Here is a 57671-nt window from a genome sequence, read left to right as displayed (position 1 = left end):
GCGCCGGCGGGGCGGGCGGTGTCCGGTGCCGTGACGTCCGGTGACGGGGCGTTGCGGGCAGGGGAGCCCAGGACCGGGGTGCTCCCGACCGGGGCGGCGTTCTGGGCCGGGGTGTCCCGCCCGGGGGTGCTCCCGACCGGGGTGTTCTGGGCGGAGGGGATTCCACTCGGGGTGTTCAGGGCCGGGGCGTTCTGGGCGGGCGTGTTCCGGGCGGGGGTGTCCAGGGCCGGAGTGTCCGGCACCGGGGTGTCGGGCGCGGTGGGTTGCGCGGTGGGTTCCGGGGAGGGCTGGGCGGCCGGTTCCTGCCGCGGAAGCAGCTGCGAGGCCGCGTCCGGCAGCCAGTTGTCACCGGCGGGGTGGCGGACGGTCAGGCTGCTCAGGAAGGAGGTCGGCGTGGGCCGGGAGTCCGGATCCTTGGACAGGCAGGCGCCGATGAGCCCGCGGAGTTCGCCGGGAACGGCGGTCAGGTCCGGCTCCTCGTGGACGACCATGTAGTGCCGGGCCGCGGACGGGCCGTCGCCGAAGGGGGAGCCGCCCGCCGCCTGGGTGAGGACCACCCCCAGCGCGAACATGTCGACCGCGGGGGTGACGGTGCCGCCGGTGAGCTGCTCGGGCGCCAGGAATCCCGGCGTGCCGATCTGCAGTCCGGTCTGCGTCAGGGCCGTGCCGTCCAGGGCCCGCGCGATGCCGAAGTCGATCACGCGCGGTCCGTCCTCCGCGACGATGATGTTCGCCGGCTTGAGGTCGCGGTGGATGACTCCCACCCGGTGGATCGCCTCGAGCGCCTCGGCCAGGCCGGCCGCCAGGACGGTGAGCGTGTCCAGCGGCAGCGATCCCACGCGCGCGAGCACCGCCTGCAGGGTGGGGCCGGGTACGAAGGCGGTCACCAGCCAGGCCGGATCCCCGTCCGGGTCGGCGTCGACGACCGGAGCGGTGTGGAAGCCGCCGACCCGGCGCGAGGCCGCCACCTCGTCGGCGAACCGCCGCTTGAAGCCCGGCTCGCTGCACAGCTCCGGACGTACGACCTTGACGGCGACCGCACGGCCGGACCGGGACCGGCCCAGGTAGACCACGCCCATGCCCCCCTGGCCGAGCCGTCCCAGCAGCCGGTAGCGGCCCTCGCCGACCGAGGTGGGATCGCCCGCTTCGAGCGGCTTCATGGGTTCCCCGTTTCGCACGTTGAGCAATGAACAGCCTCTCCCTACCCGTCGAGCCGCTCGGCAGTCAAGCGAGGTCCACGCTCTGAGGTGGGCGATTGGTCCCGTTCGTTCCTGAGCCGATCCTGCGGGCTTCCTTAAGGGACCTTGAAGAACGCCTCGCGGCAGCTCTTTTGGCTGGTCACAGCCCTAGGCTCGGTCGCACCCGTCCACCCCCTTCCCCCTGAGGTGCCACAGGCATGAGCCGCATCCCCACTCCCGGAACACCGTCCCGCGCCGGGGCGCGGCGGAAGAAGAAGGTGCGCACGCGCATCGTGCTGTCGCTCACCGCCGCGGCCGCGGCGGTCGCGGTCGGCGTCGCGGTGGCCGACTCCGACGGCGGGAGTGCGGACTCGGGGGCCGGCGCCGCCGGCGGGACGAAATCCGGTGCGGCCGGATCCGGTGGCGAGGGGGCGACGGCAGCCCCCTCCGCCGCCCTTCCCACCCTCCCCACCGGCTCCCCGTCCGCGACCGGTGCCACGCCGTCCGGGACCCCCGGCGCCGATGCCACGGTTTCGGCCGCCCCCGCGAAATCCGAGGCGCAGGGGAGCCGTTCCGCCGCTGCGCCGCCGCCCCCCGCCGGCAAGCCCGCGCGGCCGCCCGCCACGACCGGGGGCGGCAGTTCCGGTGGTTCGGGCGGCTCGGGCGGCTCGGGCGGCTCCTCCGGGGCGTCCGATTCCGAGTCGGCCGTCCTCGCCCTGGTCAACAAGGAGCGGGCAGCGGCCGGGTGCGGTCCGCTGACCACGAACTCCAAGCTGAGCGCGGCGGCACGGGCGTACAGCGACACCATGGCCCGCAGCGGCGTCATGTCCCACACCGGACCCGACGGGTCGACGATGACCTCCCGCGTGGAGGACGCCGGATACGGATGGTCGCGCCTGGGCGAGAACATAGCCCGCGGACAGGCGGATGCCGACGCCGTCATGAACGCGTGGATGAACAGCCCCGGCCACAAGGCCAACATCCTCAACTGCGCCTTCAAGGAGATCGGCATCGGCGTCCACAAGGGCGACGGCGGCCCTTGGTGGACGCAGGACTTCGGAGCGCCGAAGTAGCGGTCCCCGCGCCGGCCCAGCCTCCCCGCCGCCGCGCGGTGGACGTCCCCCTGACCCGTATGCCGGTCAGGGGGACGTCGGCGTTCCCGCGGCCGGGCCGGGCGGAGAGGGCGGGCCGCAGCGGGCCGGATGCCCGGGCCGCCGCCGTTCCGGGGGAGGTGGTGACGGGCCCTCCGGTGCGTCGGCCACTATGGGGCCGTGCCAAGAATTCCGCGCTACCTGCTCATATGGCTGTCGTGCACGGCCGCCAGCGTGACCGCCGTGCTGGGCACGGTCCAGTTCGTGGTCGGCTCGACCAGGCATACGCCCCCGGTCGCGCAGTCCGCCCCGATGGTCTTCGATTCGCCGCCCGCGTGGCAGGCCGGGCAGGGCCGGTCGCCGAGCCCGCAGTCCCCGAGCGCCTCCGCCACCGACTCGCCCGGCGAGACGGTACGCCCCTCCTCCTCGGCCCCGGTGCCGCCCACCGCGAAGGCCTCGACCGGAGCGCCCCGGACGACGGCGCCGAAGCCCGCCGTGGACTGCGAGGGCGGCCCGGGTCTGCACACCGTGCCCTCCGAGGGCGGCAAGGCCACGGTGCGGTACGGGAGCCGCGGCGTGTGCCTGATCTCCGCGATCCCCGGTCTCGGCTTCAAGGCCACCACGTCGCAGACCTCCAACGACACCCTGACGGTCACCTTCACCGGCGCGAACCACCGCTCCGTCATCACGGCGACGATCGAACCCATGGCGAAGGCCAGTGTCCGTGAGACGTCGTTCTGAGACCTCCTGGTCCCTTTCAGGGGTTTCACCCCTCCGTATGCCCTCATCTCCCGAGCCCCGGCGAAGCGGAAGGTGAGCTCTTCCTTAGGGGAACCTCAAGATCACGCCGACACGGTTCCGGAGGCACTGAGCGGTCCTATGCTCGCGTCAGCCGAGTGGCCCTCGGCGCCCGGGCGTGACGCCCCGGCGATGTGACGGGCCGCCGGTTTCACCGATCCGGGAAGCGTTCCGGCCTTCCCGCGAACCGAACCGTGCCTTGGGGTGTCTTCGCCATGAGTTCTCGCATACTCCGACCCGCTCTCGTCACCGCGGCCGTCGTCGCCGTGGGGCTGACCACCGCGTGCGGGCCGTCCTCCGAGTCCGCGGGCTCCGCCGCGCCGGCCGCGGTGGGACAGTCGTCGGACGCCCTCGCCGCCGACGCCGCGCAGTCCGCCTCGGCCTCCGCCTCCGCTTCCGCCGAGGCCTCCCCGAGTTCCTCGGCCTCGCCGTCGCCCTCGGCCAGTGCCGCCACCGGCTCCTCGCCGAGCCCCTCGCGCGCCCAGACGCAGGCCGCGCCCAAGCCCTCCCGGACGTCCGCCGCGCCCGCCCCGGCGAAGGTCCCGGGGCCCGGCTACGACAGTTCCGCCGATGCGCAGCAGCTGATCAACGCGGCGCTGAGCTCGGCGAAGGCCGACGGGAGGATGGTGCTGCTCGACTTCGGCGCCAACTGGTGCGGCAACTGCAAGGCGGCCGACAAGGTGTTCGGCCAGTCGCAGACGGCGGCGCTCCTCGGTTCCTCCTACCACCTGGTCAAGATCGACATCGGTGGCAACAGCTCCGCCAACTCCGCGCTCCTGCGCAAGTACAGCCCCTCGGGCGGCACGTACAAGATGCCCGTCCTCGTCGTCGTCAGCCCCTCCGGCACGGTGCGCGTCGACACCCACGCCACCGGCAACCCCAGCCTGACCTCGGAGGGGATCAACTCCTTCCTGCGTCAGTGGGCGTCATGAGACGACCGGTTCTGCGGCCCGCCGTCCTGGCGGGTGCCGGCCTGGTGGTGGCGGCCGCCGGCTGCCTCTTCGCAGCCACCGGCAGCGGCGCCCACGCCGGCGGGGCCGACGCCGGCGAGGGCGGCGCGGGTGTGGGCGGCGCGGGTGTGGTCAACGCCGCCGCCGCGGCCACGGTCGTCGACTCCGACGCCCGGCCGGCCGCCCCCGCGCTGGCGGGTGACGACCTGGACGGGAAGCCCGTCAGCCTCTCCGAGTTCCGCGGCCAGGTCGTCGTGCTGAACGTCTGGGGGTCGTGGTGCGGCCCCTGCCGGGCCGAGGCCGACGACCTGGAGCGGCTCGGCGAGCGGACCCGGGACCAGGGAGTCCGGTTCCTCGGGATCAACACCCGCGACCGGGACCGGGCGGCCGCGCAGTCCTTCGTACGCGCACACGGCCTGGAGTTCCCCAGCCTCCACGATCCCGCGGGCGAGCTCCTGCTCCGTTTCCCTCCCGAGCTCCTCAACCCGCAGACCATCCCCTCGACCCTCGTGATCGACCGCCGCGGACGCGTCGCCGTCAGCATCGGGGGCGCGGTCACCGAGGAGGAGCTGGCGCCGCTGGTCGCGCGCGTGGCCGGGGAGGCGCCGTGACGGCCCTCACGGGCGTGTCCCTCGCCGCCTCGGCCGCCCCGTCCCTCCTCCACGGGACGCTGGCCGTGGCCGCTCCCGTGGCGTTCTTCGCGGGGCTCGTCTCCTTCCTCTCGCCCTGCGTACTGCCCCTGGTGCCGGGCTACCTCAGCTACGTCACGAGCCTGTCGGTCTCCGACCTGGCGGAGGCCCGCGGCGGGCAGCGCAGCCGCATGGCCGCCGGCGCGGTGCTCTTCGTCCTGGGCTTCACGGCCGTACTCGTCTCCGGAGGCGCCCTGTTCGGGTACTTCGGTCGCAGCCTGCTGGCCCACCAGGAGGTGGTCACCCAGGTGCTCGGCGTCTTCACCGTGCTGATGGGGCTGTCCTTCATGGGACTCCTGCCGGGCTTCACGCAGCGGGAGTTCCGCAGCCACCGGCGGCCCGTGCTCGGACTGGCGGGCGCCCCCGTCCTGGGGGCCGTGTTCGCCGTCGGGTGGACGCCGTGCATCGGCCCGACGCTGGCCGCCGTACAGGCACTGGCCTGGAGCGAGGCGAGCGCGGGGCGCGGCGCCCTGCTGATGGCGGCCTACTGCCTGGGCCTGGGCATGCCCTTCGTGCTGGCCGCGCTGGCCTTCCGCCGGGCGCTGGGCGCCTTCGGCCTGGTCAAACGCCACTACCAGTGGGTCCTGCGGCTCGGCGGCGGGATGCTCGTACTCGTCGGCGTGCTGCTGGCCACCGGCATCTGGAACGACCTCGTGTACCGGCTGCAGTTGTGGAGCGCCGACTTCACCGCAGCCTTCTAGTGCCCCTTCCCCTTCCCCTTCCCTTTCTCCTTCCCCTTCCCGGAACGAACGCGCAGAGGCAGAGACCCACCGATGAGCATGTCCGATTACGTGAGGCGTTCCCGCAAGGCCCGCACGGCGGCCGCCCTGCTCCCCCTGGCCGCCCTCGCTGCGTGCGGCGGGCAGACCGCCGGGAGCCGCGCCGCAGCGCCCACGACGAGCTTCACCGAGAACGGGGTCACCGTCACCCTGTCGGTGTCCGCATGGCACGGCCCGAACGGCACCCTCACCGCGGTCTTCACCCCCGAGGAGAAGGGGTTCCACCTCTACAGCACCGACCTGCCGGCCACCGGGATCGAGGGCGTGGGCAGGCCGACCGCCGTGGACGTCACCGGGGTCCTGCGGGCCGACGGGAAGCTGAAGGCCTCCGCGGACGTACGGACGATCAGCGTGCCCGGCGTCGAGGCCCCCGTCCCCGTCTACCCCGACGGCCCCGTCACCACCACCCTGCCCGTCCGCTCGGACGGCAACGGGGAGGCGACCGTACTGCTCGGCTACGCGAGCTGCAGTTCCCAGGAGGGCTGCACCATCCCGGTCTCCGACCGGCCCGTGCACCTGCGCATCACCGACGACGGCCCGGCCTTCGGTGACCGATAGAACGATCGTTCACCTAAGGTGTGCGCATGCCGAGCGTCCTGGTCGTCGAAGACGACCCCAGCATCCGCCAGTCACTGATAGAGGTCCTGGCGGAACACGGGTATGCCGTCCGCAGCGTGGGCGACGGCTTCGGCGCCCTGCGTGAGGTCACCCAGGCGCCGGTCGACGCCGTCGTCCTCGACCTGGGGCTGCCCGACCTGGACGGAGGGGACGCACTGCGCATGATCCGGGGCATATCCTCCGTTCCCGTCCTCGTGGCAACCGCCCGTGACGACGAGACGGAAATCATCCGGCTCCTCAACGCGGGCGCCGACGACTACCTGGTCAAACCCTTCTCGGGGGGACAGCTCATCGCACGTCTCTCCGCCGTCCTCCGGCGCACCGGCCACGTCCCCTCCGGGCATGCGGCTCCGCCGCACGCCGGTCAGGGTGCGTGGCCGGCGCCGGCGGCCGAACCGCTGCGCGCCACCGTCGTGGGGGAGTTGGCGGTCGATCCCGGCGCCCGCACCGCCCACCTGGCCGGCCGTGAGCTCCACCTCACCCGCCGCGAGTTCGACCTCCTGGCCTTCCTCGCCCACCACACCGGGCAGGTGGTCTCCAAGCGGCGGCTGCTGACCGAGGTCTGGCGCGAACCGTACGTGGACGACCAGACCGTCGACGTGCACCTCTCGTCCCTGCGCCGCAAGCTCGGCGAACGCGCGGCGGCCCCGCGCTACCTGCTGACCGTCCGCGGCGTCGGCATCAAGCTGGTGGAGCCGCGGTGAGGCGCTCACTGGCCGGAGTGGCCCTGGCCGTCACGTCCATGGTCGCCCTCTCCTTCCTCATCCCGCTGGCAGCCCTGGTCATGTCGCTCGTCAAGGAGCAGAGCGTCACCGCGGCCGAGCAGCGGGCCGCGGCCCTGGCACCCGTACTGACGCTGACGACGGATCCGTCCGCCCTGCGGGAATCCGCCGCGAGCCTGGACGCGACCGAGCACCTGGTCGTGCACCTGCCGGACGCGCCCGCCCTCGGCAGTTCCCGGGCACCCGCCGCGCTGCTCGAACGGGCGGAGCAGGGGCGCGAGTCCATCTCGCAGGCGGTCCCCGGCGGCTGGATCTGCCTGCAGCCGGTGGTGCTGCCCGGAGACCGGGTCGCCGTCATCGAGAACTTCGTCCCGGAGCAGGAGCTGACCCGCGGGGTCAAGGCCTCCTGGGCGGTCATGCTCCTCCTCGCCGTGGGTCTGGTCGGCGGTTCCGTGCTGGTCGCCGACCGGCTCGGCGCGAAGGTCGTCAGGTCCTCCAAGAGACTCGCCCACGCCTCCCACGCGCTGGGACAGGGCAATCTGGAAGCCCGCGTGGAGCCCATGGGCCCCAAGGAACTCCGCGACGCCGGCGTCGCCTTCAACGCGATGGCCCACCGGATGACCGAACTGCTCGCCGTCGAACGCGAACTGGTCGCCGACCTCTCCCACCGGCTCCGCACCCCGCTGACCGCCCTGCACCTGGCCTCGGAACGCATGGGGGGCTCACCGGAGTCGGCCAGGGTCGAGGCGGCCGTGTGCGAGCTGGAGACGGAACTCCAGGCCATCATCACCGCGGCGCGCACCCCGCTCGCCGTGGGCCCGATGGGCCAGGGCATGCTCGGCACGGAGGCGGGAACGGGCCACCACACCACCGGTGCGGCACCGGCCGGACCCCGCTGCGAGGCGGCCGACGTGGTCCGCCGCCGGACCGCGTTCTGGGCGGTCCTGGCGGAGCAGCAGGACCGGCCCTGCTCCCTCGACATCACCCAGGAGCCCTCGCCCGTCGGCCTGTCCGACGACGACCTCGCCGCCGTGGTGGACGCGCTCATCGGCAACATCTTCCGGCACACCCCGTCCGGCACCCCGTTCGGCGTGCGCGTCGTCCGGACCGCCCTGGCCGTGGAACTGGTCGTGGAGGACGGCGGTCCGGGCATCCCCGAACCGGACCGGGCCCTCTCCCGCGGGAGCAGTACGGGATCCTCCGGGCTCGGCCTCGACATCGCCCGCAGGGCGGCGGCCGTCACCGGCGGCTCGATGCAGGTCACCCGAGGCCCCCGCGGGGGCGCGCAGATCACCGTCTCCTTCGAACTCGCCACCCCCGCCCCGTCCGGCCGCCGGCCGCGCACGTCCCGACGGCGTACGGGCTGGCCGCGCGGCCGGTGACCGCCCCGGTCAGGCCCCCAGGGGGCCGGGCCCGGCCGCCAGCGCCACGTGGAGGCCGTCGGGCCGGACGTGTACGGAGGTGGCCCTGAGCCCGAGCGGGTACTCCTTCGGCGCTCCGGGCCCGGCGCCGAACGCGCCGTCGCCCGCCCCGAGCCGGTCGGCGGGGACGGACCGGCCGAACAGGGTGAGCCCGTCGACGGTGAGGCCGACGCGGCCGTCCGCGAGTACGGGACGCAGCGTCAGCTGCCCGGCGCCGCCCGGGCCGACCGAGGCGAGGACGGTGCCCCGCGCCGGGTCGGTGGTCACCGCGCCCACCCGTACGGAGGGCGCGGCGGTCCGGATCGCGGCCGCGATGGACTCGGTGGAAGCCGTCACCTCGGCGTGGGCGGCGCCGACGGTGGTCTTCCCGCCGAACCGGACGTCGTCGAGCCGGGCCTCGACCTTGAGGTGGTCGAGCCGCCCGGTGCGGGCGTCGTCGCTGCTGATGTCGAGCCGGGGGATGCGCTCCTGCACCAGCTGCCACAGGACCCAGTCGCCGGCTGCGCTGACGGCCACGTCGTCGCCGAGTGCGGGGGCGGCCGCGGCGATCCGGTTCCGGAGCACGCCGCGGGCGGCGAACTCGGCCGCTCCCGCGCCGAGAACGGCCACCAGCGCCACGGCGGCCGTGACGGTCAGGGCGAGGTGGCGGCGCAGCGCGGCCCGGATCTTCACCGGTCGCCGCTTCACCGGTGGCCGCTTCACCGGTGGTCTCCCCGGGCGGACGTGAGGACGGTGGCGGGCGCGGAGGGGACCGGCGGGGGAGGAGGGGCCGCGGGCCCTTCCGGGTCGAGGTGCGGAAGGAAACGGTCCAGCCAGGCGGGGAGCCACCAGTTGGCGCGCCCGAGCAGGTACATGGACGCGGGCACCAGGAGCAGCCGGACCACGGTCGCGTCGATGATGACGCTGACGCCCAGGCCGAGCGCGAGCATCTTGACGGCGACGTTCGTGGAGAGCAGGAACGCCAGGAAGACACTGGTCATGATGAGTGCCGCGCAGGTGATGACGCGGGCCGTGGCGGCGAGGCCGGTGGCGACGGCGAGGTGGTTGTCCCTGCGGTGCAGCCACGTCTCGCGGATCCGGGAGAGCAGGAACACCTCGTAGTCCATGGAGAGTCCGAAGACGATCGCGAACATCATCACCGGCACGTACGACTCGACGGGCACCTTCTCGGTGACGCCGAACAGCGCACCGCCCCAGCCCCACTGGAAGACCGCGACGACCACGCCGTACGCGGCGGCGATCGAGAACAGGTTGAGCACGGCGGCCTTGAGGGCGATGAGCGGGCTGCGGAAGACGGTGAGCAGCAGCAGGAACGCGGCGGCGACGACCACACCGATGATGAGGGGCAGTTTGGCCGAGAGGGTGTCGGTGAAGGTCTGCGCGGCGGCTGCGGTGCCGGTGACGTAGCCGGTGGCGCCGGTGCCCGACAGCGCCTGCGGCAGGGTGTCGTCCTGCAGGGTGTGGATCAGGTCGCCGGTGGCCGCGTCCTGCGGACCGGTGGCGGGAGTGACCGTGGTGACGAGCAGGACGTGGTCGGGACTGGCGACGGGAGCCGTCACGGAGGCGACCCCGGGCACGGCCGTCAGGCTGCTCCGCAGCGAGGCGGCGAGGTCCCCGCGCTGCTTGTCGTCGGCGACCTGCCGGCTGTCGAGCTGGGTGACGACGGTGAGCGGTCCGTTGGCGCCGGGGCCGAATCCCTCGGTGATCAGGTCGTAGGCACGGCGGTCGGTACGGCTGGTGGACTGCGCTCCGGCGTCGACGTGCCCGAGCTGCATGGACGCCACCGGCACGGAGAGGACGCCGAGCACCAGCAGGCCGCCGGCCAGGAAGAGCCAGGGACGGCGGCTGACCAGAACGGCCCAGCGGTGCCACACGTCCGACTCACCGGTGGGTTCGGTGACCGGGGTGCGCACGTGGAGGCGGTCGATACGGTGCCCGAGCAGGCCCAGCAGCGCGGGGGTCAGCGTCACCGACGCGGCGGCGGCCACGACGACGCTGAGCCCGGCCGCGACGCCGAGGGTCCCGATGAAGCCGACGCCGGACACGCACAGCCCGGCCAGGGCCATGGCGACCGTGGCGGCGGCGACCAGCACGGCACGCCCGCTGGTGGCGACCGTACGCCCGACCGCCTCGGCGGGATCCGCCCCGGCCTGCAGCAGGGCCCGGTGGCGGGTGGCGAGGAAGAGCGCGTAGTCGATGCCGACACCGAGGCCCATCATCGAGGCCAGGGTCGGGGCCGCCTGGCCGAAGTCGAAGTGCCCGGCCAGCAGTCCGAGACCGGCCAGGCTGACGGCGAGGCCGAGTACCGCCGTCACCAGCGGCAGGCCGGTGGCGGCGACGCTGCCGAAGCCGATCAGCAGCACCAGCACGGCGACGGCCAGGCCGATGGCCTCCGAGGTGCGGTCGGCGGACTTCGGCGTGGCCAGCTGCCCGAGCGGGGACCCGTACTCGACGGTGACGCCGTCGGCGCGCAGGGGCTCGACCGCGGTGTCCACCTCGGCGAGGTAGGAGGAGCCGAAGGAAGCGGGGTTGCCGTCGAAGCGGACGGTCAGCTGCGCGATGTCGCCGCTCGCGGAAACCGCGCCGGGGGTGGTGAGCGGGTCGGACACGGACAGGACGTCCGGCAGGCGGCTCAGGTTGCCGACGGCCGATTCGATCGCGGCCCGGTGCCCGGTGACGGAACCCTGGTCCGACCGCAGCACGAGGGGGGAGGCCGTGCCCCCGGAACCGCTGGTGTGGGCCTGGAGCAGGTCGGCGCCGGTCTGGGTGCGGGTCCCTGGCAGCGAGAAGCCGTCCGCGAAGGCGCCGCCCCACGCGCGGCTCGCCAGTCCGAGGCCGACGAGGAGCAGGACCCACAGGGCGACGACCCGCCAGGCGTGCCGGGCGCACCAGCGCCCGCTGCGGTGGAGGAGGCCGGGTACCGCGGCCGATGGAGAGTTCATGGGTGCCACGGTGCGCGGTGCGGGTAAGGGGGACGTTGGCGCATTGTTCGGGGAATGTACGGACTCACGGCCCGGGCGGCATCCCCTCGCGCTCCCCGGGCGCGGGCGGGAGGGCGAGGGTGAAGCAGGCCCCGCCCTCCGGGCCGTGCCCCTCGACGCCGAGGGTGCCGCCGAGGCGGCCGGCCAGGCGGTGGGCGATGGCCAGCCCCAGACCGCTGCCGACGGGGCGGGTGTCCCGGTAGCGCTCGTGCAGGGCGCCGTGGTCGAAGGCCACGCGTACGTCGTCCTCGGTGAGGCCGGGCCCGCCGTCGCGGACCTGCACCTCGGCCCCGCCGCCGGCCGCCGCACGGACGGCGAGGACCAGCGGCGCGCCCTCGGGCGTGACCCGCAGGGCGTTCTGCACGAGGCCGTCGATCAGCTGGCGCACCCGGAAGGCGTCCGTGCCGACGACGACGGCCTGCCCGGGCCGCTCCAGACGGAGTTCGACCCCGTGGCGTGCGCAGGGGCCGGTCCAGAACGCGGCGGCCTCGGCGGCGACCGTACACAGGTCGGCGGGGGCCACGTCGAGGCGGAACTCGTCCGCCTCCAGCCGGGCCAGGTCCAGCAGGTCCCCCAGGAACCGGTCCAGGCGGCGGGTCTCGTCGGCCAGGATGCCGCCGACCTCGGCCACGCGGTCCGGTTCGATCAGGCCGTCGGCGAGCGCCTCGGCGTATCCCTGCAACGCGGTCAGGGGCGTGCGCAGGTCGTGGGAGACGGACAGCAGGAACTCCCGCTGCCGGTTCTCGCTCCGCGCCAGCGCCCCGTCCAGGACGTTGAGGGCGCGCCCGATGTCCGCCGCCTCCCGGGGGCCGTCCACCGGAGCCGGTACGCCCCGTTCGCCGTCGGCGAGCCGGTGCGCGATCTGCGCGGCCGTCACCAGCGGACGGGCGATGCGGCGGGCCAGGAGGGCCCCGGCCAGGGCCGCGCCGAGCATGCCGGCGACCAGCGGCGCGACCACGTTGCGGCGGATCTGGTTCGTGGTGTCGGTGACGACCGCGTACGGCTCGGTCAGTACCACCGCGCCCCCGCGCACGCCGGGCCGGCCCACCAGCAGCACCTCCCGGCCGCCCAGGATGCCCGTCGTGGAGACCGGCTCCCCGGCCAGGAGCGCCGACTTCGACGCCCTGTCCACGGCCGGGGTGGCGGTTCCGCTCACCGTGCCGTCCGGGGCGATGACCGCGAGCTGCACCTCGTTCGGCCCGCCCAGTACCTGGGCGCCGTGGAAGAGGGCCTCGGACAGGGCCGGAAGGCGGCTGAGCACGGTCGCCTGACGCGTCAGCCGGTCGCGTTCGCGCTGCTCCGCACCGTGCGCCGCCGTCTGCCAGGCGATCAGCCCGGTCAACGCCACCGCGAGCGCCGCCACCGCCGTGGTCAGCACCACGATGTTGCGGGCGAGGGAGCCGCGGCGGCGCCCGTCGGGGCGGGGGCCGGTCACGCGCCGGGAGCCGTGGCGCTGTACCCGACGCCCCGGACCGTACGGATCGGGCTCGCGTCGCCGAGCTTGGAGCGCAGCTGCGAGACGAAGACGTCGACCATCCGGGTGTCGCGGTAGCCCGGGTACCCCCACACCTGGCTGAGCAGCTGCTCACGGGTGAAGACCTGCCCCACGTGCGTCAGCAGGTGCTCGAGCAGGTTGAACTCCGTGGCGGTGAGCTCGACCGGCTCGCCGTCGCGCCGCACGGTGCGGGTCCCCGGGTCCAGGCTGAGCCGCCCGACCGGCTCGGGCGGCCGGCCGGGCGGCCCCGCCGCCCGGCGCAGCACGGTCTTGACCCGGGCGACCAGCTCGCGCGGCGAGAACGGCTTGGTCAGATAGTCGTCCGCGCCCAGTTCGAGGCCGAGGATCCGGTCGGCCTCCTCGCCGCGTGCGGTGACCAGCAGTACCGGGGTCCAGTCGCCGGCATCGCGCAGGGCGCGGCAGAAGGCGATGCCGTCCATGCCGGGCAGGCCGATGTCCAGCACGATCGCCACGGGGCGCATCCGGCGCGCGGCGGCGAGCCCGGCGGTCCCGTCGGCCTCGACGTGGACGCCGAAACCCTCGCGCGCCAGGTAGAGCCGCTGCACATCGGAGATGTGGCGCTCGTCCTCGACGATCAGCACGAGGCCCTTGGACTGCGTCATCACTGCCTCTCACGCACGGCGAACCCGGTCGATGCTAGCCGCACCGACCCGGCTCACCGGTGGCCGCGCCGCCGCCCGTACATTCCCCGAACAAACGGCCTGCCGCCCCCGTTCACACCGCCGGGAAGGCCGGGGGGATCCCGAGGGCCGGTGCGATCGCCCGCCAGATCGCCGCCTGGGCCGTCTCGAGGCCGACCCGGGGGTCCTCCAGCATCAGGCGGATGCCCAGGCCGTCGCACAGGGCCAGCACCAGGGTGGCGAGTGCGGCGACGTCGCAGTCGGTGAACTCCCCGGAGGCGATGCCCCGTTCCACGACCCCGCCGACCCACGCGTGCAGCTGGTCGTACAGGTCGACGGCGAGGTGGCGGGCCGTCGCGTCGCGCTGGGAGCGCACCCACAGCTCCTGCCAGAGCTTCCAGTCCTGGTGGAGCTCCGGGTCCGTGGGCAGCATGCTCCGTACGATCCGGGCCAGGACCACGGCGGCGGGGAGCGAGTCGTCCTCGCTGCCGGTGTCCGTGCCGGTCTTGGCGAACGAGTGCGTCATCGCCTCGGCGAAGAGCTTCTCGCGGGTGTCGAAGTGGTAGTGCAGCAGGGCCTTGGAGACGGCGGCGTGCTCGGCGACCTTGCGCATGCTGACGTGCTCGAAACCGATCTCGGCGATCACTTCGCACGCCGCCGTGAGGATCCGCTCACGTGTCTCGAGTGCGCGCTCGGCCTTGGTCACGTCGGCTGCTCCCCGTGTCGGCGCCCGTCGGCGGGTGAGTGGGTGAACGGTCCCGGTACGGCGGTCCGGCCCGCCGCACCCGTGTCACCCGTACCCCCATCCTTGCCCATGGCGCGCCCCGTGCCGGGGTGGACGTGGAAACCGCGGCCCGACGTGCGGGCCAGCAGGCCCGCCTCCACCCTCCGGGACAGCGGCGGCGGGGCGTACAGCGGTTCCGGATGCTCCGCGTACATCGACCGGGCGATGGACCGCACGGTGTCCAGGGCGACCCCGGAGGCGAAGGCCTCCGCCCGGTGGACGGTCTCCTCGCCGGTGAGCAGGGAGGGCACGAGCTCCACGAGGGGGAGCACCGGGACCGGGTGGAAGAAGTGCATGCCGATCACCTGCTCCGGCCGCGAGGTCGCGGCCGCGAGCCGGACGACCGGGATGGAGGAGGTGTTCGTCGCCAGTACGGCGTCGGGGCCGTCCACCACCGCGTCGAGCCGGGCGAGGACGTCCACTTTGGCCCGCTCGTCCTCGGCCACCGCCTCGATCACCAGGTCCCGGTCCGCCATGTGCTTCAGGTCGGTGGTCACGGTGATCCGGGCGGCGGCGTCCGCCGTCCCGGCGGCGGTGAGTTCGCCGGCCGCGACGTCCCGGCCGGTGCGGGCGCAGACCTCGGCGATGCCGGATCCCATCAGTCCGCAGCCCACGACCCCGACCCGGTCCGTCCCGGAGGAGTCACCGGCCGCCCGGCCGGCGGCGGCGGTCGCCCGTCCGCCGCCGGTGGACAGTACGTCGTCGGTCACCGGGCGCCCGCGCCCTCGTCGGCCGGCATCTGCAGGACGCCCGTGCCTCGCTTGACGAGTTCACCCGCGATGATCAGGCGCTGGATCTCGGAGGTGCCCTCCCAGATGCGGTCGACGCGCAGTTCGCGGTAGAGGCGCTCGACGGGGTACGAGCGGTCGTAGCCGCGGCCGCCGAAGACCTGCAGGCACCGGTCGACGACCCGGCCGGACGCCTCGCTCGCCGCGAGCTTCGCGACGGCCGCCTTGGCGTGCAGGGTCTTGCGGTCGGCCCGGCCCTCGTCGACCTCCCACGCGACCTGGTGGGTGTAGGCGCGGTTGACGGCGATGTCGACGGCGCAGTCGGCGAGCATGCCCTGGATCAGCTGGAAGTCGGCGATGGGGGAGCCGAACTGGCGCCGCTCCACCGCCCAGTCCCGGGCCAGCTCCAGGACCCGCTCGGCGGCGCCGATCGTGCGCGCGGCGATCATCAGACGCTCCTCGGTGAACCAGGAGCGGGTGATGTCGTAGCCGTTGCCGATCCCCCCGAGCACGGCGTCGTCCGGCACGTGCACGTCGGTGAAGGTGAACTCGGGGTGCTCGTAGACGAAGGTGTGCATCCAGCGCGGCACCCGGGTCATCTCCACGCCGGGGGTGTCCTTGTCGACGAGGAAGAGGGTCGGTGACCCCTCCTCCCCGGCCGCCGCGAGCACGATCATGAAGTCGGCGTGGTCGCCGACCGTGACGAACCACTTCTCGCCGCCCAGCACCCAGCCGTCCGCGGTCCGCGTGGCCGTGGTCCGGATGCTCTGCGGGTCCGAGCCGGCCTCGGGCTCGCTCACCGCGTAGCAGTCGCGGCGCCGGCCCCGGATCACCGGTACCAGGAAGCGTTCGCGCTGCTCGGGGGTGCAGTGCGACAGGGCGTTGGCGGGCCGCCACACCATGTCCCAGAGCGCGCCGGTGAGCCGGCCGAGCTCCGCCTGCACGACGACCTGCTCCAGGATGGTCAGGCCGGCGCCGCCCCACTCCGCGGGCATGTTGACGGCCTGGAGGCCGCTGTCGAGGACGGCGTCGCGGATCTCGGCGTGGGCCTGCGGGGGCAGGCCGTTGTTCTCCTCGCAGTCGGCCTCGTACTTCATGATGAACTCGGTGAGTTCGCGGGCCTTGCCCTGGAGCTCCTGCTGGCGTGCGGTGAGTCGGAAGTCCATGGGGTTCTCGGGGTCCTTTCGGTGGCTCTGGCAGGTGTGGCGGGTGTGGAAGGCGTGGTCGTACGGGCGGTGTCAGCGCGGGAGGGCCAGGACCCGGGTGCCCCGCTTGACGAGTTCGTTGGCGATGATCAGGCGCTGGATCTCGGAGGTGCCCTCCCAGATGCGGTCGACGCGCAGTTCGCGGTACATGCGCTCGACGGGGTAGGTGCGGTCGTAGCCGCGGCCGCCGAAGATCTGCAGGCACCGGTCGACGACCCGCCCCGCGGCCTCGCTCGCCGCGAGCTTCGCCGTCGAGGCCTTGGCGTGCAGGGTCTTGGGGTCGGTCCCGGGCTGATCGGCCTCCCAGGCGACCTGGTGGGTGTAGGCGCGGTTGACGGCGATGTCGACGGCGCAGTCGGCGAGCATGCCCTGGATCAGCTGGAAGTCGGCGATGCGGGAGCCGAACTGGCGCCGCTCGACTGCCCAGTCACGGGCCAGCTCCAGAGCCCGCTCGGCGGCGCCGACGGTCCGGGCGGCGATCATCAGCCGCTCGTCGGTGAACCACTCCTTGGTCAGTTCGTAGCCGTTGCCGACCCCGCCCAGCACGTCCTCGTCGGGGACGAAGACGTCGGTGAAGGTGAACTCGGGGTGCCCGTTGACCGCGGAGTGCATGAACCGGGGGACCCGCGTCATCTCGACCCCGGGCGCCTGCTTGTCGACGAAGAAGAGGGTCGCCGCCCGCTCCGGCCCCGCGTCGGCCTGCACCAGCAGGAAGTCCGCGATGTCACCGCAGGTCACGAACCACTTCTCGCCGTTCAGCAGCCAGCCGCCGTCCACCCGGTCGGCGGTGCTCGTGCCCGAGCCCGGGTCCGAGCCCGCACCCGGCTCGGTCACCGCGAACGCGTCGAACCGCTCGCCGCGGATGACGGGCAGCAGGTACTTCTCCCGCTGCGCCTCGGTGCCGTACGCCAGGACGTTCGCGGGCCGCCAGGGGATGTCCCACAGGCAGTTGGTGACCTTGCCGAACTCCTCCTCGACGATGACCTGGTCGAGCAGGCACAGCCCGGCGCCGCCCCATTCGGCGGGCATGTTGATCGCGTAGACGCCGGCGTCGATCGCGGCGCGGGTCAGCTCCCGGACGGTGTCCGCGGGCAGCGGGCCGCCCGCTTCCTCCGACCGGTCCTCGTACGCCATCAGCAAGTGGGTGTAGGCGGCGGCGCGGGTCTTGAGCTCGGTCTGCTCGGGCGTGTAGCGGAAGTCCATGGTCCTCTTGCTCTCCTTCGGGAAGGGGGGATCTCGGCGGGCCTCAGCCCAGGACGGCGCGGGCGTCCAGGGCCAGTGCCCCGTCGGGGCGCACCAGCAGTGGGTTGACCTCCAGTTCGGCGATCTCCGGATGGGCGGCGGCGACCTCGGTGATCCGCTCGATCACGGCGGCCGCGGCGGGCACGTCCACCGCCGGCCTGCCGCGCACGCCGTCCAGCAGCGCGCCGGTCCGCAGGCCGCGGAGCAGCTGTTCGGCCCGTGCGGCCGGTACGGGCGCCAGGGCGAACGCCACGTCGCGCAGGGTCTCGGTGAGCACGCCGCCCAGCCCGACCATCGCCACCGGCCCGAACCGCGGGTCGCGGTTCACCCCGACGATCAGCTCGACGCCGTCGGAGAGGTCGGCCATCGCCTCCAGCGAGTAGGCGGCGGCACCGAGCCGCGCGTGCATCTGCCGGTACGCGGCCAGCAGCGCGTCCCGGTCGGGCAGGCGCAGGGCCACCCCGCCGGCGTCGGACTTGTGCAGCAGGTGCAGTGCCTTGAGCACGTACGGGCCTTCGAACTCGTCCGCAGCGGACAGCAGATCGCCCTCGTCGATGACCTCGCGGGCCGCCGGGAACGGCACTCCCGCTGCGGCCAGCAGCGCCCGCACCCCGTGGTACCCGGGGTCCCCCAGCTGTACGGCCGGGGCGGGCAGCGGGGCGATGCCGGGCGCGCCGGCGGCCGCCCGCCCGGTGATCGCCGCCAGCGCGCGGGCGGCGTCCTCGGTGGCGGAGAACACCGGGACCCCGGCCTCGGCCAGCACCCGGCAGCTCGGCGACGCGGGATACATCGACTGCACGACCAGGGGCTTCGCCGCGGTCGCGAGGTGGGCGACGATCTCCTTGGCGGCCCTGGTCTCGCCGTCGGCGAGCACCGAGCCGCCGGCCGGGCCGCCGCCCAGACCGCCTTCGGAAGCGGCGTACCCGCCGAAGTAGCCGGTCATCAGGACGGCGTCGACCTCGTCGGCGGCGAGGAGTTCCCCGACCGTGTCCGCGTACGAGAGGGGCCGCTGTTCGCCCATCCCGGCCAGGTCCACCGGGTTGCCGACGGAGGACTGCTCCCAGAGCACGGCCCGCAGCCTGTCCTGCGTCGGCCCGCCGAGTTCCGGTACCTCGAGCCCGGCGTCCTCGGCCGCGTCCGCGGCGACCGCTCCGTGGCCGCCGCCGTCGGTGAAGACCGCCGTGCGCCGTCCCCTCGTACGGGCCCCCGCGCTCAGCGCGGCCAGTACGACCGTCATCTCCCGCGGCGTGGCCACGAGTTCGACCCCGGCGTCGAGGCAGGCGGCCGCGACCACGTCCGCCGAGGTGGTGAGCGCCCCGGTGTGGGACTGGGCGCTGCGCGCGGAGGCGGTGCCGCGCCCGGCGGTGAGCAGGACCACCGGCTTGCCCGCCGCGGCGGCGGCCCGGGCGAAGGCCCTGCCGTCGCCGAAGTCCTCGGCGTACACGGCGATCGCGGCGGTGGCCTCGTGCCGGGAGCAGTCCTCGACGAGGTCGACGAGGGTGACGTCGGCCTGGTTGCCCAGGGAGACGAACCGGGAGAAGCCGAGGCCGTGCGGGGCGCCGCGGAGCTGGAGTTCGAGGGCGAGGTTGCCGCTCTGGCTCAGGAGGGCGACACCGCCGGGTGCGAAGCGGTCCGAAGCGAGGTGGAGCTCGGTCGTGTTGTCGGCGATGCCCAGGCAGTTGGGCCCGACGAGGACGGCCCCGGCCTCCCGGACGCGTGCGACGACCGCGCGCTGCCGGGCCAGTCCCGCGGGCCCGGCCTCGGCGAAGCCCGCGGTGATGGCGACGATCGCCTTCGCCCCGCAGGCCAGGGCGTCCTCGACGGCTGCCTCGAAGCCGCTGCCGGGGACGGAGATCACCACCAGCTCGACCGGCTCGCCGATCGCGGCGAGGGAGGGGGCCGCCGGCCTGCCGAGAACGGTGCCGCCACGCCGGTTCACCAGGTGCACCGGGCGGCGCCCGTCGGCGCGCAGCGCCTGGGAGGCGACGGCATGGCCGTACTTCGCGGGGTCGTCGCTGGCGCCGACGACGGCGACGGAACGGGGGTCGAAGAGCGCGGTCAGATCGCGTCCCACGTCACTTCTCCACTCGGAGGGCGGAATTGGGGCAGCTCGCGGCGCAGGCGCGGGCCGCTTCCTCGCTGCCGGGCGGGACGGCGAGGGCGATGACCTTCGCGTAGCCCCATTCGTCGAGTTCGATCAGCTCGGGTGCGGGTTCCTGGCACAGCCCGTAGCCCTGGCAGCGGGTGGAGTCCAGCAGGAGTTTCATGACGTCCCTTTCAGTACGGGCGACGGCCGAAGGGAGAGGGGAACGCGGGACGGGGGCGCGTCCGCGACCTCCGGTACGCGCACGGCCAGACGGCGCCCGCGGCCGTCTCCGGCCGGGGTGGCGGCGCAGTCGGGGCAGGACCTGCGCAGATGGGAGCGGACGCGTTCGGGGAAGGCGCGCAGGAGGCTTCCGGCGGTGGCCGCGGCGGCGTCGAGCAGGCCGCAGGCGCCGCGGCCGGGCAGGCCCTGCGCCCACCGCTCCAGCCGTGCCGGGGCGTCCGGGCCGGCCGTGCCCGCGGCGAGCGCGTGGACGGTGTCGCGGATCGCGGCGGTGCCGGAGACGCACACCCCGCACTGCCGTGTGCTCTCGGCGGCGAGGTGGCCGACCGCGTCGGCGGCGGTGGCCACCGGGCAGGCCCCGGCGGCGAGGAAGCGGATCGCTCCGCAGCCCAGCGCCGTGCCCGCCGCGGCGAGGGCGCCGGGTTCGAGGGGGAGGTCCAGGGAGCGGGCGTCGACGAGTCCGCCGAACAGCCCGCCCATGAGGGCACCGGCCGCGTCGGGGATGCCGTGCCCGGCCGCCAGGGTGCGCAGGGGAATCCCGTACGGGACTTCGGTGAGCACGGGGACGGCGTTTCCGCCGGACACCGTCACCAGGGTGGAGCGGGCGATGGTCCCGCGCAGCTCCGGGTGCGCGGCGGTGAGCGCGATGCGGGCGAGGGTCTCGACGTTGGAGACCAGGGTGGGTGCGCCCCCGACACCCCGCTCGAACGGCCGGGGAGGCTTGGCCGTGGGGAGGGCGGGCCCGCCGTCGATCCGGCGGACGACCGCGCTCTCCTCGCCGGCCACGTAGGTGTGGGCGGTCTCCACGACCTCCACCGGCAGGTCCGGCTCGCGTTCGGCGAGGGCCCGGCGGACGCGTGCGCCCGCCTCCGGGTCGGAGTGGTAGACGTAGCCGCGTACGGCGCCGGTGACCGCGGCGGCGAGGGCGAGACCGTCGAGGACCAGGTGGGGCCTGGCCCGCAGCAGCCATCGGTCCTTGACCGAGCCGGGTTCCCCCTCCTCGCCGTTCGCCACCACCACCGGGATCCCGCCCTGATCGCGGACGGCGCGGAGCTTGACGGCGGCGGGGAAGCCGGCCCCGCCGCGCCCGCGCAGACCGGAGGCGGAGAGGTGGCCCAGCAGCGCGTCCGGGCCGGTGGTGCCGGCGTAGCCGCCGGTCGTCCCGTAGGCCTCGGCGCTCTCCGCCACGTCCGGTGCCGCTCCGAGTGCGGAGCCGGGGGACCGTGTCGTCGGGAGTCGGATGGCGGTCATCGGCTGGTTCCTGTCCGGGGGTCGGTGCGCAGGTGCCGTACCGCGCGCTCGAGCGCGGTGCGGTCCTCGGCGGTGCGGTCGTATCCCGATCCCGGGAGGCCGATGAGCATGCGGTGGTGGTCGAGGACCACCTCGGCGGCGTGCAGGGCGGCCGCACGGTCGTCCTGCTCCGCGCGGGCGGCCGCGGTGGTCACCAGCGCGGTGACCTCGGCCAGGTAGCGCAGCCAGCCGTGCCGGCTGCCGTGCAGGACGAGGCGTTCCACGCGGCGCCGCTCGGCAGCGGTCAGCGCGGCCCGTTCCGTACGCGCCGAAGCGCGCAGGGCGGCGACCGCTGCGGGGAGCTCCCGCTCGGGTTCGGGGGTGAGCCCGAGCCAGTCCAGACGCCGACGACCGCTCATGCGTGCCTCCGGGAGGAGTGGGGTGGGTGGGGCACACGGTGCAGGCGATGGCACGCGGTGCAAGAGATGCATGTGGCGCAGGCAGTGCAGGCAGTGCGAGCGCTGCAAGCAGTGCCAACGGTGCATGCCGTGCAGGTGATGAAGGCGGTGCGGTTGATGCGGGCCCGGGTGAAGACCGGGGCGGGGCCGGCCGGCTTCGCCTGCGGGACGAATGCCCGCACATGCCGGAGAGGCGACAGACAGCACGCTCACTGACCGATCGGTCAGTCATAAATGACGCTAGCTGACCGATCGGTCAGCGCACAAGTCTTGACCCGGCGGAAACGAGCCAGCAATCTGACTGTCCAATCGGTCAGCGAGATTCCGGCGTCCGTCCGGACCGCCATGCCGTAGGCCGCTTCTTCCGGACCTTGCCCGACCCGCGCCGCCCGGGACCGCACCTCGCCGGGCCGGCGGAGCAGGATCGACCGGCGAGATCGGGAAGAGACGACCTCACCGGTTCGGCCTCGACACCGACCGTGGACACCGATTCGACGCACGGCAGGCACGGAGGAGTCATCCGATGCAGTCCAGAGCCCCCGAAGCCCAGCTCGACCCGCCCGGTCGGGACATTCCCGGCCCCGCGCTGTCGGCCCGCTACTACACGGATCCCGACACCGCCGCCGCGGAGACGGAGCACGTCTTCGCCAGGTCCTGGCAACTCGTCTGCCACGAATCCGACCTGCCCGCCACCGGAGCCAGGCTCGCCGCCACGGTCGCCGGCCGGGAGGTCCTGGTGGTCCGCACCGAGGACGGCTCCCTGGCCGCCCACCTCAACGTGTGCCGCCATCGCGGAACGCGCCTGGTCACCGCCCCCGAACCGGAGGGGAAGGCGATCCGCTGCCCCTACCACGGCTGGACCTACCGCCTCGACGGCAGCCTCGTCGGCGCCCCCGAAGCCCGGCAGATCCCCTGCCTCGACAAGCCCGGGCTCGGCCTCTTCCCGGCCCGCGTCGAGTCCTTCCTCGGCTTCGTCTTCGTCAACCTCGCCCCGGACGCCGTACCGCTCGCCAAGAGCTGCGCCGGACTCGCCGAGGCGGTCGGCCACTACGCCGACGCGGACCTGGTGCCGGTCGGCCGCGACCGGATCCACGACCTGGCCCGCGCCGAGGTCCAGGAAGCCAACTGGAAGGTGGCGGTCGACAACTACCTGGAGGGCTACCACGTCCCGGTGGCCCACCCCGGACTCATGCGCCTGCTCGACTACCAGGGCTACAGCTGCGAACTGGACGAGTCCTACGCCCTGTTCGCATCACCCCTGCGGGACAAGCCGTCCTCGAACTGGGCCGAACGCCTCTACCAGCGCATTGCCGCCCCCATGCCGGGCCTCGCCGAGGCGGACCGCCGGGTCTGGCGGTACGCCGTCATCTACCCGAACACCCTCATCGACTTCTACCCCGACCACGTGCTGGCCTGGACCGCGATCCCGACGGCGGTGGACCGCGTGGCGGTACCCGGGGCCTTCTACACGCGCCGCGGCACCGGCCTGCGCACCCGTCTGGCCCGGCGCCTGAACATCCACATCGGCTGGATCACCAACGACGAGGACGCCGAGCTGGTCGCCCGCGTACAGAAGGGGCTCACCACCCCCGGGTTCGAACCCGGGCCCCTCTCCCGCCGCGAGTCGGCCGTCGGCTGGTTCGCCGGCCGCATCCGGGCCGACCTCGCCGCCTCCGACGCCGCCTCCTGCACCGACGACGACGCCCGGCCCTGACCGGCACGGCCGCAACCCCCCACGCCCCCAAGCGCCGCCCGTTCGATCTCCCCGCAGTTCCCCCCTCCCCCCGCAGTTTCCCCCCGCAGTTCCCCCCCGCCGTTCCCCACGGCCCCCTACGGAGAGGACCCCGATGTCCCCCGAGGCACACTCCCTGACCAGACGCTCCTTCCTCCGGGCCGGCACCGCCGCGACCCTCGGCCTCACGGCGGCCGGATGCGGATTCGCATCCGGCGACGACCCGGCCGGCAAGGCCGCCGAGGAGACGCCGATCGACGTCAAGGTCGACGGCGACCTGGTCTATTTCAACTGGGCCGACTTCGTCGACCCGGCCGTCTTCGAAGGCTTCCAGAAGGAGTACGGCGTCAAGGTCATCCAGTCGAACTACGACTCGATGGAAGGCATGGCCGCCAAGATCAACGCCGGCAACCGCTACGACATCGTCTTCCCGACGGCGAAGTGGTCGCAGCGCCTCGCCGCCGGAGGCAAGCTGCGCACGATCGACCACGCCCGGCTGAAGAACGCGGAAGCCGTGTTCGGCGGCTACGACTACTTCGCCGACCCCTGGTACGACCCCGGCTCCCGGCACACCGTCCCCTTCACCATGTACAAGACCGGCATCGGCTGGCGCCGGGACCGGCTCGGGGACCTGACCGGATCCTGGGCCGACCTGTGGAACGAGCGGGCCAAGAGCAAGGTCTTCGTGCTCGACGACCGCGACGAGGTGCTCGGCATGGGCGCCCTCAAGGCCGGCGTCGGCCTCAGCACCGAAGACCCGGACGAGCTCGCACGGGTCACCGAGACCCTGCACTCGCTCCGCCCCCGCCTGCGCGGCTTCTCCAGCGACAGCTACAACAACCTCCTCAACGGCAACGCCGACATCACCCAGGCGTGGAGCGGGGACATGGCCGCCATGCTCGCCCAGGCCGAGGACCCGACGGTCTTCGGCTTCGAAATCGCCAAGGAGGGCGCCCCCGTCAACTCCGACTGCTACGCCATCCCCGCGGGCGCGGAGCACCCCGGGACCGCGATGCTCTTCATCGACTACATGCTCCGCCCGGAGAACGTGAAGAAGAACATCGAGTACATCGGCTACCCGATGCCGGTGCGGGGGACCGAGGACACCTACTCCGCGCTCGTGGAGCCCTTCCCCCAGTGCCTGGTGACGGCCGACGACCTCAAGGACGACCACTACTTCCGCAACGTCACGGCGAAGGGCGAACAGCGCCGCGACGCCGCCTGGACCGACGTGAAGGCCGGCTGACATGCCCCGACGCAACCGATCCGGAGCCGCCCGCCCGCCGCGCGGCGGCCCGGCGGCCTCGGAGGCGAGACTGTGGAGCGGGCTCATGCTCCCCGGCACCCTCTGGATGACCGGATTCCTCCTGGCCTCCCTCCTCCTGGTGGCCACCCTCGCCTTCGGCACCACCGACCCGCTCGGGAACCCGCGCTTCGGGCTCAACTTCGAGAACCTCGCCGCACTGGCCGACCCGGCCTACCGGACCGTCCTGCTGCGCTCCCTCGGCTACGCGCTGCTCACCTGCGTCATCTGCCTGGCCGTGGCCTACCCGGTCACGTACGCCATCGCCCTGCGCGGCGGACGCTTCAAGAACCTGCTGATCGCCGCGATCGTCGTACCGTTCTTCGCCAACTACCTGGTGCGCATGTACGGCTGGTCCGTCGTCCTCTCCGACGACGGACCGCTGCTGAAGGCCCTGCGCTCGATCGGCCTCGCCGACGACGGCACCAAGATCCTCCAGACCGGCCCCGGCGTCATCGCCGGACTCGTCTACGGCTTCGTCGTCTTCATGGTCATCCCGTTGTACGCCGCCATGGAGCGCATGGACACCTCGCTCATCGAGGCCGGACGCGACCTCTACGGCGGCCCCCTGCGGACCTTCTTCTTCGTCACCGTCCCCGCCACCCGGCAGGGCGCCGCGGCCGGCAGCGTCCTCGTCTTCCTGCCCGCCATGGGCGACTTCGTCAGCGCACAGCTCATGGGAGGCCCCGACCAGATCATGATCGGCAACCTGATCCAGGACAAGTTCTTCCAGGGCCAGAACTGGCCCCTCGGCTCGGCCCTGACCATGCTGCTCATGGCGGTCCTGCTGCTCGGCATGCTGGGCTACCTGAGGCGCGCCCGCAAGGACGAGGCGGAGGCGGCCCGATGAAGCCCCGCCGCAGCCGCGGAGCCGAGCGCCGGCCCCGCTTCGCCATCGCCGTCACCGCGCTCTTCTTCGCGCTGCTCTACCTCCCCGTCGGCGTCGTCACCCTGTTCTCCTTCAACGCGCAGAAGTCCCTCACCGTCTTCGACGGGTTCAGCCTCCGCTGGTACCGGGAGTTCCTCCGCGACGACGTGCTCATCGGCTCGCTCGGCATGAGCCTGCAGGTGTCCCTCGTCGCCATGGCCGGGTCGCTCGTCCTCGGCGTGACCCTGGCCCTCGGCCTGGTCCGCGCCCGCTCCCGGCTCGGATCCCTCGCGGGCCTGGTGATGCTCGTTCCGCTGATCACTCCGGAGATCGTCACCGGCGTCGCGGCGATGATGCTCTTCAAGGGCCTCGGCATCACCCTGTCCACCACCACCGTGATGCTCGCCGAGATCACCTTCTCCATCTCCTACGTGACGGTCATCCTGCGCTCGCGCATCGCCGCCCTCAACGCGGAGGTCGAAGAGGCCGCGATGGACCTCGGCGCCACCCGCCGGCAGGCCCTCTTCCTGGTCACCCTGCCCGCACTGCTGCCCAGCATCCTGGCCTCCGCGGTGCTGATCTTCGCCCTGGTCTTCGACGACTTCGTCCTCGCCTACTTCACCACCGGCGTCGACCCGCAGCCGCTGTCCGTCCGCATCTACTCGGCGATCAGGTTCGGCGTCCAGCCCACCATCAACGCCGTGGGCACGCTGATGCTGGCCGGATCCGTCGCCCTGATCGTCCTCGCACTCGCCATTCCGCGCCTGATGGGGCGCCGCGGCGGCCTCGACCTGCTCTCCGGGAAGTGATCCCCATGTACCCGACACCCGTGCACCCGACCCCCGCCGTGCGGCTCGATCGCGTGAGCAAGCTGTACTCCGGAGCGGCCGGCACCTACGCCGTGCGCGAGGTCGAACTCGACATAGACCAGGGCGAGTTCTTCTCCCTCCTCGGCCCCTCCGGCTGCGGCAAGACCACCCTGCTGCGGATGACCGGCGGCTTCGCCGACCCCACGGAAGGCAGCGTGCTGCTCGACGGCGAGGACGTCACCGGCCTCCCGCCCAACAAGCGCAACGTCAACACCGTCTTCCAGAGCTACGCCCTCTTCGACCACCTCTCCCTCGCCGACAACGTGGCCTTCGGCCTCAAGCGCAAGGGCGTCGGCCGCGCCGAGATCCGCCGGCGGGTCGCCGACATGCTCGACCTCGTACAGCTCGGGGGACTGGCGGGCCGCAAGCCGCCCACGCTCTCCGGCGGGCAGCGCCAGCGCGTCGCCCTGGCCCGGGCCCTGGTCAACCGGCCCCAGGTGCTCCTGCTGGACGAGCCGCTGGCCGCCCTCGACCTCAGACTCCGCCGCCAGATGCAGATCGAGCTCAAGCAGATCCAGCGCGAGGTCGGCATCACCTTCGTCTTCGTCACCCACGACCAGGACGAGGCCCTGACCATGTCGGACCGCCTGGCCGTCATGAACGAGGGCCGCATCGAGCAGTGCGGTACGCCCGAGGACGTGTACGAGCGCCCGACGAGCCGCTTCGTGGCCTCCTTCATGGGCACCTCCAACCTCGTCCCCGGTACCTACCGCGCCGGCCGGGTCGTCCTCGACGGGGGCCCCGCCCTGCCCGTCGGCACCCGCCCCGGGGTCCCCGACGGCAGCCGCGTCAGCCTGTCGATCCGCCCCGAGAAGATCTGGCTCTCCGACTTCGAACCGGGCATGGCCACCGTCGGCGGAGTCGTCCGCGAGACCGTCTACTCCGGCCCCACCACCACCTACCTCATCGAACTGGCCCCCGGCGTCACGGTCTCCGTACTGGAGCAGAACACCGTCCGCTCCCGCATGGAGGACCGCTGGAGCGGCGGCGAACAGGTCGAGATCGCCTGGAAGCCCGAACACTGCCTGGTCCTCGACCACGCCGACGCCTGACCGGAGGCACCCCCCCCATGAACCACGACGTCATCGTGCTCGGCGCCGGACTCGCCGGTCTCACCGCCGCACGCGACCTCGCCGCCAAAGGCGCGGACGTGCTCGTCCTGGAGGCCCGCGACCGGGTCGGCGGACGCGTCGAACAGACCGGACTCCCCGACGGCAGGCTCGTCCAGCTCGGAGGCGAGGTCGTCGGCCGGGCCCACACCGCCTACACGGCCCTCGCCGCGGAACTGGGCCTCACCCTGGTCCCCAGCTACGTCGCCGAGCCCGGCGCCCTCGCCCGGGCCACCCCCGAGGGGATCTCCGCCGGCGACCCGCCCCACTGGTTCCGGAGCGGGGACGACGCCAGCCACCGCAAGGTCACCTCGGCCTTCACCGACCTCGCCCGGACCGTCGACCCGGACGACCCGTGGTCCCACCCCGACGCCGCAGCCCTCGACCGGCTCTCCGTCGGCGACTGGCTCCGCTCCCAGGGAGCAGGCCCGGCCGTCGTACGCCTCTGGGAGATCGGCCAGCTCGCCCTCGCCGACGGCTCGTACGAGCGCACCTCGCTGCTCGCCGCCCTGCGCAAGAACGCGGCCGTGCCCGGCCCCGGCCACTACGACTACGAGGCCTGGGAGGGCCTGCGGGTCGCCGAGGGTTCCGCCACCGTCGCCCTGCGCATGGCCGAGGGCCTCGGCGCCCGCATCCGTACCGGCGCTCCCGTCGAGGCGGTCGCGGTGCGCCGCCCGAGGGGCTGCGCCGTACGGATCGCGGGCGGCGAGACCCTCACCGCCGCCGCCGTCGTCAGCGCCCTCCCCGCGGGCCCGCTGCGCTCGGTCGCCGTCAGCGGCGTCTCCGAGGCCCGCCTCGCCTCGCTGCACCGCCAGCGCCACGCCCTCGCGGCCAAGTTCACCGCCGCCTACGAGACCCCGTTCTGGCGGGAGCGGGGCCTGAGCGGACTCTCCGAATGCGAAGGCGTCCTCGGCAGCACCTGGCCGCAGGGCGACGGCATCCTCTCCGCCCTCGTTCCGCCCGAACGCTACGGCGTCCTGCTCGGCATCCCCGGCCCGCTGCGCACCCCCGAGCTGCTGGCCGACATGGCCCGCCTCTACGGCGAGGAGGCCCACCGGCCGCTCACCACCCACCTGCGGCTGTGGGGCACCGACCCGTGGACCCAGGGCTACGTCACCCAGTGGACCCCCGGCGACGTGATGGCCGTCGGCCCCCTGCACGGCACCCACGAACCGCCCTTCTACGTCTGCGGCTCCGACCAGTGGGTGGCCGGCTACATGGAGGGCGCCGTACGCACCGGACGCGACGCCGCGCAGGAGGTGCTGAGCCGTGGCTGACGCCCTGCGCAACCACATCGGCGGCACCGACCGCCCCGCCGCCTCCGGCGCCACCATGGAACTGACCGACCCCGCCACCGGCGAGGTCCACGGCCGCGCTCCCCGCTCCGGCCGCGCCGACACGGACGCCGCCTGCGCCGCGGCGGCAGCCGCGCTCCCAGGCTGGTCCGCGACCACCCCGGCCGCGCGCCAGCGGGCCCTGCTCGGCATCGCGGACGCGATCGAGGCGTACGCGGACGAGCTCACGGCCGCCGAGACCGCGGACACCGGCAAGCCGGCCGAGCGGTTCCGGACCGACGAGCTGCCCGCCATCGCCGACACCGTACGGTTCTTCGCGGGCGCCGCACGCACCCTGCCGGGCGCCGCCGCGGCCGAGTACACCGAGGGCCGCACTTCCCTGCTGCGCCGGGAACCGGTCGGCGTCTGCGCCCAGATCACCCCCTGGAACTACCCGCTGATGATGGCGGCCTGGAAGATCGCGCCGGCCCTCGCCGCGGGGAACACGACCGTGCTCAAACCGGCCGACACCACCCCCTCCTCGGCCGTCCTGCTGGCCCGGATCGCGGCCGCCCACCTCCCGCCCGGCGTCCTCAACGTCGTGTGCGGTGACCGCGACACCGGCCGGGCGCTCACCGCGCACCCCGAGGTCGCCCTGATCGCGGTCACCGGCAGCGTACGGGCCGGGCGGGAGATAGCGGCGGCCGCGGCGGCCGGCCTCAAGCGGGTCCACCTGGAGCTCGGCGGCAACGCCCCGGTCGTCGTCCACGAGGACGCGGACGTCGGGGCCGCCGCCGCGGCACTGGCCGAGGTCGCCTACCACAACGCCGGCCAGGACTGCACCGCGCCCACCCGGCTCCTGGTGCACCACCGGGTGCACGACGCGTTCCTGGCGGCCTTCGCCGCAGCCGCCTCCTCGCCGCCGAACCGCGAGGCGGCCTTCGGCCCCCTGAACAGCGCCGCCCAGCTCGCCTCGGTCCAGGGCCTGCTGGAGCGCCTGCCGGCCCACGCCGAGATCGTCACCGGCGGCACCCGGCTCCCGCGCCCCGGCTTCTTCCACGCGGCGACCGTCGTCGCGGGCGTCCGCCAGGACGACGAGATCGTGCAGGAGGAGATCTTCGGCCCCGTCGTCACCGTCCAGCCCTTCGCCGACGAGGCCGAGGCCCTGCACCTCGCCGGCGACGTCCGGTTCGGCCTGGCCGCGAGCGTCTGGACCACCGACCACGACCGCGCCATGCGGGCCACCCGGGCCCTGCGCACCGGCATCGTCTGGGTGAACACCCACGGCACCACCGTCTCCGAGATGCCCCACGGCGGAGTCAAGCACTCCGGCTACGGCAGCGATCTCTCCCTGACCGGCCTCCTGGAGTACACCCGGGCCAAGCACGTCATGCTGTGAGCCCCGCCCCGCCGGGTTTCGGCGGACCGGAGCCGGGCAGCCGCCTCGCGGGGGTCCGGAACGGGAGGAGGCCCACGATGGACGACCAGGGCGGAGCAGGAGGGGTACCGCTGCACGACGACGGTGAGCAGGCCCGGCACCGCAAGCCGCACGCGGACCGCCGGGACGACCGGCGCACGGCGGCCGCCGACACGGACGAGGCCAGCCGCCTCGACCGCCCGCAGCAGCCCGAGAAGGCGAGCGGGAAGACGAGCGACGAGGGGACCCGCTGGGTGGGCCCGAAGCACGGCTGAAACGGGTCCGGTGCACACCGTGCAACGGCCCCGGGCGCCGACGCCCGGGGCCGTTGCACGGTGGCGGCCGGGTCTGTCCCGTGGTGGCGGTTGGCTCGTCACCGCACGTAGGCGAGGACGCACGTGATCACCTTGACCGCGCAGCCGGGGCCGTGCCTGCGGCGACGCGAGGGGGTGCGGGGTTAGGCTCGAAGCCGGCCACGAAAGAGGTGATGCGCATGTGTCGCTGGCTGGCCTTCTACGGCTCGCCGGTGCTCCTCGACACGCTGCTGTACCGCCCGGAGCATTCGCTGATCAACCAGAGCCTGCGCGCCCGGATGGGCGTGGAATCCACGAACGGCGACGGCTTCGGAATCGGCTGGTACACCGCGGACGGCGACCGGACACCGGCGATCTTCCGGGACGTGGGACCCGCCTGGAACAACCGCAACCTGCAGGAACTCGCCGCGCACGTGCGCTCGCCCCTCTTCTTCGCGCACGTCCGGGCCTCGACGGGCTCGGCCATCCAGCAGACCAACTGCCATCCGTTCCGCCACGGCAGGTGGCTGTGGATGCACAACGGCGCCATCTCCGAGTTCGAGCGGCTGCAGCGCGACCTGTACATGGCGGTCGACCCCGCCCTGTTCCCGTCCATCGAGGGTTCCACCGACTCGGAGGTGATGTTCTACCTCGCGGTGACCTTCGGTCTGGACCAGGACGTTCCGGGCGCGGTCGCCCGAATGGCGGGCCTCGTGGAGCGGCTAGGCGCCCAGCACGGAGTGGCCGACCCCCTGCAGATGACGGTGGCGGTCAGCGACGGCACCCGGGTCTGGGCCTTCCGCTACTCCAGCCAGGGCAAGACGCGGTCCCTGTTCTACAGCAGCAAGGCCGAGACCGTCCGTCGGCTGTACCCGGAGCTGGACTACCTGAACAACGTGTCGGACAGCTCCCGCATCGTCGTCTCCGAGCCGCTGGGGGACCTGCCCGGGGTCTGGAACGAGCTCCCCGAAGCCAGCTACGCGGTCATCCCGTCGGACTCCGGCGACGACTACTTCCCCTTCGTCCCCGGGCTTCCCTGAACCACCGGGTTCCGCCGCGCGATCATGAAGGAGGAAGGCCATGATCGTCGACTGCGCACACTACCGGGACGGGCGCCGGCAGCACGAGGGCGCGATGCCGCTGGAGCAGGCGGCCGCGCGCTGCGGGGCGGGCGGATTCGTCTGGCTGGGCATCTTCGAACCGGGGCCCGAGGAGCTGGCCCGGGTCCGGGAGGTCTTCGGCCTCCATGAGCTCGCGGTCGAGGACGCCACGGCCTACCACCTGCGGCCCAAGGCCGAGCAGTACGAGGACGGCACCGAGCTGATCATCCTGCGCACGGCGCGCTACGACGACGAGCGGGAGGAGATCGACACCGGCGAGATCAGCATCTTCCTGGCCGAACACTTCGTGATCACCGTGCGCCAGGGCATCGCGAGCGAGCTGCACGGCGCCCGGAGCCGGCTCGAGAACCGCCCCGAGCTGCTGAAGACCGGCAGTGCCTCGACGCTGTGGGCCATCCTCGACCAGGTCGTCGACAGCTATGCTCCGGTCGTCGGGGAGCTCGAACGCGACATCGAGCAGATCGAGGCCACGGTGTTCTCCGGGGCGGTCGCACCGACCGAGCGGATCTACTCGCTGCGCCGCGAGGCCACCGACTTCTACCGGGCCGTGCACCCGCTGCTGGCCGTGCTCGCGCGGCGTCTGCAGCCGGGCAAGTCACCGCCCGCGCTCCTGCCCTACTTCCGCGACGTCCACGATCACCTGCTGCTGGTCAACGAGGAGGTCGCCGCCCAGCGCGACCTCCTGACCACCGTGCTGGAGGCGAACATCGCGGTGATCTCCGTCGAGCAGAACAAGATCAACCTCCGGCAGAGCGCCACGATGGAGCGGCTCACCGTCCTCGCGTCGGTGTTCCTGCCGCTGTCCTTCGTGGTCGGGTTCTTCGGCCAGAACTTCGGGTGGCTGGTCAGCCACATCAGCAGCCTCACGGCGTTCCTCGTCTTCACCATCGCCGGGCTGCTGCTGCCGTGCCTGCTGCTGTACGTGTGGCTGCGCCGGCGCCGCAGCGATCCGGGCCAGCTGATGCCCGAGCCCACGGGCCCGCCCCGCGGGAGCCCGGGCCCGGTGGGCTGAAGCCGGGGGCTGAGCCGGACCGCGGCGGGGACCCGGGCCCGGCCGCGGGGACCTACGGACCTTCGTCGTAGGTCCCCGCCTCGATCTCGAGGGCGAGTTCCTGGAGCACCTCGATCGCCGAGACGTCCGTCCGCCCGCTGTCGTGCGCGATGGCGAGGCTGGTGAAGGCCAGGCTGAACCCGGAGACCATGGTGTGCAGTGCCGGGCCCAGGGCCTGGGCCACCAGGGATGCCACCTGCTGCGGAGAGGCGTCGGCCGGCACGCTGATCGACGGCAGCATTTCGTTCAGGAGGGTCGTGGCGACTCCGGCCGTCGCCGCGAGGTCGTTGCCCTCGCCGCTCCCGTCGACGCTGACGTCCTCCCCGGTCTCCGCGGCCCGGCGGATCTCCTGGGCCTCGGTGAGGATGCCGATCACTCGCTTGAGTACCTCTGCGCGTTCCATCCTGCGGAGCGTAGCCCCGGATCCGGGGCCACGCGTGCCGCGTCGCAGATGAAGTCGTGCCGGGCCGCGGCCGGTTACCGGGCGACGCGGCCGTTCGCGAGGGGCCATTCGCGGTTGAGGGCGCCGAGCGGGATGCGGCGCTCGAGGACCGGGGTACCGAAGAGGGACAACTGGAGGTGGAGCTGTCCGCTGAGGTCGAAGCCGCCGTACACGGCCCAGGATCCGGATGCCGAGGTCTTGCCGTCCGTGGACGCGGACGCCTTGGCGTCGGCCTCGCCGCGAAGGTAGGGGGCGAAGTCGGCGCTGACGCCGACGGCTCCGTACAGGCCGACGGAGGCCTCGGCGCCGAGAGCGCCCTTGACCCGCCCGGCGGCCGTGACCTCGGCCCTGACCGGCGAGCTCTTCACGGCCGAGGTGCTGACCGGGGTCCAGCCCTTGCCCGCCGCGTAGCTGCCGCCGACGCGGAAGTCGCCCTTGACGTCCTGCTGCACGTCGAGCGTCACCCGGCCGTCGGCCTCCACCTGGACGTAGCAGGTCAGGCTCAGGTTGACGACGACGGGCACGGGGCCCACCTGGATCACGGGAGCGCTGCGGAGCGTGGCGAAGGGGATCCGCCTGGGCGCTCCGGTGCTCGCCGCGGCGCGGCCCTTCAGCTCCCACTTGGAGGACCAGTCGCCGCTCATCCCGAGGAACGCGGAGTGCGGGCCGAAGCCGCCGCCCGGCGTGCCGTCGTACGCGAACTCCACCTTGGGGGCGAGCTGTACGAAGCCCGACACCGAGGCACCGGCCGAGGCGGGTGCGCCCTCGGCGGTGTCGACCGCGGCGTTCACGTCGAGGCGCAGGTTGCCGAGGGGCAGCTCCGCCCCCTTGGGCCCGAACCGCACGCCCTGGCCCTTGGCCCAGGAGAAGGTGACGCCCTTCATCAGCGGCTCGACGGTGACCGATGACGGGTCGACCGGGACGTTGCCGTCGGCCTTGTCCTCCTTGAGGACGGAGGCCAGCGTGGTCGGGGCGGTCTTCACCTCGGTGCCGCGGTCGGTCTTCCCGACGACCTCGGTGACCTTCGCGAGGAGGCCGTCGGGGGCGCCGGGTGCCGGTGCGCTGGCGATGACGTCGTCCACGGCCACGGGGCCCGGGGAGCCGGTGCCGTCCTGAGGGGTGGCGGATATGACGGCCCGGCCGCTGGACTTGTCGTACGAGGCGACCTTCAGGGAGGACTTCTCGGGCCGGCCGTGGCCCGCACGGGCGCGGGCCACGGCCGTCGGGGTGGGGGATCCCTGGGGCGCGGCGGCCACGTCGAGCTGTTGTCCGTCGGCGGCGGCCGACGCGGATGCGGCGGGGTTCTTCGGTTCGCCGGCGGCGCCGGTGCGGGCCGGGGAGGAGCAGGCGGTGGCGGTGAGGGCCAGTGTGGTGAGGCAGGGGAGGAGGAGGCGTCGGGCGAGCGTGCGCACGGAGGGGTGACCTTCGGATTGGGGGGAGGGATTGCCCGTTACTCGTAAGTAACGTCCAATTGATCATGCCATGCGCGCGGAGCGGCAGTCACCTTCGGATTCGGCCAACTCGCTTCCGGTGCAGACAAGTTGAAGATTCACCCAGGTGGCGCGCGTGCCGGGCCCGGACCACCCGCGCGGACGCGTCCGCGGGTGGTGACGTGCGCGCCGGGCGCGGTGCGCTCAGGATGAGGGGACCGGCGGGAAGGAGCGGAGCATGAGCAGCCCGGCCGAGCGGTCCCGACGCGGGCGCGCCGTCCGCAAGAGCGTCAGCCGTGCCTCGCACGGACAGTGGACCGCGTCGCCCGAGCGCCCCGATCCCGTCGCCGTACTGATGAGGCAGGCGGCCGGCCGGGTCCCGGAACTGCTGCCGATCCGCCACGGCCGGATGGCGGCCTCGCCGTTCGCGTTCCTGCGCGGCGCGGCCGCGGTCATGGCCGCCGATCTGGCCGCCGGGCCCCACACGGGCCTGACCGTCCAGCTGTGCGGGGACGCGCACCTGCTGAACTTCGGGGTGTTCGCCTCACCCGAACGCGCCCTGCTCTTCGACCTCAACGACTTCGACGAGACCCTGCCCGGCCCCTTCGAGTGGGACGTGAAGCGGCTCGCGGCGAGCGTCGCGGTGGCGGCCCGCCAGAACGGCCACGGGGACGACTGGGCCCGTGGATCGGCCCTCGCGGCGGTCCGGGCCTACCGGGACACGATCAGGGAGCTCGCCGGGCAGGGCGAGCTGGACGTCTGGTACCACCGGATCGACACCGCCGATCTGCTGCCCCTCATCCGCAAGCCCAAGCTCCGCGGCCGGTTCGAGGCCGGCCTGGCGCGCGCCCGCACCCGCACCAGCCTGCGGGCCCTGGCGAAGCTGACCGAGGTGCGCGAGGAGGGCCGGCGCATCGTCCACGATCCGCCGCTGCTGGAACCGCTGGCCCGGGCGGACGTGCAGGCCGTCGACGCGGTCTTCCGCGAGTACCGCAGCACGCTTCCCGAGGAGCGCCGCCTCCTCCTGGACCGCTACCGGCTCGTCGACGCGGCCCGGAAGGTCGTGGGCGTCGGCAGCGTGGGGACCCGCTGCCACATCGTGCTGCTCACCGGCCGGGACGACGACGACCCGCTCTTCCTGCAGATCAAGGAGGCCGGCCCGTCCGTCCTGCAGGACCACCTCCCGGCCGGCGGCCACGACCACCACGGTCACCGGGTCGTGGCCGGCCAGCGGCTCCTGCAGGCCACGAGCGACATCTTCCTCGGCTGGACGACCGGCCCCGGAGGACGCCACTTCTATGGCCGGCAGCTGCGCGACATGAAGGGATCGGCCGATGTCGCGAGCATGTCCCGGGCCGTCCTCGGCCAGTACGCCGGGCTGTGCGGGCGGGCGCTGGCGCGCGCCCACGCCCGCTCCGGGGACCGCATCGCCATCGCGGGATACATGGGCAACGCCGACACGTTCGACCGTGCCGTCGCCGACTTCGCCCTCCGCTACGCCGACCGGACCGACGCGGATCACGCCCTGCTGACGGCCGCTGTCGCCGACGGCTCCGTCACCGCCATCACCGGCGTCTGAGCCGCGCCCGGCGCGGGGTCCCGCACGGCGGAGCCCGCGGTGAAAGCGGTTCCGTCCAGGGTCCAGTGCGGGTCGGGGGTGATGCCGAGGGCCGTGTAGACGTGGGCGGCGACGTCCGCGTGGTGCAGGGCCGACGGTGCCGTGCCGGGGGAAAGGCCGGGGCCGCACGCGGCGATCCAGGCCGTGCGCTCCAGCGGGCTGCGTCCCCCGTGACCCCCTTCGTCGCGGTGGCCGTGGTCCGTCACCACGATGACCGTCCACTGCTCGCCCCTGTGGCCGGGGCGACGGCGTACGGCGGCGAGGAGCCGGCCGAGCCGCCGGTCCGCGCTCTCGATCGAGCGGCGGTACCCGGGACCGCAGCCCAGGAAGTGTGCGGTCTCGTCGACCGCGCCCAGGTAGACGAAGCCGGCGTGCAGCTCCTCGTCCAGACCGAGGAGGTGTTCCGCATCGGCGGTCACCCGCTCGTCCACCTCCTCCCAGGCCTCGGGGGTGTCCTCGCGGGGCGCGACGTAGCCGAGCCGGGTGGGGGCGGTGAAGAGCGGGCCGCCCTGCCGGGCGAGGAACAGCGGCTCCCAGCCCCCGACGGCGAAGGTGCGCCGCCCGCAGTCGGCGGCGAGGCGGGTGGTGAAGTCCGGGAAGAGGTCGAGGCGGTTTCCGTCGAAGCGGTTGCCCCAGACCCCGTGCTTGGCGACGCCGACCCCGGTGACGATCGTGGCCCAGCACGGGCCCGACATCGTGGGGGTCGAGGCGTCCACCTCGACGGGTGCCAGGAAGCCCGCGCGGGCGATCGAGCCGAGGTGGGGGGTGTCGAGTTCGGGCAGCAGGTCGAGGCGTACCCCGTCGATGCCGACCACCAGTACGCGGGCGGTGTTCCGGGTGGTGTCCATGGGCCGGTCCAGAGGTGTCGTGGGCGGGCGGGGGAGGGGAGTGGGTGACGCTCAGGGGGCGACGCGGCGGAGCCGGATCAGGCTGCTGGCGTGGTCGCCGGCAGGCAGCCGCGGATCGATGCCGTGGCGGACCAGCACGGCGCCGCTGTGCACGTGCCCCAGGTCCTCGTCGAGGTAGTGCGCCCCGGGGTCGAGGGCGGGCAGCCGTACCGGGGCGGGCGGATGCCCGAAGCGGTTCGTGGGGCGCCATACGAGGACCACGTGCCCGGAGTCGTCGGGCGCCGCGTAGTGGACGGCGGTCACCGGGCCCGGGGCCGGGGCGACGCGGTACTGGTGTCCGCGCTGGACGAGCGGGCGGATGCTCTTGTACCGGTCCACGAGCTCGGCGGCCTCGGCGAGTTCCTCCTCGCTCCACGAGGTGAGGTCCCCGCCGAGCCCCAGCGCCCCGGCCATGGCGACGTGGAAGCGGAACCGCAGCGGAGTGGCCCGGCCGGTGACGCCGTTGGGGCTGTCGGTGACCCACGCGGCCATGGCCTGGGCCGGGAAGAGCTGACCGAACCCGTGCTGGATGCCGATCCGGTCCACCGGGTCGGTGTTGTCCGAGGTCCAGGCCTGGTCGGTACGGGCGAGCATGGCGAGGTCGACGCGTCCGCCGCCGCCCGCGCACGCCTCGATCCGCAGGCCGGGGTGGGCTGCGCGGAGCCGGTCCATGATCCGGTGGACGGCCCGGGTGTGGTCGATCCACAGGCGGTCGGGGTCGGGATGGCCGTCCCAGCCGGCCTCGGTGAAGGCCCGGTTGGCGTCCCACTTGAGCCAGTCGACGTCGTGGTCGCGCACGAGCGCGTCGAGCGTCCGCTGGGCCCACGCCTCGACCTCGGGCCGCCCGAAGTTCAGCACCAGCTGGTTGCGGAGTTCGGTCGCGTCGAGCCGGGGGGAGTGGACGACCCACTCCGGGTGGGCGCGGTACAACTCGCTGTCGCGGTTGACCATTTCGGGTTCCACCCACAGTCCGAAGGCCATGCCGAGCCGGTGCACCTCGTCGGCGAGGGGACGCAGTCCGCGCGGGAAGGCCTCGGGCCGGGGAGTCCAGTCTCCCAGCCCGGAACGGTCGTCGCGGCGGGTGCCGAACCAGCCGTCGTCCAGGACGAAGAGCTCCGCGCCGGCGCGGGCGGCCAGCCGGGCCAGCCGCATCTGGCCGGCTTCGTCGACGTCGAACCCGGTGGCCTCCCACGAGTTGTAGAGGACGGGCCGGTCCCGGTCGGGTTCCGGCAGCACGTGCGTGCGTACGTGGTGGTGCCAGGCGCGGCTGGCCGCGCCGAATCCGTGCGGGGTGTAGAGGCCCGCGTACACCGGCGTACGGAGGCTCTGGCCCGGCTGCAGGGTCCAGCCGATCCCCTCGTGCCCGAAGCCGCCGGTCCAGGTGGTGCGGCCGACCGGATCGCGGTGGACCGTGACCCGCCAGCTCCCGCTCCAGGCGAGCGCGGTGCTCCACACCTCGCCCTGCTCCTCGGTCGCGGTGCCGTCGTCGACCGCCAGCCAGGGGGCGGCGTGGTGGCCGGTGAGTCCCCGACGGCTCGTCAGCACGGTTTCGGCGACGGGCAGCCGGTCGCGCTGGAGCTGGAACTCGCTGTTCCAGCCGCCGGTCAGATGGCTGAGCCGGTAGTCGGGCAGCGGGGGAGCGGTCCAGGCGGCCGAATCCAGGCGGTCGACGGTGACGGGCCCGACGCCGACGGGGTCGTCCGCGCTCCCGGTGTGGGTCAGTTCCGTCCAGCGCTCGATGACGTCGGTGCCGGGCCGTACCCGGTAGCACAGTTCGGTGCACAGGGGCCGGTGGCGGTCTTCGAGGCGCAGCCGCAGTTCGCCCCCGTCGATGCGGTGGCCGGCGAAGCGCCACTGGGCGCCGCGGGTGCCGTCGGAGAAGCGGACCTGGAGGCCGGCCGGTCCGAAGCGCGCCCCGGTCTGCGGTGCGAGTTCGTCGGCGGCGGCATCGGCCTCGAAGCTGCTCGCGGCGGGGGAGGCCGCGTCGGGCAGTGCGGACAGCAGGCCGGTGTCGAGCGGTGCACCCCAGTACACGTGCCGGGGACTGCCGTCGGGGGCGAGGCGGAGGGCGTACACGCTGTTCGGCGTGCGCAGGACCGCGAGGCCGAGGCCGGGCCCGGGGCCGGGGTCGAAGGTGACGAGCGGGAGCGTGGCGAGCACGGATGGATCCCCTGACGTGACGTGCGGAGAGGAACAGGGTCGTATCCAGGCGGAGTTGGGCCCTGAGCGTAGGGCCGCCCCAACTCCCGAATCAATACTGGAAGAAGTTATTTATTTGCTCTACGTTTCACCCGTGTTCCGACATCAAGTCCAGCCATTGGTCAGTGCACCCGCCGAGACCGCGGTCCTCGCCCTGCTCCTCGCGGAGGGCCCGCTCAGCAGAGTGGAACTGGCCCGGCGCACCGGGCTCTCCTCGACGGCCGTCACCAAGGCGGCCAGGCCGCTCATCGACGACGGCTACCTGTACGAACTCCCGCCGGAGCGCACCGCTCCCGGTGCCGGCCGGCCGGTGAACCCGCTCGCGGTCGATCCCGACCGGGAGTACTTCATCGGCCTGAAGATCAGCGCCGATCAGGTCTTCGGCGCCGTCTGCGATCTGCGGGCCGGCATCCGGACCACCGCCGTCAGGTACCTCGACCTGTGCACGCCGGAGGTGGTCGCCGCGCTCGTCGCCGAGCTGGTGGACGAACTCCTGGACTCCGAACCGGCGTTCCGGGACCGGACCCGCCACCTCGGCGTCGCCGTCAACGGGGACGTGGACCGCGAGGCCGGCAGGCTCCGCCACTCCGGCCTGCTCGGCTGGCGCGACGTGCCGCTCGCGGACCTGCTCGCCGCCGCCACCGGCCTCGCGGTCACCGTCGAGAACGACGTCAGGGCCCTGACCGTCGCCGAGCACTGGTTCGGCGAAGGCATCGGCACCGGGTACTTCGCGCTGGTCACCATCGGCGCGGGCATCGGCTCCGCGCTCGTCGTCAACGGGCACCTGCTCCGGGGGGCCTACGGTGTCGCGGGCGAGGTCGGGCACCTCTGCGTCGACCCGGCCGGCCCGCTCTGCCGCTGCGGCGCGCGGGGCTGCGTCGAGGCGATCGCCTCCACCGGCGCGATCGCCGAAGCGGTCCGCCGGTCCACCGCGAACCCGCTCCTCAGCTTCGGCGAGGCCGTCGACATGGCCCGCGAGGGCCTGCCCGCGGCCCGCGAGGCCTTCGCCAGGGCCGGAGAGGCCATCGGGGTCGGCATCGCCGCACTGGTCAACCTCGTCGGCCCGGAGCGGGTCGTCGTCAGCGGCGAAGGACTCGACACCTACGACCTGTTCGGCAGCCAGATCCAGGACACCTACGCCGCACACGCCTTCGGCGCCGCGTCCCGGTGCCCCCTGTCGCTGCGTCCGCTGCCCTGGGAGGAGTGGGCCCGCGGGGGAGCCGCCGTGGCCATCCAGGCCCTCTTCCCGCAGCCGGCCGCAGCCTCCACCCACGGCGCCGGCTGACCGGCGCGGCACACCGCCGCACCCGCAGCCGCCGCGTACGACTCCCTGACCGCCGCCCTCCTCTGCCGGCAAGCACTGACGAAGGCGCCGACCAGGGACCACATCCGCCCCGCACCCCCTCACAGAAGGAAATGCGACATGAGCGCACGCAGACCCGAGCTTAGCCGACGCGGATTCCTCACCGGATCGCTTCTCGTGGCCGCCGGAACCGTCCTGACGACCGCCTGCAGCACCGACCCCACCGCAGGCTCCTCCTCCGGGGCGAAGACCACCCTCAACGTCTGGTACCACGCCTACGGCGAAGCCGGCACCCAGCAGGCGGTGCTCCGCTACGCCACCGCCTTCACCAAGGCCAACCCGGACATAGCCGTGAAGGTGACCTGGGTTCCCGGCGACTACGCGAGCAAGCTCAACGCCACCCTGCTCACCGACTCGGCCCCCGACGTCTTCGAGATCGGGGACTTCAGCGAGAGCCTCGCCCGCCGCGGCCAGATCGCCGCGCTCGACGACGTCTACGGCAGCGCCAGGAGCGACTTCAACACCAACGCCGTGGACACGGTCACCGTCGACGGCAAGCTCTACGGCGTCAAGATGATCGACGACGTCATGATGCTCTACTACCGCAAGAGCACCCTGTCGAAGGCAGGGATCACCCCGCCCACCACCTTCGACGAACTGGTCTCCGCCGCGAAGGCCCTGACCACCGACAAGACCAAGGGCCTGTTCGTCGGCAACGACGGCCTCGGCGACTCCCCGAGCCTCGCCGCCTTCTCCAACGGCAGCGACCTCGTGACCCCCGACGGCAAGGTGGCGTTCGGATCGGCCCAGGCACTCGAAGCGCTGACCGGGCTGAAGCGCCTGCACGACGACAAGTCGCTGCTCCTCGGGTTCACCACGGACTGGTGGGATCCCGCCGCCTTCACCCAGGGCGTCGTACCGATGCAGTGGGGCGGCCTGTGGTCGATGCCCGCTGTCGTCTCCGCGCTCGGCGACGACTTCGGTGTGCTGCCGTGGCCCGCCTTCAAGGCCGGCGCCGCCCCCGTCGTACGCGTCGGCGGCTGGACCAGCTGCGTCAACGCCAAGGGCGCGAACGTGGCCGCGGCCAAGAAGTTCGTCCAGTGGCTGTGGGTCGAGCAGTCCGACCTCCAGAAGGACTTCGCCGAGAGCTACGGGTTCCACGTGCCGCCCCGCACGTCCGTGGCGGCCTCCGCCCAGAAGCTCTCCGCGGGCACGGCCAAGGACACCGTGGAGCTGGCCGCGAAGTACGGCAAGCACTACCCCGGAACCTGGGACACCGCCGTGAGCAGCACCTTCAACGCCGCCGCGGCGAAGATCACCGGCGGGCAGGGAGACCCGTCCGCGCTGCTGGCCGACGCCGTGAAGAAGGCCCAGAGCGAGATCGACAAGCAGCTCGGCCGGTGAAACCGATGAATGCGGTGAATCCGGCGGCCGACGTCACACCGGGACCCGAGCGAGCCGGGAGCCCCGCGGTCATCCCGCGGGGCTCCGCCCGGACCGGCGCCGTCCGCACGCGGGCCGGCGGGGCCCGTGCGGGCCGGTCCCGCGCGGGATGGCCGGGCCGGCTCGCCTTCGCGGTGCTGACCGCGCCCGTGCTGATCGGGCTCGGCATCTTCAAGTACGTCGCGATCGGCTGGAGTTTCCTGCTCAGCCTCAGCGACGCGCGGGGCACCATCGGCCTCGGCCACTGGGTCGGACTCGACAACTACCGGACCCTGCTGTCCGACCCGGCGTTCCGCGATTCGCTGCTCAAGATCCTGCTGTTCACCGCGTTCATCGTGCCGGTCACCTTCGCCGCCTCCCTCGGACTCGCCCTGCTGGTCCACCGGATCCGGCGCGGCCGGGCCCTGCTGCGCACCACCTTCCTCATACCGGCGGCCGTGTCGTACGTCGCCGCTTCGCTGCTCTGGAAGATGTGCCTGTTCAACGGCCTGCCGGCGGGCGTCGCCAACATGATCGGCGGATGGTTCGGAGCGGAGCCCGTCGCCTGGCTGCAGGGCGGCTCGCCATCGCTGTACTGGATCGTCCTCGTGAGCCTGCGCCTCTGGCTCCAGGTCGGCTTCTACATGGTGCTCTTCCTCGCCGGGCTCCAGGCCATCCCCAAGGAGGTCCACGAAGCCGCCGCGCTCGACGGGGCCACCGGGCGGCGGCTCCTGACCAGGATCACCCTGCCGATGCTGCGCAACACCTCCGTGGCCGTGCTCATGCTGCTCTTCATCGCCGCCTTCCAGGCGTTCGACGAGTTCTACAACCTGTTCAACAGCGGCCTGTCGGGAACCGGCACCGCCCCGGTGCAGACACCGCTGGTCCACCTCTACAACACCGCGATGGGCAGCCAGAACTACGGTCTCGGCTCGGCGGGAGCCTTCGTGCTGACCGCCCTCATCGTCGGAGTGACCCTGATCCAGGGCCGGTTCACCGGATTCGGCAGGAGCGGAGAATGAGAAGCGCGTGATCACCCTGCCCGGACTCTCCCGAACCGCCCGCCTGCTGGCCCGCGGTCTGCTCGTCGGCCTGCTGACCACGGCCTTCCTGACGCCCTTCTACCTGATGCTCCGCAACGCCCTCATGGACTCCCGGAGCCTGACGGCCCCGGAGTGGACGTGGTGGCCCTCGACGATGCACTTCGAGAACTTCACCGCCCTGTTCGCGGACCCCGCCGTCTCCATGGGCCGCGCGCTCGGCAACTCGCTGCTGATCGCCGCCGTGACCGCGCCGGTCTCCACCCTCCTGGCCTCCGCCGCGGGCTACGCCCTCGCCCGGATCCCGGTGCGGGGGCGCGGGGTGCTGCTCGCCCTGGTGGTGGCCACGCTGATGATCCCGGGCTCGGTCACCTTCGTACCGACCTTCGTCGTCGTCGGCTCCATGGGGGGCGTCAACACCCTCTGGGGCATCATCGCGCCCGGCCTCTTCAATCCCTTCGCCGTCCTGCTCTTCCGCAACTTCTACCTCCAGTTCCCGGCCGAGATCGAAGAGGCGGGGCGGCTCGACGGCCTCGGGTGGCTCGGCCTGTACGGCCGGATCGCCCTGCCGAGCTCCGGCGCGATGCTGGCGTCCCTCGGCGCGCTGTCCTTCATCGACAGCTGGAACTCCTTCCTGTGGCCGCTGGTCATCGGCCAGGACCCGTCCGCCTGGACCGCGCAGATCGCGCTGTCCACCTTCCTCACCTCACAGACCATCAACCTGCCCGGTCTCTTCGCCGGCGCCGTCGTCACCGTCGCGCCCCTGGTCGTCATGTTCCTCGTCGCCCAGCGCTACATCGTCGAGGGCATCGCCACCAGCGGCCTCAAGGGCTGACCCGGACCGGGCCGGCCGCCCCCCGATCTCCCCGGACGTCCCGTCCGGGGCCCGCACCACCCCGCTCCCTCACCCCACTCCATCCGGAGGGAAACCCTCATGAGATCCGCAAGATCACCGAGGTCCGTCACACGAGGCCTGCGCGCAGTGCTCGCCACCACGGCGCTGTTCGCGGCCGCCGTGGCCGTTCCCGGAGCGGGCGCCGTCGCCGCCCCGGCGGCGGCCGCCGCGTCCGCTCCCGTCGCCCTGACCGGCGAAGAGCTCGCCGCCTCGTGGACCGGCCCGCTCTCCACCCGCGGCCGGTACGTCGTCGACGCCGGCGGAAACCGCTTCAAGCTGAAGTCCGGCAACTGGGCCGGTGCCCAGGGCACCTGGCAGGGCAGCGGGGACGTCGGCGACGTGGCCAACCACCAGGCGCGGCAGAACTCGCACAACCTCCCGCTCGGCCTGGACCGCAAGCCGATGGCCGAGATCCTGGCCGACTTCCACGCCATGGGCCTCAACAGCATCCGGCTGCCGTTCGCCAACGCGCTGCTCCACGACACGAGCATCGTCCCGGACTCGGCCGTCGCCGCCAACCCCCAGCTCAAGGGCCGCACCCCGCTCCAGGTGTTCGACGCCGTCGTCGGGGCCCTGACCGCGGACGGCTTCGCCGTCATCCTCAACAACCACACCACCACCTACCGCTTCTGCTGCGGCCTGGACGGCAACGAGCGCTGGAACAGCGGCCAGTCGACGCAGCAGTGGATCGACGACTGGGTGTTCCTGGTCAAGCGCTACCAGGCCGACAAGCGGGTCGTCGGCGCCGACCTGCGCAACGAGGTCCGACGCGACACCTGGAACGACCCCAACTGGGGCTGGGGCAACGACCACGACCTGAACAAGGCCCTGGAAGAAGCCGGAAACAAGATCCTCCAGGCCGATCCCGACATGCTGGTCGTCATGGAGGGCATCAACTGGCAGGGCATCCCGACCGACGTGACCAGCCACGGCCGCCCGACGCTGACCCCGGTCGCCACCCTCTCCAACACCCTCATCCGCTCGGACAAGCTCGTCTACGCGGCCCATTTCTACGGCTACACCGGCCCGAACCACACCGGCGCCACGGGTACGGGCGAGACCCACGACCCGCGCTACGAGGAGTTCACCCCCCAGCAGCTCGCCCAGGTCGTCGACGACCAGGCGCTGTTCGTCACCCGGTCCGGGCAGCACTTCACCGCGCCCGTGTGGATCAGCGAGTTCGGCGCAGCCGGCCGCGGGGACGTCGACGCCCCGGAACGGGCCTGGTTCACCAACTTCACCGACATCATGGTGCGGGGCGACACCGACTTCGCGATCTGGCCGCTGGTCGGCTGGAGCGACGCGAACGGCACGCCGAACGACAACTGGGCCATGGTCAACTACCGGGCGGACGGCACGCGGCTCGGCGTCATGGACGCCGGCGACTGGCGCGCCAACGACTGGAACAAGCTCGTGGGCGCCCCCGGCAAGACCGGCCAGGTCGCCCCGACCCCGCGCTGGAACATGCTCAACCTCGACTACGGCGACTACGACGTCTCCGCCACCATGCTGGCGAAGCCGGACTGGTCGCCCGGCAACCGCAAGGCCAACTGCCCCGACACCCAGCGCGTCGTCGGCCTCGGCCGCAGCGACAGCCGCGGCCTGTGCACCGACATCAACCAGCCGGCGAAGGGCAGCGGCGCCTGGACCGTCGTCACCGACGAGCGGTACGTCACCGGAGGCGACTGGGCCGGCGGCTACAACAAGCTCCAGTGCCCGAACGGGACCTTCGCCGTCGGCTACAGCGTGAACGGCAACGCCATGTCCGCGCTGCTCTGCGCCCCCGCAGCGACCGCCCTGCCCACCTCCGGCCGCGTGCTCTGGTTCGACCACGGCGACAACCGGCCCGCCACCGGAGGCTCGAACGCCAGCGACTGGGCACCCGGCTACTACAAGGGCCAGTGCGCAGACAACGAGTACCTCGCCGGCGTCGCCTTCACCTGGAAGTGGCTGCACTACGGCGTCCCGGACGCCCTGCTCTGCCGCCCGCTCGCCTGATCCCCTCATCCCGCACCCGCACGCACAGCTAGGAGCACCCGGCATGCCCCGACTGGAGATCGCCGAGGACGGATTCCGCCTCGACGACCGACCGTTCCGCATCCTCTCGGGCGGACTGCACTACTTCCGCGTCCACCCGCAGCAGTGGGCCGATCGGCTCCGCAAGGCACGCCTGCTGGGACTCAACACGGTCGAGACCTACGTCCCCTGGAACCTCCACGCCCCCCGGCCCGGGGAGTTCCGGCTGGACGGAGGTCTCGACCTGCCCCGCTTCCTCGATCTCGCCGCGGCCGAGGGCCTGCACGTCCTGCTGCGGCCCGGCCCGTACATCTGCGCCGAATGGGAGGGCGGCGGCCTGCCCTCGTGGCTGCTCGCCGAGGACGGCATCGAGCTGCGCAGCCGCGACCCCCGGTTCCTCGCCGCCGTCGACGCCTACCTCGCCGCCCTCCTCCCGCCGCTGAAGCCGTACCTGTCCTCCGTCGGCGGGCCGGTCATCGCGGTCCAACTGGAGAACGAGTACGGCGCGTTCGGCGACGACAGCGGCTACCTGGCCGACCTCGCCGGCCTGCTGCACGCCCATGGAGTGGACGTCCCGCTGTTCACCTGCGACCAGCCCGGCGACCTCGCCCGCGGCGGCCTGGACGGTGTGCTGCGCACCGTGAACTTCGGGAGCCGGGTCGAGGCGGGCCTCGAGGCACTGCGCCGCAACCAGCCGACCGGGCCCCTGATGTGCTCGGAGTTCTGGATCGGCTGGTTCGACCGCTGGGGCGCCGCCCACACCACCCGCGACGCCGCCGACGCAGCCGCGGACCTGGACCGGTTGCTCGCCGCCGGAGCCTCCGTCAACATCTACATGCTGCACGGCGGCACCAACTTCGGCTTCACCAACGGCGCCAACGACAAAGGCACCTACCGCCCCACCATCACCTCGTACGACTACGACGCACTGCTCGACGAGGCCGGCGACCCCACCCCCAAGTACGAGGCCTTCCGCGAGGTCATCGCCCGCCACGCCCCGGCTCCCGCCGAGGTCCCTCCCGCTGCCGTGCGGGCACCCAAGCTCGCCCCGGCCACCGTCGAACTCGACGCCTGTGCCGTCCTGTTCGAGCAGGATCACCTCTTCGGCGAGGCCGTCCCCGCCGACCGTCCGCTGGCCATGGAACAGCTCGGCCAGTCCTTCGGCTTCGTGCTGTACGAGTCGGCCCTGCCGGCCGCCGGGCCGGCCGTGCTGCGGATCGGCGAGGTCCGCGACCGCGCCCAGGTCTTCGTCGACGGGCAGCCCGTCGGCGTACTGGAGCGGGAGCACCACGAGCACGCCCTCGCCTTCACCACCCCCCGGCCCGGGGCACGGCTGGCGGTCCTGGTGGAGAACCAGGGCCGGGTGAACTACGGCCCCGGCATCCACGACCGCAAGGGCCTGCTCGGCCCGGTCACCGTCAACGGGCAGCAGCTCGGCGACTGGAGCAGCCGCCCGCTGCCGCTGGAGCGCCTCGAGGGCATCGCCTTCGGCCCCGCCGTGCCCCTGGTCGGCCCGGCCTTCCACCGCGGCTCCTTCGAGGTCGACCGGCCCGCCGACGCGTACCTCGCCCTGGACGGCTGGACCAAGGGCCACGCCTGGGTCAACGGCTTCGCGCTCGGCCGCTACTGGTCCCGGGGCCCGCAGGCGACCCTGTACGTGCCCGCGCCGGTGCTCCGCGCCGGCCGCAACGAGATCACCGTCCTCGAACTCCACGCCGCCGCGGTCCGCACCGTCGAACTGCGCGACCGGCCCGACCCGGGGATCGCCCAGGACTGAGCGCCGGCCACCACCACCCCCACCTTCCGGGAGCCTCCTTGAACACCGAACTCCAGGCCGTCCTCTTCGACATGGACGGGACGCTCGTCGACACCGAGCGCCTGTGGCGGCGGGCGGTCGAGGAGGAGGCCCTCGGGCTGGGACTGGCCCTCGCGGACGAGGACCTCCCCTTCGTCCTCGGCCGCGCGATCGCCGACACCGCCGCCCACCTGGCCTCCCGGGCGGGCGGCCGCGCCGAGCCCGGGAGGCTCGGCGCGGCCCTCGAGCGCCGCTTCACCGCACTCGTGCGCGGGCAGGTCGTCCCCCTGCCCGGCGCCCTGGAACTCCTCGCCGCGCTGCACACCGCGGGCGTGCCCACGGCGCTGGTTTCGGCCTCGCCGCGGCCGGTCGTGGACACCGTCCTCGGCGCGCTCGGGCCGCACGGGTTCACCCTCTCCGTCGCGGAGGGCGAGACCCCCCGCACGAAGCCGTACCCCGACCCCTACCGGGCCGCCCTGGCCGCGCTCGGCGCGACCCCGGCCGCCTGCGTGGCCGTCGAGGACACCCCGACGGGCGTCGCCTCCGCGGAGGCGGCCGGCTGCACGGTCCTGGCCGTACCCTCCCTCGCCGCCATCACCCCGGGGCCGCGGCGGACGGTCGTGCGCAGCCTCCTGGAGGTGGACCCGGCCCTGCTGCGACGGCTCGCGGCCGGAGTCTGAGGACGGCGATCGGCGGACTTCCCGGCAGGCGGGCACACGGGGGTCACTGCCGTCGACGGGTTTGACTGAATTTTCAGTCAGTGCGAAGGTGAGGCCAGGGCGGCAGCCCTGGCCGGCCGGTGCCCCCGTGCCCGCGATGGCGGCGCCGGCCCGCCGATGGTCGACTTGATCTGGAGATGCCATGACGCAACACCGCGACGAGCGCTCGCTCGCCGACCACCTGCTCGGGTTCCTGCCCTCCCGCCGGAGCCTGCTGGGGGCGGCCGGCCTCGGCGCGGCCGGCCTCGCCCTCGGCTCCGGGGCGCTGGCGGGGTCCTCCGCCTCGGCGGCACCGCGACCGGGCGGCGCCCGCCCCTGGGTGCCTGCCGACGACGTCCCGCACGCCAGGACCTGGATGTCCTGGCCGTCCCGCAAGTCGGTGTGGGGGCGGCAGCTCGCCGGCGTACAGGAGGACATCGCGCTGATCGCGCGCACCATCGCCGAGTTCGAGCCCGTGGTGATGTGCGTGCCCGACGACTACAGCGCCCGCGAGGCCCGCAGCATGTGCGGCCCGCAGGTCGAGGTGACCACCGCGATCCCCACCGACGACCTGTGGATGCGCGACATCGCCCCGGTCTTCCGCCGTGACGGGTACGGCGCCCTGGACGCGGTCTGCCTCAACTTCAACGGCTGGGGCAACAAGCAGGTCCACACCGACGACGCGCGCGTCGCCGAGCGGGTCGCCCGTCGCCGGAGCCTGCGGCTCACCTACGCCGACCTGGTCGGCGAGGGCGGGGCCGTCGAGACGGACGGCGACGGCACGGTGATGGCGACCGAGAGCAGCCTCGTCAACAAGAACCGCAACCGGGGCATGAGCCGCGCCGAGATCGAGGACGCCGTCCTCGACGCCTACGGTGCCGACAAGATGATCTGGCTGCCCGGTATCAAGGGCAAGGACATCACCGACGACCACGTCGACGTCACCTCGCGGTTCGTCCGCCCCGGCGTGGTGATGGTCCAGCTGCCGCCCGCGGACCGGAACGACGTGTGGGCGCGGGACGCCCGCGAGCAGTTCTCGATCCTCTCCGCGGCGACCGACGCGCGCGGCCGCAAGCTCCAGGTGATCCGGGTGGACGGCCCAGACACCGTCCGCTCGAAGAGCTCGGCCTTCGTCGACTCGTACCTGAACTTCGTCCTCGTCAACGGCGGTGTGATCACCGCGCAGTTCGGCGACCGGGCCAAGGACGAGGCCGCCCGGCGGACCCTCGCGGCGGCCTTCCCCGGCCGCGAGGTCGTCCAGCTCGACGTCGACCGCCTGATGGGCGGCGGCGGTGGCATCCACTGCTCGACCATGCACGAGCCGATGCCCTGACCCTCGTCCCGACGGACGCCGTCGGCGCTCCGCCGCGCCGGCCCGACCGGGTGTGCGGCCCGGTCGGCCCCCTCCCTCACCCCTCTCCCCTCATCCCCCGGAGGACCCCTTGTCGAATGCCGCCCTGTCACGCCGCGCCATGATGCGCACCCTCGCGGGCGCGAGCGTGCTCGCCCTCGGCCTGACCGCCTGTACCGAACTCGACGAACCGGAGCAGGACGGCGCCCAGGCCCCCGGACCCGGCGGGGCGAACGGCCGCCGGTTCGGCGCCGAGTGGGAGAAGCACACCCGTACGTTCATGTCCTGGCCCGCGTCGGAGGACGTCTGGGGCGATCAGCTGGACGACGTGCGGGGGGACATCGCCGGACTCGCCGCCGCCATCGGCGCGCGCGAGCCGGTCGTGCTCATGGCCCGGCCCGACCAGGAAGAGGCGGCCCAGCAGGCCTGCGGCAACGACGTCGAGGTCATCCCGCTCGCGGTCGACGACCTGTGGGCCCGGGACACGGCGCCCGTCTTCGTCGAGGAGGGTGGCAAGGTCAAGGGCGTCGACTTCAACTTCAGCGGATGGGGCAACAAGCAGGAGCACGCCAACGACGCCAAGGTCTCCCGGGCGCTGCTGGCGAAGTACGGCCTCGACCGGATCGATACGCCGATCGTCGCCGAGGGCGGCTCCTTCGAAACCGACGGCCTCGGCACCCTGGTGCTCACCGAGAGCTCCGTGGTCAACGCCAACCGCAACCCCGGCATGAGCCGTGACCAGGTCGAACAGGAGCTGAAGAAGGCCCTCGGCGTGACCAGGGTGATCTGGCTGGCGGGCGTGAAGGGCAAGGACATCACCGACGCGCACGTCGACTGCCTGATGCGCTTCGTCGCACCCGGCGTCGTCCTGCTGGACAAGGCCTACCCGGGCACCCCGGCCGACGTGTGGTCGCGCTCGGCGGACCAGGCGAAGTCCGTCCTCAAGGACGCCACGGACGCCCGCGGCAAGAAGATCGAGGTCATCGAACTGTCCCAGCCCGACCCCGACCGGATCACCGGACGCGGCGACGCCTTCGTCTCCTCGTACATGAACTTCTACATCGGCGCCAAGGGCGTGTACCTGCCCCGGTTCGGCGACGCCCGGGCCGACGACCGCGCCCAGAAGATCATGAAGGAGCACTTCCCCGACCGCGAGATCGTGCCCGTGAAGATCGACGCGATCGCCTCCGGCGGCGGCGGCATCCACTGCGCCACCCACGACCAGCCCGCGATCTGACCGAACCCCCTTCCCCGGCCGCAGCCCGGTCCCACGTCGAACGACGCGGGGCCGGGCTGCGGCCATCGGCGTACCCGGCCGCCGGCAACTGTGCACTTTCGTTGCCCCACCCGGGCCGATCGCCACTACTGCGTACCGTGTCCGCCCGCCAAAGCTGGTGCCGTGAACGACCTTCATACGAACGAAGCGAAGCCCGCCACCGCGGACCGCACGCCGCGCGGCGAACACCGGGGCGGGCGCGGGAAGACACCGGTGCTCCTCAAGGTGCTGGCAGCCGTCGCCGGGCTGGGCGTACTCCTGCTCGGCGTCCTCGGCTCGCCCGACCGCTCCCTCGGGCGCTCGCCCGAGGTGATCGGGGAACGGGAGACGGTGCGGGTCAGCGGACCGAACGGCAAGACGCTCGAAGTACTCGCCATGGTCGACACCGGCGCCTCGGCCTCCTCGATGGACACCCGGCTGGCCAAGGACCTCGGCTTCGACCTCAAGACGGCCCCCAAGGTCACCGTCGCCTCCGCGCTCGGCCGCGAACAGCGGCCCGTCGTCGACTCCACCGTCCGCCTCGCCGGCCGGTCGTTCGTCGCCAAGACCACCGTCAACAACCGCTCGAAGCGGGAGACCCCGGTCCTGCTCGGCCGACTGGACGTCCAGGGGCTCCAAGTCGCCGTCGGGAAGCGGCTGCTGACCCGGCCCGACGCCCCCAAGGCCCCGTCCGCCCTGCGCATCCTGTTCGCCAAGGCCCCGGCGATCGACCCCGTCTCCATGATGGCCCTGCTGCCCCTGGCGGCGCTCGTGATCGTCCTCCTGCGGGTGGTCGTCGGCCTGAACACGCTGGGCACCTTCAGCCCCGTCCTGCTGGCACTGGCCTACGCCCAGTCGGGGCTGCTCCTCGGAGTACCTCTGACCCTGGTGCTGTTCGCACTCGGATTCGCCATGCAGCCGCTGCTGCGCCGTCTGCACCTGCCCCGCGTCGCCCGGCTCGGCGTACTCATCGGCGTGGTCACCACCGGCCTGATCGCGGCCCAGCTCTCCCTCGGCAGCTTCGGTCTGTCCGACTCCTGGGGCATGGCCCTGCCCGTCGTCGTCACGGCGATCATCACCGAACGGCTGTGGGAGCAGTGGGACCTCGACGGCGTCCGGTCCGCCGCCGTCGGAGCCGCACTGACCATGGGCACGGCCGTCCTGGTGGCACTACTGCTCCTGACCCCGTACGTACGCCACCTCGCGGAGGCCGTGCCGCTGCAACTGGCGATCGCCTGCGCGGTGTGGGCGGTGCTCGTCGGCACCTATCGCGGGCTGCGGCTGAGCGAGCTGTTCCGGTTCGCCCCCGCAGCCAAGGCGCAGGGCGGTGCCGCGTGATCCGGCTCCGCGGCTGGGACCCGGTCCTCGGCATGAACCTGCGCAACGCCCGGATCGCCGAACAGAACCCCTCGGCCGCGATCCGCCTGGTCAACGACAAGTACGCCACCAAGCAGGCCCTGGCCGCCGTCGGCGCGCCGACCTCCCCCACCGTGGCCCTGCTGCGCTCCCGCCGGGAGATCTCCTCACTCGACTGGTCCGGCCTCCCCGACTGCTGGGCGCTGAAACCGAACCAGAGCCTCGGCGGGAACGGCATCCTGCTGTCGTTCGGCCGACGCCGCAACACCTGGTACTCCTCCTCCGGCAAGCGGATCGCCCGGGAGACCGTCGCCGACCACCTGCGGCGCATCCTGGACGGGGAGTTCTCCCCACGGCCGACCGACTGGGCGATGTTCGAGCCGCTGATCCGGGCCCACCCGGAACTCGAGCGGCTTTCGCACCAGGGCCTGCCGGACATCCGGGTGATCTGCCGCGGCGACCGGCCGCAGCTGGCGATGCTGCGGCTGCCCACCCGGTTCAGCGGAGGCCGGGCCAACCTGCACCAGAAGGCCATCGGCGCCGCCGTCGACCTGGCCACCGGCCGCATCACCCACGCCCTCGTCGGCAAGGAGCCCACCGACCACCATCCCGACAGCGGAGCGCCCCTGATCGGCGCGAGCGTCCCGCACTGGCCCGAGGTACTGGACGCGGCCCGCCGCTGCGCGCAGGCCACCGGCCTGCGCTACCTCGGCGCCGACATCGTCGTGGACGCCTGCCGCGGCCCGCTGATCCTCGAGGTCAACGCCCGCCCCGGGCTCCAGATCCAGAACGTCACCGGACACGGTCTGGCGACCGCGCCCGACCAGCACGGGAGGTACTGATGCGAGGGCTCGCCCTGGCTTCCAAGATCGTTGTAGCCGGACTCGCCGGCGCGTTCCTCACGATGAGCGCCGTCCGTGCCGAGCCGCCCCGCCCGGCGTCCGACCTCGACGCCCACCGGGAGGCACCGGCCGACGGGCCGTCCGAGGCGCCGTCCCTGCCGCCGTCCGTGCCGCCTTCGGTGCAGCCGTCCGCGTCTCCGTCGGCACGGTCCTCCGCGTCGCCGGCCGTGCCCCCGCCACCCTCACCCGGCGCCTCCAAGCGGCCCTGACGCGGGCCGGTCCCGCCCACCGGCCACCGGGGAGGGCCGGCGGTCGGGGCGGAGCCGGGCGTCGCGGGCCAGGAGGGCGGCCTGGACCCGGTTGGCGCAGCTCAGCTTGGTCAGCATCCGGCTCACGTACGCCTTGATCGTGCCCTCGCCGAGATGCAGCCGCCGCCCTATCTCCGCGTTCGAGGCGCCCGTACCGACCATGGCGAGCACTTCCCGCTCCCGGCCGGTGAGCGCCGCGATCCGGTCGATCCGCGGGTCCGCCGGCTCCTCGTCCGACTCGAGGTAGCGCTCGATGAGGTGCCGGGTGATCCGCGGAGACACCATGGGAGTGCCGCCCGCGACCGTGCGCACCGCCTGGATGAGCTCCTGCGGGGTGCTGTCCTTCAGCATGAACCCCATGGCGCCCGCCCGCAGCGCCCGTGCCACGTACTCGTCCTCCCCGAAGGTGGTCAGCATGACCACCCGGACCGACGGGGCGCGGGCGGCGATGAGTTCGGCCGCGTCGAGTCCGTCGGAGCCCGGCATCTGGATGTCGAGCATCGCGACGTCCACCCGGTGCTTGACGGCGAGCGCCGCCGCCTCGTGGCCGGAGGCGGCCTCCGCCACCACCTCGATGTCCTCGGCGTGCCCCAGGACCAGCCTGATCCCGGCACGCACCAGGTCCTGGTCGTCGGCAAGGAGAACACGGATCACGGCAGGCCTCACGGTGTGGGGAAGGAGATCGGGCGGAGGGGGCCGGCGGGCTCGCGGCGGGCATCGTCCTCGACGGAGACCCCCGGCCGTTCGACGTCCTGCGGGCCGTCATCCGCCGGGAAGGGGACGAAGGAGAGCGTGACGAACTGCAGGGCGACCGCGCCCACCACCCCCAGCGCCATGACCGCGCCGGTCACGGCCCGGCTCAGCCACGTCCGGGCGCCGGCCAGTGCGCCGAGGCCCGCCGCCGGGTCGGACGCCGTACGCGGGGCGGCCGGGCCGGAGCGCAACGGGATGCGGGCGTCGACGCAGAACCCGCCCTCGCCCGTGCGGGCCGCCCGCAGCGATCCGCCGAGCAGGCGCACCCGCTCGTGCAGACCGGCGAGCCCGAGCCCGCTGCCCGGCGCGGGCCGTACGGGCAGGCCCGCGGGCCCGGGCCCGCTGCGGACGTCGACGCGCACCTCGCCGGTGTCGCAGTGGACGGTCACCGCCACCGGAGCCCCGGCGGCGTGCTTGTGGACGTTGGTGAGGGCCTCGCGGACCACCCGGTGGACCGCGCGCCGGGCGGTCGGGGCGGCGTCGACCAGGTCCCGGCCGGTCCACCGCAGGTCCACCGGGATGCCGGCGGCGGCGGACTCGCCGACCAGGGCGGTGACATCCGCGTGGGTACCCGTCGCAGCGGTCAGCGGATCCGGCGCGCCCGGCGCGGCGTCGCCGGCCCGGAGCACGCCCAGCACGCCCCGCAGTTCGTCCATCGCCTCCCGCACGGTGCGGTGCACCAGCACGGCGGTCCGATGGATCTCCGGACCACCCGCCCGGCCCGCCAGTTCCAGCCAGCCGGAGTGCAGCGCCGCCAGACTGAGCCGATGGCCGAGGAGGTCGTGCATCTCGCCGGCGATCCGCGCCCGCTCGCACGCCCGGGCCTGCTCCTCGGCCGAGCGCTGCGCCCGCTCCAGGACGGCGTTGCGCTCCCACAGCGCGGCCAGCAGCCGCTCGCGCTGCCCGGCGAGCGCACCCACCAGGCCCGGCAGCGCACCGCACACGATCCCGGTGACGAGGACGATCACGGCCTCGTACTCGCGGACCGGCGCGGTGGCGCCCGCCGTGATCGCCGCGGTGACCGCCAGCGGCCCCGCCACGCTCACGGTCAGCAACGCGGCCCGGCGGCGCAGCTCCGACCAGCGGAAACCCGCCGCATAGGCGACGGCGACCAGCGCCCCGCCGGTCAGCGGCTCGACGGCGACCAGCGTCGCGGCGGTCGCCAGTGCGGCCGAGGGCCACCGCCGGCGGACCAGTACCGCCACCGCCGCGCAGCCGGCGGCCGCGTAGTAGGCCACGGGGCCGATCAGCCCGCTGACGCCCCAGCTGTCGGTCCACTCGAAGAGGACCAGCACCGCCGCGGTCACGGCGGCGATCAGCAGCACGTCGCCCGGCAGCCGGAGCTGAGCGGCAGGCACCGGCCGAGGCTGCTCGGCGGACCGCGCGCCGGGGCGTTCGGGGGACATGGGGCGGCTCTTTCGGCGGCGGGGGAGGACGGATGACGGCCGGCGGACTGTCCGTATCCTCTCGTTGACTGAAGATTCAGTCAATACGTCGGGTCGGGTGAGGGGTACGGGGGTACGTGGGGCAGGGCTCCGCGTGTCCCCGACCGGGTCGGACCGGGCCGGGCGCCCGGCCCGGTCCGACCGCCAGCCGATCAGGTGCCGACCGCCGCCAGGCTGATCTGGTCGTTGAAGACCACCCACTTCTGCCCCTTGTCCGAGGCGTCGCACGGCTTCGTGCCGACGTTCGGGGTGTTCCACTCGTTGGCGAGGCAGTAGGCCGGGGCGAAGTTCAGGGCGATCTGCTGACCTACGACGTTCCAGTACTGCCCCTGGTCGGTCGGGTTGCAGGGCTTGGTGGTGACGCTCTGGGTGCCCCAGGCGTTGGCCAGGCAGTAGTTGCGGTCGTTGGTGAGGGCGATCTGGTGGCCCGAGACGGTCCAGTGCTGGCCCCGGTCGGCGGGGTCGCAGGGCTTCGTGGAGATGTCGGCGGTTCCCCAGGCGTTGGCCAGGCAGTACCGGCCGGGCACGGCGGCCCGGGCGGTGCTCGCCGCTCCCGCCTCACCGGCCGGAAGAAGTGAGGCCGTCAGGGCCAGAGCGGAGAGGGCGAAGGTCTTGCGGAAGGCGATTCCCATGGTGCGGATTCCGTTCTCGATGCAGGTCGAGGCACAGCGTGCACGACCGAAATGAGGGGGAGTTATTGGGCGCGGATCCGGGCGCAGGGAAATTGATATCAGCGATCACCGGTCAACCGAAATCGTCGTCCCTCCGTTCACCTGAAGCGCGCAGTGCCCGGATCATCCGATGATCAACGGGTACCTCTCCCACCTGGCCCGAACCCCAAGCGAAGCGCCTCTGTGCCAACCGGCACGCCATCTCTCGTTGACGCCACGGAGCCCGTCGTTTTCATCCTGCGGAAACGTTCCTAATTTTCGGTTCTCCGCATTTCTGCGCGGGCGCATGGGCGATATCGAGCCGTTTATTCGGGGAATGAACGGTTCGGCGGTCCGGGGCCTGGCCGAAAAGTCCCCGGCATCATCGGCGCGTCAAGAAGGGCCGGGCCGTCGTCAGAGGGTCGTCAACGCAGTGCGCCGGTCTCCGGTGGGGATTGCAGGCTGGGCGCTGGACGGGTCCACGGCCCTGGACGCCCTGGCGGCCCGCCGCCCGGACGCGGTCCTCCTCGATCTCGGGCTGCTCGACATGGACGGGATCGAGGTGATCAGGCGGCTGCGGGCGTGGTCGCAGGTCCCCGTCCTGGTGGTCTCCGCCCGGCACGGCTCTGCGGAGAAGACCGAAGCCACGCCGCACGCCGACCAAGGAATCGCCCGACGCGGACGAAGACCAACTACCCGCGCGCGTACATGGCCCACCTCCGGCGGAAGCTGGAAGCCGGCCCGTCGCATCCACTGCGACCCGCACTTCCGACTCGCGAACCAACAACCGGAATTTTCGGCCGTGTGTACTAGGATCCGCCGCGAGCGTCACTCGATCGACTTTTGCTCATCAATCCACAGGAGGACCGATGATTGGCGTGCTCGTGACTTTCGCGAAGACGGAGGAGTTCGATCGTTCGGCTCTCGCGAAGATCGCCGGCGAACTCCGGGGGCCGTTCGAAGGTATGGCCGGCCTTCGCTTCAAGAGCTTCATGTTCGACGAAGACAGCGGTCAGGCAAGGAACTTCTACGTGTGGGATGACGAGGAGAAAGCCCGCTCCTTCTTCACGGAGGAGATCGTCGACAAGGTGACGGGGATTTACGGCGTCCCGCCCAAAGTCGAATACCTCGACATTGTGGGATTCGTAGACAACGCAGGCGCCTGATCCTCCGGGGACGGTCCTCGAACCTGCCTGCTGCAAGCCGGACGCGCCCGTCGGCCAGTTCGGCTGGGACGGCGGAACCGGCACGACCACGTACGCCGACCCGCACAACGGGCTCGTCGGCATCCTGCTCACCCGGACCGGGATGTCCAGACCGGATTCGGCACGGGTCATCAACGACTTCTCCTCACCCGGCGTACGGTTCCACCTCCGGAGGGTGCGCGTCCACTGCGCCGCCGGAAGGAATGGCGTTAAGAGCGCGTCAGGATTCCGTCAGGCAGGGATATAGGCGTATTGGCTGTGTTCCCGCTGCGTACGCTGGCCCAGCCGTCGACTCCGATGGCCGAATCCCGTGCCGTACGACAGGAGCGCCCGACGATGGCCACCCCTGCCCGCTCTTCGCGCCTGCGCGCGTGGATGCTGGAAGGCC

50 protein-coding genes and 3 pseudogenes (1 of these 53 running past the window's edge) are annotated in these 57671 nt (G+C 73.0%); 33 read left to right on the top strand and 20 right to left on the bottom strand.

The genetic code is table 11. The annotated features are described in order from the left end of the window. On the bottom strand, positions 1-1160 hold the 5' portion of the coding sequence (locus tag ACIGFK_RS19995; RefSeq protein WP_400052926.1) for a protein kinase. 1114 nt of this gene lie to the left of the window's left edge; 1160 of the gene's 2274 nt are visible here — the first part of the coding sequence; its start codon is at positions 1158-1160; its stop codon lies beyond the left edge, outside the window. A 236-nt stretch (positions 1161-1396) separates the two neighbouring features. Between ACIGFK_RS19995 and ACIGFK_RS19990 the strand changes: the two genes are divergently transcribed. From ACIGFK_RS19990 to ACIGFK_RS19955, 8 genes are all read left to right on the top strand, one after another. Continuing rightward, positions 1397-2251 carry a CAP domain-containing protein gene (locus tag ACIGFK_RS19990; RefSeq protein WP_400052924.1) on the top strand — a complete coding sequence of 285 codons (855 nt, stop codon included), beginning with the start codon at positions 1397-1399 and terminating at the stop codon, positions 2249-2251. A 198-nt stretch (positions 2252-2449) separates the two neighbouring features. Continuing rightward, the gene (locus ACIGFK_RS19985; RefSeq protein WP_400052922.1) at positions 2450-3010 is read left to right on the top strand and encodes a hypothetical protein; all 561 of its coding nucleotides are present in this window, start codon (positions 2450-2452) and stop codon (positions 3008-3010) included. Between the two features lie 272 nt (positions 3011-3282). After that, positions 3283-3999 (top strand): thioredoxin family protein, encoded by a 717-nt coding sequence (locus ACIGFK_RS19980; RefSeq protein ID WP_376656080.1) that lies wholly within the window; start codon positions 3283-3285, stop codon positions 3997-3999. Beyond that, entirely contained in the window at positions 3996-4628 is a 633-nt protein-coding gene (locus ACIGFK_RS19975; protein WP_376656081.1) for a TlpA disulfide reductase family protein, read from the top strand. Before ACIGFK_RS19980 ends, ACIGFK_RS19975 begins: the two co-directional genes overlap by 4 nt. Further along, complete coding sequence (locus tag ACIGFK_RS19970; protein WP_376656082.1) at positions 4625-5407, top strand: cytochrome c biogenesis CcdA family protein; 783 nt, start codon at positions 4625-4627, stop codon at positions 5405-5407. The genes ACIGFK_RS19975 and ACIGFK_RS19970 overlap by 4 nt, the downstream gene beginning before the upstream one ends. Before the next feature lie 72 nt (positions 5408-5479). Then, a complete protein-coding gene (locus tag ACIGFK_RS19965; protein ID WP_376656083.1) occupies positions 5480-6043 on the top strand; it encodes a hypothetical protein in 564 nt (187 codons plus the stop codon). 26 nt (positions 6044-6069) lie between these two features. Continuing rightward, positions 6070-6807, top strand: coding sequence for a response regulator transcription factor (locus tag ACIGFK_RS19960; protein ID WP_376656084.1), 738 nt, complete (start codon positions 6070-6072; stop codon positions 6805-6807). Beyond that, positions 6804-8207: an ATP-binding protein gene (locus tag ACIGFK_RS19955; protein WP_386465493.1), complete on the top strand. Its 1404-nt coding sequence runs from the start codon at positions 6804-6806 to the stop codon at positions 8205-8207. Before ACIGFK_RS19960 ends, ACIGFK_RS19955 begins: the two co-directional genes overlap by 4 nt. 9 nt (positions 8208-8216) lie before the next feature. Here ACIGFK_RS19955 and ACIGFK_RS19950 read toward each other — a convergent pair whose 3' ends face one another. The 12 genes and pseudogenes from ACIGFK_RS19950 to ACIGFK_RS19895 form a co-directional block, all read right to left on the bottom strand. After that, positions 8217-8948 (bottom strand): DUF2993 domain-containing protein, encoded by a 732-nt coding sequence (locus ACIGFK_RS19950; protein ID WP_376656086.1) that lies wholly within the window; start codon positions 8946-8948, stop codon positions 8217-8219. Further along, a complete protein-coding gene (locus ACIGFK_RS19945; RefSeq protein WP_386465489.1) occupies positions 8945-11188 on the bottom strand; it encodes an MMPL family transporter in 2244 nt (747 codons plus the stop codon). The genes ACIGFK_RS19950 and ACIGFK_RS19945 overlap by 4 nt, the downstream gene beginning before the upstream one ends. Positions 11189-11252: 64 nt before the next feature. Next, on the bottom strand, positions 11253-12662 hold the full coding sequence (locus ACIGFK_RS19940) for an ATP-binding protein (protein ID WP_376656088.1): 1410 nt from the start codon (positions 12660-12662) through the stop codon (positions 11253-11255). Beyond that, the gene (locus tag ACIGFK_RS19935; RefSeq protein WP_386465483.1) at positions 12659-13345 is read right to left on the bottom strand and encodes a response regulator transcription factor; all 687 of its coding nucleotides are present in this window, start codon (positions 13343-13345) and stop codon (positions 12659-12661) included. The genes ACIGFK_RS19940 and ACIGFK_RS19935 overlap by 4 nt, the downstream gene beginning before the upstream one ends. Positions 13346-13457: 112 nt before the next feature. Next, the gene (locus tag ACIGFK_RS19930) at positions 13458-14069 is read right to left on the bottom strand and encodes a TetR/AcrR family transcriptional regulator (protein ID WP_376660610.1); all 612 of its coding nucleotides are present in this window, start codon (positions 14067-14069) and stop codon (positions 13458-13460) included. Positions 14070-14203: 134 nt separating this feature from the next. Further along, positions 14204-14761 (bottom strand): annotated as a pseudogene (locus ACIGFK_RS19925) (3-hydroxyacyl-CoA dehydrogenase NAD-binding domain-containing protein); the annotation flags it as partial. 92 nt (positions 14762-14853) lie between these two features. After that, positions 14854-16041: an acyl-CoA dehydrogenase family protein gene (locus ACIGFK_RS19920; RefSeq protein ID WP_376660611.1), complete on the bottom strand. Its 1188-nt coding sequence runs from the start codon at positions 16039-16041 to the stop codon at positions 14854-14856. A gap of 72 nt (positions 16042-16113) precedes the next feature. Next, entirely contained in the window at positions 16114-17283 is a 1170-nt protein-coding gene (locus ACIGFK_RS19915; protein ID WP_376660612.1) for an acyl-CoA dehydrogenase family protein, read from the bottom strand. A gap of 43 nt (positions 17284-17326) precedes the next feature. Next, positions 17327-19396: an acetate--CoA ligase family protein gene (locus ACIGFK_RS19910; protein ID WP_400052915.1), complete on the bottom strand. Its 2070-nt coding sequence runs from the start codon at positions 19394-19396 to the stop codon at positions 17327-17329. 1 nt (position 19397) lies between these two features. Continuing rightward, a complete protein-coding gene (locus ACIGFK_RS19905; protein ID WP_376660614.1) occupies positions 19398-19589 on the bottom strand; it encodes a ferredoxin in 192 nt (63 codons plus the stop codon). After that, entirely contained in the window at positions 19586-20899 is a 1314-nt protein-coding gene (locus ACIGFK_RS19900; protein ID WP_400052913.1) for an NADH-ubiquinone oxidoreductase-F iron-sulfur binding region domain-containing protein, read from the bottom strand. Before ACIGFK_RS19900 ends, ACIGFK_RS19905 begins: the two co-directional genes overlap by 4 nt. Further along, positions 20896-21297, bottom strand: a complete 402-nt coding sequence (locus tag ACIGFK_RS19895; protein WP_376660616.1) for a hypothetical protein — start codon at positions 21295-21297, stop codon at positions 20896-20898. The genes ACIGFK_RS19900 and ACIGFK_RS19895 overlap by 4 nt, the downstream gene beginning before the upstream one ends. Before the next feature lie 562 nt (positions 21298-21859). On the opposite strand from ACIGFK_RS19895, the gene ACIGFK_RS19890 reads away from it, so the two are divergent. The 10 genes from ACIGFK_RS19890 (at position 21860) to ACIGFK_RS19845 (ending at position 32334) form a co-directional block, all read left to right on the top strand. Beyond that, entirely contained in the window at positions 21860-23050 is a 1191-nt protein-coding gene (locus ACIGFK_RS19890; RefSeq protein WP_376660617.1) for an aromatic ring-hydroxylating dioxygenase subunit alpha, read from the top strand. Positions 23051-23183: 133 nt separating this feature from the next. Beyond that, positions 23184-24314: a spermidine/putrescine ABC transporter substrate-binding protein gene (locus tag ACIGFK_RS19885; protein ID WP_376660618.1), complete on the top strand. Its 1131-nt coding sequence runs from the start codon at positions 23184-23186 to the stop codon at positions 24312-24314. 85 nt (positions 24315-24399) lie between these two features. After that, positions 24400-25221 carry an ABC transporter permease gene (locus tag ACIGFK_RS19880; protein WP_376660619.1) on the top strand — a complete coding sequence of 274 codons (822 nt, stop codon included), beginning with the start codon at positions 24400-24402 and terminating at the stop codon, positions 25219-25221. Further along, entirely contained in the window at positions 25218-26048 is an 831-nt protein-coding gene (locus ACIGFK_RS19875) for an ABC transporter permease (protein ID WP_386465463.1), read from the top strand. The genes ACIGFK_RS19880 and ACIGFK_RS19875 overlap by 4 nt, the downstream gene beginning before the upstream one ends. Before the next feature lie 5 nt (positions 26049-26053). After that, positions 26054-27160, top strand: a complete 1107-nt coding sequence (locus ACIGFK_RS19870) for an ABC transporter ATP-binding protein (RefSeq protein WP_376660621.1) — start codon at positions 26054-26056, stop codon at positions 27158-27160. A 17-nt stretch (positions 27161-27177) separates the two neighbouring features. Beyond that, the gene (locus tag ACIGFK_RS19865) at positions 27178-28494 is read left to right on the top strand and encodes a flavin monoamine oxidase family protein (RefSeq protein WP_386465459.1); all 1317 of its coding nucleotides are present in this window, start codon (positions 27178-27180) and stop codon (positions 28492-28494) included. A gap of 55 nt (positions 28495-28549) precedes the next feature. Then, entirely contained in the window at positions 28550-29890 is a 1341-nt protein-coding gene (locus tag ACIGFK_RS19860) for an aldehyde dehydrogenase family protein (RefSeq protein WP_376660624.1), read from the top strand. 77 nt (positions 29891-29967) lie between these two features. Next, positions 29968-30183, top strand: a complete 216-nt coding sequence (locus ACIGFK_RS19855; protein WP_386465456.1) for a hypothetical protein — start codon at positions 29968-29970, stop codon at positions 30181-30183. A 218-nt stretch (positions 30184-30401) separates the two neighbouring features. Further along, positions 30402-31241, top strand: coding sequence for a class II glutamine amidotransferase (locus ACIGFK_RS19850; RefSeq protein ID WP_376660597.1), 840 nt, complete (start codon positions 30402-30404; stop codon positions 31239-31241). Between the two features lie 40 nt (positions 31242-31281). Next, a complete protein-coding gene (locus ACIGFK_RS19845) occupies positions 31282-32334 on the top strand; it encodes a CorA family divalent cation transporter (protein ID WP_376660596.1) in 1053 nt (350 codons plus the stop codon). 52 nt (positions 32335-32386) lie between these two features. On the opposite strand, the gene ACIGFK_RS19840 is transcribed toward ACIGFK_RS19845, so the two are convergent. After that, on the bottom strand, positions 32387-32776 hold the full coding sequence (locus ACIGFK_RS19840) for a hypothetical protein (RefSeq protein WP_376660595.1): 390 nt from the start codon (positions 32774-32776) through the stop codon (positions 32387-32389). Between the two features lie 74 nt (positions 32777-32850). Then, positions 32851-34227: a hypothetical protein gene (locus ACIGFK_RS19835; RefSeq protein ID WP_400052907.1), complete on the bottom strand. Its 1377-nt coding sequence runs from the start codon at positions 34225-34227 to the stop codon at positions 32851-32853. Positions 34228-34483: 256 nt separating this feature from the next. Here ACIGFK_RS19835 and ACIGFK_RS19830 point away from each other — a divergent pair, with 256 nt between their 5' ends. After that, positions 34484-35824 carry a DUF2252 domain-containing protein gene (locus tag ACIGFK_RS19830; protein ID WP_400052905.1) on the top strand — a complete coding sequence of 447 codons (1341 nt, stop codon included), beginning with the start codon at positions 34484-34486 and terminating at the stop codon, positions 35822-35824. Here the strand turns inward: ACIGFK_RS19830 and ACIGFK_RS19825 are convergent. Next, positions 35764-36711: an alkaline phosphatase family protein gene (locus tag ACIGFK_RS19825; RefSeq protein WP_376660592.1), complete on the bottom strand. Its 948-nt coding sequence runs from the start codon at positions 36709-36711 to the stop codon at positions 35764-35766. The two genes, ACIGFK_RS19830 and ACIGFK_RS19825, sit on opposite strands and share 61 nt — an antisense overlap. Positions 36712-36762: 51 nt before the next feature. Then, positions 36763-38910 carry an alpha-galactosidase gene (locus ACIGFK_RS19820; protein ID WP_376660591.1) on the bottom strand — a complete coding sequence of 716 codons (2148 nt, stop codon included), beginning with the start codon at positions 38908-38910 and terminating at the stop codon, positions 36763-36765. Between the two features lie 133 nt (positions 38911-39043). On the opposite strand from ACIGFK_RS19820, the gene ACIGFK_RS19815 reads away from it, so the two are divergent. The 11 genes from ACIGFK_RS19815 to ACIGFK_RS19765 all read left to right on the top strand — a co-directional run bounded on the left by ACIGFK_RS19815 (position 39044) and on the right by ACIGFK_RS19765 (position 52922). Continuing rightward, on the top strand, positions 39044-40234 hold the full coding sequence (locus ACIGFK_RS19815) for an ROK family protein (RefSeq protein ID WP_376660590.1): 1191 nt from the start codon (positions 39044-39046) through the stop codon (positions 40232-40234). 138 nt (positions 40235-40372) lie between these two features. After that, the gene (locus ACIGFK_RS19810) at positions 40373-41656 is read left to right on the top strand and encodes an ABC transporter substrate-binding protein (RefSeq protein WP_400052903.1); all 1284 of its coding nucleotides are present in this window, start codon (positions 40373-40375) and stop codon (positions 41654-41656) included. Between the two features lie 5 nt (positions 41657-41661). Continuing rightward, positions 41662-42696, top strand: a complete 1035-nt coding sequence (locus ACIGFK_RS19805; protein ID WP_400052902.1) for a carbohydrate ABC transporter permease — start codon at positions 41662-41664, stop codon at positions 42694-42696. Between the two features lie 7 nt (positions 42697-42703). Continuing rightward, positions 42704-43549 carry a carbohydrate ABC transporter permease gene (locus ACIGFK_RS19800; protein WP_376660587.1) on the top strand — a complete coding sequence of 282 codons (846 nt, stop codon included), beginning with the start codon at positions 42704-42706 and terminating at the stop codon, positions 43547-43549. Positions 43550-43648: 99 nt separating this feature from the next. Beyond that, on the top strand, positions 43649-45607 hold the full coding sequence (locus ACIGFK_RS19795; RefSeq protein WP_400052899.1) for a glycoside hydrolase family 5 protein: 1959 nt from the start codon (positions 43649-43651) through the stop codon (positions 45605-45607). A gap of 43 nt (positions 45608-45650) precedes the next feature. Next, complete coding sequence (locus tag ACIGFK_RS19790) at positions 45651-47402, top strand: beta-galactosidase family protein (RefSeq protein WP_400052897.1); 1752 nt, start codon at positions 45651-45653, stop codon at positions 47400-47402. Between the two features lie 38 nt (positions 47403-47440). Beyond that, complete coding sequence (locus ACIGFK_RS19785; protein ID WP_400052896.1) at positions 47441-48100, top strand: HAD family hydrolase; 660 nt, start codon at positions 47441-47443, stop codon at positions 48098-48100. Positions 48101-48281: 181 nt separating this feature from the next. After that, positions 48282-49451 carry an agmatine/peptidylarginine deiminase gene (locus tag ACIGFK_RS19780; RefSeq protein ID WP_376661889.1) on the top strand — a complete coding sequence of 390 codons (1170 nt, stop codon included), beginning with the start codon at positions 48282-48284 and terminating at the stop codon, positions 49449-49451. 109 nt (positions 49452-49560) lie between these two features. Further along, entirely contained in the window at positions 49561-50706 is a 1146-nt protein-coding gene (locus ACIGFK_RS19775) for an agmatine/peptidylarginine deiminase (RefSeq protein WP_400052894.1), read from the top strand. A gap of 162 nt (positions 50707-50868) precedes the next feature. Continuing rightward, positions 50869-52062, top strand: a complete 1194-nt coding sequence (locus ACIGFK_RS19770) for a 7TM domain-containing protein (protein ID WP_400052892.1) — start codon at positions 50869-50871, stop codon at positions 52060-52062. Beyond that, positions 52059-52922 (top strand): sugar-transfer associated ATP-grasp domain-containing protein, encoded by an 864-nt coding sequence (locus tag ACIGFK_RS19765; protein WP_400052890.1) that lies wholly within the window; start codon positions 52059-52061, stop codon positions 52920-52922. Before ACIGFK_RS19770 ends, ACIGFK_RS19765 begins: the two co-directional genes overlap by 4 nt. 242 nt (positions 52923-53164) lie before the next feature. Here ACIGFK_RS19765 and ACIGFK_RS19760 read toward each other — a convergent pair whose 3' ends face one another. The 3 genes from ACIGFK_RS19760 to ACIGFK_RS19750 all read right to left on the bottom strand — a co-directional run bounded on the left by ACIGFK_RS19760 (position 53165) and on the right by ACIGFK_RS19750 (position 56060). Further along, entirely contained in the window at positions 53165-53884 is a 720-nt protein-coding gene (locus ACIGFK_RS19760; RefSeq protein WP_376661894.1) for a response regulator, read from the bottom strand. An 8-nt stretch (positions 53885-53892) separates the two neighbouring features. Continuing rightward, positions 53893-55341, bottom strand: coding sequence for a sensor histidine kinase (locus tag ACIGFK_RS19755; protein ID WP_400052889.1), 1449 nt, complete (start codon positions 55339-55341; stop codon positions 53893-53895). 239 nt (positions 55342-55580) lie between these two features. Beyond that, a complete protein-coding gene (locus tag ACIGFK_RS19750) occupies positions 55581-56060 on the bottom strand; it encodes a ricin-type beta-trefoil lectin domain protein (RefSeq protein WP_386473871.1) in 480 nt (159 codons plus the stop codon). Between the two features lie 169 nt (positions 56061-56229). Here ACIGFK_RS19750 and ACIGFK_RS19745 point away from each other — a divergent pair. From ACIGFK_RS19745 to ACIGFK_RS19735, 3 genes and pseudogenes are all read left to right on the top strand, one after another. Beyond that, positions 56230-56721 (top strand): annotated as a pseudogene (locus ACIGFK_RS19745) (response regulator); the annotation flags it as partial. A gap of 226 nt (positions 56722-56947) precedes the next feature. After that, positions 56948-57244 (top strand): hypothetical protein, encoded by a 297-nt coding sequence (locus ACIGFK_RS19740; RefSeq protein ID WP_400053069.1) that lies wholly within the window; start codon positions 56948-56950, stop codon positions 57242-57244. Between the two features lie 43 nt (positions 57245-57287). Beyond that, a pseudogene (locus ACIGFK_RS19735) lies at positions 57288-57425 on the top strand (serine hydrolase); the annotation flags it as partial. Positions 57426-57671: the final 246 nt, after the last annotated feature.

Source organism: Streptomyces sp. NPDC085524 (genome assembly GCF_044541755.1).
Taxonomy (GTDB): Bacteria; Actinomycetota; Actinomycetes; order Streptomycetales; family Streptomycetaceae; genus Streptomyces.
Note: the sequence above shows the minus strand (reverse complement) of the source record. Positions and strands in the feature narration are given on the sequence as shown.

What these genes read in the sequence shown, in the direction of transcription:
- ACIGFK_RS19870 (WP_376660621.1), top strand. Translation starts at nt 26,054, where the DNA reads ATGTACCCGACACCCGTGCACCCGACCCCCGCCGTGCGGCTCGATCGC.
- ACIGFK_RS19790 (WP_400052897.1), top strand. Translation starts at nt 45,651, where the DNA reads ATGCCCCGACTGGAGATCGCCGAGGACGGATTCCGCCTCGACGACCGA.
- ACIGFK_RS19875 (WP_386465463.1), top strand. Translation starts at nt 25,218, where the DNA reads ATGAAGCCCCGCCGCAGCCGCGGAGCCGAGCGCCGGCCCCGCTTCGCC.
- ACIGFK_RS19780 (WP_376661889.1), top strand. Translation starts at nt 48,282, where the DNA reads ATGACGCAACACCGCGACGAGCGCTCGCTCGCCGACCACCTGCTCGGG.
- ACIGFK_RS19905 (WP_376660614.1), bottom strand. Translation starts at nt 19,589, where the DNA reads ATGAAACTCCTGCTGGACTCCACCCGCTGCCAGGGCTACGGGCTGTGC.
- ACIGFK_RS19960 (WP_376656084.1), top strand. Translation starts at nt 6,070, where the DNA reads ATGCCGAGCGTCCTGGTCGTCGAAGACGACCCCAGCATCCGCCAGTCA.
- ACIGFK_RS19880 (WP_376660619.1), top strand. Translation starts at nt 24,400, where the DNA reads ATGCTCCCCGGCACCCTCTGGATGACCGGATTCCTCCTGGCCTCCCTC.
- ACIGFK_RS19980 (WP_376656080.1), top strand. Translation starts at nt 3,283, where the DNA reads ATGAGTTCTCGCATACTCCGACCCGCTCTCGTCACCGCGGCCGTCGTC.
- ACIGFK_RS19945 (WP_386465489.1), bottom strand. Translation starts at nt 11,188, where the DNA reads ATGAACTCTCCATCGGCCGCGGTACCCGGCCTCCTCCACCGCAGCGGG.
- ACIGFK_RS19860 (WP_376660624.1), top strand. Translation starts at nt 28,550, where the DNA reads ATGGAACTGACCGACCCCGCCACCGGCGAGGTCCACGGCCGCGCTCCC.
- ACIGFK_RS19855 (WP_386465456.1), top strand. Translation starts at nt 29,968, where the DNA reads ATGGACGACCAGGGCGGAGCAGGAGGGGTACCGCTGCACGACGACGGT.
- ACIGFK_RS19915 (WP_376660612.1), bottom strand. Translation starts at nt 17,283, where the DNA reads ATGGACTTCCGCTACACGCCCGAGCAGACCGAGCTCAAGACCCGCGCC.
- ACIGFK_RS19920 (WP_376660611.1), bottom strand. Translation starts at nt 16,041, where the DNA reads ATGGACTTCCGACTCACCGCACGCCAGCAGGAGCTCCAGGGCAAGGCC.
- ACIGFK_RS19900 (WP_400052913.1), bottom strand. Translation starts at nt 20,899, where the DNA reads ATGACCGCCATCCGACTCCCGACGACACGGTCCCCCGGCTCCGCACTC.
- ACIGFK_RS19865 (WP_386465459.1), top strand. Translation starts at nt 27,178, where the DNA reads ATGAACCACGACGTCATCGTGCTCGGCGCCGGACTCGCCGGTCTCACC.
- ACIGFK_RS19740 (WP_400053069.1), top strand. Translation starts at nt 56,948, where the DNA reads ATGATTGGCGTGCTCGTGACTTTCGCGAAGACGGAGGAGTTCGATCGT.
- ACIGFK_RS19830 (WP_400052905.1), top strand. Translation starts at nt 34,484, where the DNA reads ATGAGCAGCCCGGCCGAGCGGTCCCGACGCGGGCGCGCCGTCCGCAAG.
- ACIGFK_RS19805 (WP_400052902.1), top strand. Translation starts at nt 41,662, where the DNA reads ATGAATGCGGTGAATCCGGCGGCCGACGTCACACCGGGACCCGAGCGA.
- ACIGFK_RS19935 (WP_386465483.1), bottom strand. Translation starts at nt 13,345, where the DNA reads ATGACGCAGTCCAAGGGCCTCGTGCTGATCGTCGAGGACGAGCGCCAC.
- ACIGFK_RS19975 (WP_376656081.1), top strand. Translation starts at nt 3,996, where the DNA reads ATGAGACGACCGGTTCTGCGGCCCGCCGTCCTGGCGGGTGCCGGCCTG.
- ACIGFK_RS19890 (WP_376660617.1), top strand. Translation starts at nt 21,860, where the DNA reads ATGCAGTCCAGAGCCCCCGAAGCCCAGCTCGACCCGCCCGGTCGGGAC.
- ACIGFK_RS19990 (WP_400052924.1), top strand. Translation starts at nt 1,397, where the DNA reads ATGAGCCGCATCCCCACTCCCGGAACACCGTCCCGCGCCGGGGCGCGG.
- ACIGFK_RS19750 (WP_386473871.1), bottom strand. Translation starts at nt 56,060, where the DNA reads ATGGGAATCGCCTTCCGCAAGACCTTCGCCCTCTCCGCTCTGGCCCTG.
- ACIGFK_RS19895 (WP_376660616.1), bottom strand. Translation starts at nt 21,297, where the DNA reads ATGAGCGGTCGTCGGCGTCTGGACTGGCTCGGGCTCACCCCCGAACCC.
- ACIGFK_RS19845 (WP_376660596.1), top strand. Translation starts at nt 31,282, where the DNA reads ATGATCGTCGACTGCGCACACTACCGGGACGGGCGCCGGCAGCACGAG.
- ACIGFK_RS19850 (WP_376660597.1), top strand. Translation starts at nt 30,402, where the DNA reads ATGTGTCGCTGGCTGGCCTTCTACGGCTCGCCGGTGCTCCTCGACACG.
- ACIGFK_RS19795 (WP_400052899.1), top strand. Translation starts at nt 43,649, where the DNA reads ATGAGATCCGCAAGATCACCGAGGTCCGTCACACGAGGCCTGCGCGCA.
- ACIGFK_RS19840 (WP_376660595.1), bottom strand. Translation starts at nt 32,776, where the DNA reads ATGGAACGCGCAGAGGTACTCAAGCGAGTGATCGGCATCCTCACCGAG.
- ACIGFK_RS19965 (WP_376656083.1), top strand. Translation starts at nt 5,480, where the DNA reads ATGAGCATGTCCGATTACGTGAGGCGTTCCCGCAAGGCCCGCACGGCG.
- ACIGFK_RS19825 (WP_376660592.1), bottom strand. Translation starts at nt 36,711, where the DNA reads ATGGACACCACCCGGAACACCGCCCGCGTACTGGTGGTCGGCATCGAC.
- ACIGFK_RS19885 (WP_376660618.1), top strand. Translation starts at nt 23,184, where the DNA reads ATGTCCCCCGAGGCACACTCCCTGACCAGACGCTCCTTCCTCCGGGCC.
- ACIGFK_RS19810 (WP_400052903.1), top strand. Translation starts at nt 40,373, where the DNA reads ATGAGCGCACGCAGACCCGAGCTTAGCCGACGCGGATTCCTCACCGGA.